Source organism: Rhodopseudomonas pentothenatexigens, from assembly GCF_900218015.1.
GTDB classification, from domain to species: Bacteria; Pseudomonadota; Alphaproteobacteria; order Rhizobiales; family Xanthobacteraceae; genus Rhodopseudomonas; species Rhodopseudomonas pentothenatexigens.
Map to the genome: position 1 here is coordinate 1 of NZ_UFQQ01000029.1, position 56,207 is coordinate 56,207.

Sequence of the window (56,207 nt, forward strand, 5' to 3'; positions counted from 1 at the left end):
TCGTACTCGGCCATCAGAAACCGCCATTTCTGGATGTAATTCCGCTCGATCGTCCGGTCGAAACTGTTGTCGCGCATCGAAGCCTCCCTGATGGGTGGATTCGATCACCGAATTATTGAACTTGCACAGCAATGATGCCCGGGGCCCGACCTTGACAGTGGCGGGCTGCTTCGCGATGACGCCGATCGATTTCGTTCGATGTCCCGAAGTTTCGGAGCCGCGGCATCCCCAATCAGGCGACCTTGTTGTCCTCCCAGGATTTCCGATGAGACCGGCCTATCGCAGCGATATCGATGGCCTGCGTGCGATCGCAGTGCTGCTGGTGGTTGGGTTCCACGCCTTCCCGACTGCGGTTCGCGGCGGCTTCATCGGCGTCGACGTTTTCTTCGTGATCTCGGGATTTCTGATCACCTCGATCGTCTGCCAGGCGGTCGATCGCGGCGACTTCAGCTTCGCCACATTCTACGCCCGCCGCATCAACCGCATTTTTCCGGCCCTGCTGCTGGTGCTGGCGGCCTGCGCGATCGGCGGCTGGTTCCTGCTGTTTCCGACCGATTATCGCGATGCCGGCAAGGCGATCGGATTCGGCGCCGCGTTTCTCGCCAACATCGCGCTGCTGCACGATTCCGGCTACTTCGACACCGCCTCCGAGCTGAACCCTTTGCTGCATCTGTGGTCGCTCGGCGTCGAGGAGCAGTTCTATCTGCTGTGGCCGCCGGTGATCATCCTGGCATGGCGCTGGAAGAACGGCGCCGTCGTGGCGGCGGTGGCGATCCTGGTCGCCTCGTTCGCAACCAATCTGCTGCTGACGCCGGCGCATCCATCCGCCGCGTTCTATCTGCCGGTGACGCGGTTCTGGGAGCTGATGACCGGCTGTCTGCTGGCGATCGTTGCGGCAAAGCAGACCGCTCCGTTGAGCGCCGTGTTCGCGCAGCACGCCGCGATCCTGCGCAACATCGGTGCGATCGCCGGCCTCGGGCTGATCGCAACCGGCGCCGCGCTGATCGATCGCAGCCGTGCTTTTCCGGGCTGGTGGGCGGTGCTGCCCGTGCTCGGCGCGGCGATGCTGATCGCGACCGGTCCGGGCACCTGGATGGCGCGGCGTGTGCTCGGCAACCGCGCGATGGTCTATGTGGGGCTGATCAGCTACCCGCTGTATCTGTGGCACTGGCCGGTGCTGGCGGCGGTGCGCATCGTCCGGCTCGGCGAGGAGCCGCCGCCGCTGATGAAGCTGATCGCGGTGCTGGTGGCATTTGGACTGGCCGATCTGACCTATCGGTTCGTCGAACCGAAGATCCGCTATCGACCGACACGCGCCAAGACCGCCGCCGTGTTCGTGGCGGTTGCCGTGGTCGGCCTGATCGGCGCCGGCATTTTCGTCGCCGACGGCGTGCCGTCGCGATTCAGCGCCGGCGTACAGATCGTCACCCGCGATCATCAGGCCGAGGCGATGCCGGCGTTTCGGCGGGGAAGTTGCTTCATCGATTCCGGGTCGCGTTTCGCCGGCGTGTGCGACGATGCGGCGAGCGCCGGCCAGCCGCGGATCGCGCTGTGGGGCGATTCGCACGCGGCGCAGCTCTATCCCGGTCTGCACGCCGTGCAGCAGAGCGAAGGCGGCTTCAGCCTGTCGCAATACACCACCGCCGCATGCCCGCCGATCTTCGGCTATGTCAGCGTCCAGACGCCGGGCTGCACGGCCGCCAACGACAGCGCCCGCGAACGCTTGAAGGCATCGAAACCCGACACGATCATCCTGGTCGCGCGGCAATGGCGCGATTACGACGGCCCCGACCGCGACCCGGCGGCGATCGACGCGATGATCAAGGCGACGCTCGCGGAACTGCGCCAGATCGGCATCCGGCGCATCGTCGTGGTCGGCAAGTTTCCGAGTTGGCATACGCCGCCGCGGCGGATTCTCGCGCAGGCCTATCGGGCAGAGGCCGCGGGCCTGGTCACCTTGGCCGAGATCCCGACGCGTGATCGTGCGCCGCGGCTGGACCGCTCGGAAGCGGAGGCCAACGAGCGGCTGCGGGCATTTTTCACCGCGCAGGGGGCGGAGTTCATCTCGCCGACGCCGGTCTACTGCAATCAGCAGGGCTGCTTGCTCGCGGTGCCGGGCAGCGGCACGCCGGTGACGTTCGACGGCAGCCACCTCACCGTCGCCTCGTCGGAATTCTTCGTCAGGCAGGTGGCGCGGGATCTGCTGGGGCGCTGAGGGTCAGCGCGGCAGGATCGCGGAGCAGGCGCGGCCGGCGACGTCGGCGGCGGACGGATCGCGCGTCACCAGCGCCATCACGATCGCGCCGTCGATGACAAGGCCGAGCGTATGGGCGACCTGCGCCGGCTCGGCAATGCCGGCTTCGGCGCACAAGACGGTGAGACGGTCGAGCACGATGGTCTTGTGGGCGATCGCCAGATTGCGCATCCGGTCGTCGGCCTTGTCGGATTCGCCGACCGCGTTGATGAACGGACAACCGTAGAAGTCGCCGCGGCTGAACCAGTCCTTCAGCGCCGGGCCGATCCGATCGAGGCGGTCGCGCGCGGTGCCGCCCGGACCGTCGATCGACTCCAGAAACCAGCTCCGCCAGCTTTCGCCCTCGCGTTCCAGCACGGCTTCGACCAGGCCGTCTTTGGAGCCGAACAGTTTGTACAGCGTGGTCTTGGCGGTGCCGGCGTGGGCGATGATGGCATCGACACCGACCGAATTGATGCCGTAGCGGCAGAACAGATTCTTGGCGCTGTCGATCAGACGCTCGCGCGGCGAGATCCGCGGCGCGAGGGCGGGAGGTTCGACTGACAGGGGTACGGCATCGGCCATCACCCGCACTTACCGCCGTCGGCGGCAAACTTCAATCCGGGGAAACCGAATGGTCTGTTTACATCCGGCGCATTGCCCCGCTCGCGGGCAGCGGCGGATGCAAGCTGACTGCAAAAGCGGCGAGCCGAGATATTAGGCAGCACGCCTGAGCGCGACTCGACACTGATTCTGCTCGCCTTTTCTCCCAAGACGACTCTGGCACGCTTCCTGCTAATACAGAACGGTCTGTAGCCAACAGCGTTGCCGACCGAATGGCAGCCAGAGGAGATCCCATGACAAAAGCCGCCACCGCCGTGACCGCCTGCCTGACCCCCGACAGCCCGACCGCTCTGACCGGATGCCTTGCGCCGATCGACAAGGCCGGCCTCGACGACCTGATCGCCAAGGGCAAGGCCGACCCGACGGTGATCAAGACGCTGAAGTGCAAGACCGTCGCCGAAGGCCGCTTCCGCCACCTCAACTTCATCCGCACGCTGCCGCCCTACATCGTCGACGAGCCGCCGGGCCTGCTCGGCGACGACACCGCCCCGAACCCGTCCGAAGCCTCGCTCGCCGCGCTCGGCTCCTGCCTCGCCGTCGGCATCCACGCCAACGCGGTGGCGCGCGGCATCACCGTCTACAAGCTCGAAATCGAGCTCGAAGGCGACCTCAACATCACCGGCGTGTGGGGCACCGGCGACCTGTCGGAGAAACCGGTCGGCTTCACCGACGTGCGCGCCAAGGTGAGCTTCGAAGCCGATCGGCCGCGTGAAGAGCTGGAAGCGCTGGTCGCGCATGCGCGGCTGTGGTCACCGGTGGCCAACACCTTCTCCCGCCCGGTCAATCTCGACGTCGCGATGGCCTGACCGACCAGCCCCCCGAGAAACGGACCAGAACAACGATGTTGGATGTCCAGTCAGTGAGCAAAGGCGACGGCACGATGCTTCCCGGCGCCGAAGTCGTCGAGGCGGTCCGTGCGCTGGCAGCGCGCGAACTGCCGCCGCTGGTCAATACGATCGACGTCGACGGCTACTATCCGGAAGCTCAGATGCGGGCCTTCGGGCGCCTCGGCGCCTATGCGCACCATCTGCCGGGCATGAGCCCGAATGTCGATCTGATGACCGCGATCAACACGATGGCGGCGGCCGGCGAGCACTGCCTGTCGACGTCGTTCTGCATGTGGTGCCAGGACGCGCTGGGTTGGTACATCTATGCGTCCGACAATCAGCATCTGCGGACCAGCGTCGGCCCGCAGATTGCCACCGGCGCGGCGCTCGGCGGCACCGCGCTGTCGAACCCGATGAAGTCGCTGTTCGGAATCGAGCCGATGCGGCTGAAGGGCCGCCGCGGCGACGGCGGCTACGTCGTCAAAGGCCTGTTGCCCTACGTCTCCAACCTCGGCGCCGATCATTACTTCGGCGCGATCTTCGAGGTCGAAGACGGCGGCAGCACCCGCAACGTGATGGCGGTGATTCCCTGCAACGCCGAAGGCGTGAGCCTCGCCGACAATGCGAAGTTCACGGCGCTCGACGGCACCCGCACCTTCGCGGTGCAGATGCGCGACGTGGTCGTGCCCGACGCCTGGGTGCTGGCCGATCCGGTCGATCCGTTCATCAAACGGATTCGCGCCGGCTTCATCCTGCTGCAGGCCGGCATGGCGTTCGGCCTGATCCGCGACTGCCTGCGGCTGATTCAGCAGACCAAGGGACCGCTCGGCCACGTCAACAAATATCTCGACGTGCAGCCCGAGCCGATCGCCGAACAACTCGAGGCGATGGAAGTCGAGGTCGCCCGCCTCGCCGCCACACCGTTCGAGGACGACCTCGGCTATTGGCGCGCGGTGATCGAGGCGCGGCTCGCCGCCGGCGATGCCTCGGTCGCGGCAGCCCACGCGGCGATGCTGCATTGTGGCGCCCGCGGCTACGTGGCCGGCGCCGCCGCGCAGCGCCGGCTGCGCGAGGCTTACTTCGTCGCCATCGTCACCCCGGCCACCAAACAGCTGCGCAAGATGCTCGCGGACATGGCGCACTAGCCCGCGAGACGCCATCGCGCGGCCCGTACCAGGCGCGGGCTGCACCTTCAACGCTCGGCTCCAGGGAACCGCCCTGGAGAACCCTCAGACAACGACGTCTTGACCCAACAACGAGCACTGGAGCGACTGATGACTGACAAGGTTCTTGTATCACCCGCCGAACTCTCCGACATGATGACTGCTGGCGGCACGGTGGTGATCGACACCCGCGATCCGGCCACCTACGCGGCCGGACACATTCCCGGCGCCGTCAACATCCACGACATCTTCACCTATCTCGCCACCTCGACGCCCGACGGCGTCGCCGAGATGCGCGACAAATTCGCGGCGGTCTTCGGCGCCGCCGGCTTGTCGGGCGAAGAGACTGCGGTGATCACCGAGCAGTCGATGAACACAGGTTTCGGCCAGTCGTGCCGCGGCTACGTGCTGCTGAAATATCTCGGCTACCCGAAGGTGATGATCCTGCATGGCGGCTACGCCGCCTGGACCGCCGCCAGCCTGCCGATCACCACCGACGTGCCGATGCCCGTACCGAAGACCTTCAAGGTCGATCCGGCCGCCGCATCGATCCTGGTCGATCTCGAAGGCATGAAGGCGGCGGTCGGCGACTCCGGCAAGGTCAAGCTCGACACCCGCGACGTCGACGAATGGGTCGGCGAAAGCTCATCGCCCTACGGCAAGGACTTCTGCCCGCGCAAAGGCCGCATCCCCGGCGCGGTGTGGATCGAGTGGTACCGGATGATGAAGCCGTCGCCGGCCGGGCCGATGTTCAAGTCGCCGAGCGAAATCCTCGCCGAATGCGCAACGGTCGGCATCACCCCGGACACGCCTGTCGTTCTGTACTGCTTCAAAGGCGCCCGCGCCTCCAACACGCTGGTGGCGCTGAAGGAAGCCGGCATCAAGGACGTCAGCCTGTACTTCGGCTCCTGGAACGAGTGGTCGCGCGATCCGTCGCTGCCGATCGAGCAAGGCCCGCCCTATGCGGCGCAGCCGCTGATGGCGGCGGAGTAAGCGAGCCCCGGCACCGGCTGCATCCAGGTGGCCGGTGCCGTCCCTTCCCGATCGGCAAGATACGAAGGAGCAGCGGTCCGCATGCCGGCATATCGCTCGAAGAAATCATGGCCGGGCGCGCATATCGCGATCCAGGGCGTCAATCATCGCTACCGCCGCTCCAGCAGCAACGTCCTGAGCAGTATCGATCTCGAGATCAAGCCGTGCGAGCAGCTCGCGCTGGTCGGACGCTCCGGCTGCGGCAAGTCGACCTTGCTGCACATCATCTCCGGTCTGACCAAACCCACCACGGGCGAGATCCGGATCGACGGCGCGCTGGTCGAAAGCCCCTCGCCGCACTGGATCATGATGTTCCAGCAGCCCAATTTGTATCCGTGGATGAGCGTGGCGCAGAACGTCGGGCTCGGCATGAAATTCGCCGGGCGTCCGAAGCAAGAGATCGCCGCGCGCGTCGATGAATTGCTGCATCTGGTCGAGCTCGACGGCTATGGGGGCCGCAACGCGCAGGAATTGTCGGGCGGCCAACAGCAGCGCGTCGCGCTGGCGCGTTCCCTCGCCGTCGACCCCGAAGTGCTGCTGCTCGACGAGCCGTTCTCCGCGCTCGACGCCGTGACCCGCCGCGCGCTGCAGCGCGACGTCCGCCGCATCGCCGAAGACATGAAGATCACGCTGGTGATCGTCACCCACGACATCCGGAAGCTGTGGCAATGGCCGATCGTGCCGTGGTGATGGCGTCCGATCCCGGACGGATCGCCGAAGCGATCCCGATCGAGATCGACCGCCGCGATCCTGATCCCGAGCGCCGCGCCGCCAGCGTCGCGGCCGCGCAGGCGAAGCTGCAGTCTGCATTCGAGCGCGCGACAGGCCGCGCGCTGCACGGCGGCACAAGTCCAGCCATTTCCGAAGCCCCTCGCCCCGAACCGCTCAAGATCGTCGCCGCCGGCGCCCGCTAACAGGAGATCACCATGTGCATCAATTGTGGAGATGACGTCGTCCATCCGGAAGACGATCGTTTCAGGATCACGCGCCGGCAGACGCTCGACATGTTGGCGGCTGGCGGCCTTGCTGCGCTCGGCACCATGCTGGGCGGCTTCGGCCAATCAGCGCGTGCGGCCGACGATGAGGTGGTGCGGATAGGCTATCTGCCGATCACCGACGCGACAGCGCTGCTGGTGGCGCACGGCTTGGGTTACTTCAAGGACGAAGGGCTGGAAGCCGAGCGCCCGACCCTGATCCGCGGCTGGTCGCCGCTGGTCGAGAGTTTTGCGGCCGGCAAATTCAACCTCGTGCATCTGCTCAAGCCGATCCCGGTGTGGATGCGCTACAACAACAACTTCCCGGTCAAGATCATGGCCTGGGCGCATACCAACGGGTCCGGGGTCGTGGTCGGCAAGGAGACCGGAATCGAATCGTTTAAGGACCTCGGCGGCAAGCAGGTCGCGGTGCCGTTCTGGTACTCGATGCACAACATCGTGCTGCAATACGCGCTGCGCAAATCCGGCATCAAGCCGGTGATCAAGGGACAGGGCGAGACGCTCGCGGCCGACGAATGCAATCTGCAGGTGATGGCGCCGCCCGACATGCCGCCGGCGCTCGCGGCGAAGAAGATCGACGCCTACATCGTCGCCGAGCCGTTCAACGCGCTCGGCGAAATCAAGGCCGGCGGCCGGATGCTGCGCTTCACCGGTGACATCTGGAAGAACCATCCCTGCTGCGTGCTGTGCATGAACGAGGAGGTGACGAAGAAGAAGCCGGAATGGACCCAGAAAGTGATGAACGCGCTGGTCCGCGCCGAGATCTACGCCGCTGCCAACAAGAAGGAAGTCGCCAAGCTGCTGTCGAAGGACGGCGAGGGCTACCTGCCGCTGCCGGCGCCGGTGGTCGAGCGGGCGATGACCTATTACGACGACAAGGCCTATGGCGAGACCCACGCCATCACCCACCCCGAGTGGAAGCTCGGCCGGATCGACTTCCAGCCCTGGCCGTATCCGTCGGCCACCAAGCTGATCGTCGAGTCGATGAACGACACCGTGGTGTCGGGCGACACCACCTTCCTGAAGAAGCTCGATCCGGATTTCGTCGCCAAGGATCTGGTCGACTACAACTTCGTCAAGCAGGCGATGACGAAGTATCCGGACTGGAAGAAGGCGCCGAGCGTCGATCCAGCCGATCCGTTCGCCCGAACCGAGGTATTGGCGCTGTGAGTCTCGACCTGACCCTCGACGACACCGCCGCGATTGCGCCGCGGAAAGCGGGCGGGCAACTGGCAGGTCCCGCACGCAGCTTCGGCTATGTACTGCTCGGCATCGCCGCGCTGCTGGCCGTATGGTGGATTGGCGGCGCCATCATCGCCGCCAATCCGCGCACCGCCAGCTTCGCCGATTTTGCACCGCTGCCGACGTTCCAGCGGCTGTGGTCGATGCTCATCTCCGGCGAGGCGGTCAAGATGGCGCTGCCGAGTCTCGCCCGGATCGGCGGCGGGCTCGCCTGGGCGATCGTGCTCGGTGTGCCGCTCGGCATCCTGGTCGGGCGGTTCAAGGGGATGCGTCAGGCCAGTTCGGTACCGTTTCAGTTCCTGCGGATGATCTCGCCGCTCGCCTGGATGCCGATCGCCGTGATGGCGTTTTCGAGCTGGAACGGCGCGATCGTGTTCCTGATCGGCGTTGCGGCGATCTGGCCGATCCTGTTCTCTACCGCGCACGGCTTCCGGCGGATCGATCCGGCCTGGTTCAAGGTCGCGCGCAATCTCGGCGCCCGGCCCTGGCACATGTTGTTCACCATCATCATGCCGGCGATTCTGCAGGACGCGCTCGCCGGCATCCGCCTCGCCGTCGGCGTCGCCTGGATCGTGCTGGTGCCGGCCGAATTCCTCGGTGTCACCTCCGGACTCGGCTACGCCATCAACGACGCCCGCGACACGCTCGAATACGACCGGCTCGCCGCCACCGTGGTGATCATCGGCCTGATCGGCTTCACGCTGGACTTCCTCTGCGAACGCGCCGTCAAGCGCGCGAGCTGGGCGCGGGAGGAGTAGCAAGCGAACCGGTCGTGCGCCATCACGTCCGACGCAAGTCATCGCCGGGACCCTGCGCCGGCGATCAAGCGGGCTCCGCGCGGTGTCATCCCGTGCGGGGCCCGATTTCATTGCGGCAACGCGAGACCTCAGGGGGCCGTGACGATCCGGTGCAGCAGCGACAGATAGGCCTGCCGCCCGATCAGGCTTTCGTTCTCTTCGAGCAGCATCAGATCGACGTCGCGCACTTGACGCAGCTCGGCCTCGGAGAGCTGGTTCTGTCGGACTCCGCCGCGGGAGCGGCCGAGCTTGAGATAAAAGTACTGCCCGAGCCGGGTCAGACACGCCTGTTCGGTCAGCACCTCGCTGACCGGGTCGATGAAGCTGGTACCGACCAGCGCCGCGTCGATCCGCGTCGCCTCGCGGCCGGCGCAGGGCGGATGGCTGTAGGTCAGCTTCGGCGTCGGATAGTCGATCGGCGCCACCAACAGATTGGCGAGCTCCGCCAGATCGCGGTCTCGCCCTTCGGCCGGCCGGCTCACTGTCGCGCTGAAGCTGAACGGCGGCAACAATTCGCGTCCCGCCTGGGCGTTGATCGCATCGACGATCTGCCGGCTGCCGCGCGCCATCGCCAGATCGTTCCAATGGATGCCGCTGCGCGGGAACGGCGCGGTGGCGTCGCTCCGCATCGCATGGGTCGCAGTCGCCAGATCGAGCACGTCGATGCCGGCGGCGCGCAGCCGTGCCACATAGGCCGGGACGAGCTCTGCGCGCGCTTGCGGACTGCTCGGACAGGCGATCAGATGCGTGAACTTGTCCGGCATGTCGGCGACTTTTGACGGCGTCACGATATAGAGGAACAGCTTGCCGCGATCGCGGTAGTAAGCCTGGATGTCGCGCAGCAGCGGGATCGCGGCATCCGCCATCGTGTCGGCCTGTCCGATCGCGCGCGAGCAGTATTCTTCGAGATAACTGCGCTGCACGAGTTCGCCGTCGCGCCCGACCAGAACGCCGGGAGCGGTGATTTCGCCGAACAGCGAATAGGCGATCTGGTTGTTCAGCCTGATCAGCGTCCGTCGCAGCGGCATCGCGTCCGCGATCCGCAGCGCCGCGGCCTTCTGCAACGCGCCGTCGACAAAGCCGCGCAGCGAGAGATCGAACGGCACCTCCTGGGTGACGCCGACCAGCCCCGGTCCGATCCGAACGGCGCGCGACGGCACGGCGAGATTCCACAGCGTCAGCGCCGGCATCGCCACGAAGGCCGCTGCCGCCAGCCGGCGCAGCCATCGTCCCGATGATGTGGTGAGAGTCTCCATGCTCAGAACCGGAAGTAGATGAAGGGCTGAAACGGGATCGCCACCGCCCGGGCGATCGCGACGATGCCCAGCACGCCGAGGCCGACATGGCCGGCGAGCCGAAGTCCGGTACTGCTGCGCCAGGCCGCGCCCAGCGAGCCAAAGACCGGCAGGGCCGGGATCAGGCTCAGCGCTGCGCCGAGCGCAGCGGTCCACAGCACCGAGGCCGGCGCCGGCAGCCACGCGGTGGCTTGGCCGAAGCCGGCGAGCGCGGCGAAGAAGCCGCCGAGGTGCGCCGCATCCGGCGACCGGAAGATCACCCAGCCGAGCATCACGATCAGCAGCGTCGCGACCGTGGCGATCACCGCACCGCCGCGTTGCAGCCAACGCTCCAGGAACACCCGGTCGAGCGTGAGGAACAGACCGTTGTAGGCGCCCCACAGCACGAAGGTCCAACTCGCGCCGTGCCACAGCCCCGACAGCAAAAAGCAGATCCAGAGATTGCGATAGGTGACGAGCGCGCTGCAGCGGTTGCCGCCGAGCGGGATGTACAGATAGTCGCGAATCCAGGTGGTGAGCGAAATGTGCCAGCGCCGCCAGAACTCGGTGATCGAGCGGGAGACGTACGGCATGTTGAAATTCTCGCGCAGCGAGAAGCCGAGCATCCGGGCGATGCCGATCGCCATGTCGGAATAGCCGGAGAAGTCGAAATAGATCTGCAGCGTGAAGCAGACCGTGCCGAGCCATGCAGTCCCCATCGACAGGGTCGCCGGATCGGCGCCGAACACCTGATCGGCATAATGGCCGAGCGGATCGGCGATCAGCAGCTTCTTGAAGATGCCTTGGGCAAACCGAGAAAGGCCCGCACCGCAATCGGCCCAGCAGAACCCGCGCGGCACCGCGATCTGACGATCGATCTCGTGATATTTCAGGATCGGGCCCGCCAGCAGCTTCGGAAAGAAGAACACGAACAGGCAGTAGTCGGAAAACCGCCGCGCCGGCTGCGACACGCCGCGATAGCTGTCGACCAGATAAGTGATCTTCTCGAAGGTGACGAAAGAGACGCCGATCGGCAACGCGATATGCCACACGGGCAGCGCGCCGAGCTTGCCGGCGACCAGCAACACGTTCAGGCTCTCCAGCGCAAAGCTGGTGTACTTGTAGACGATCAGGATCGCGAGGTTCTGCACCACGCCGAGCGCCAGCAGCGCACGCCGGGTCGATGCGTTCGAACTGCGGACGATCCCGCGGGCGAGCAGATGGTCGATCAGCGCCGACGCGACCACCACCGGCACGAACAGCGGCTCGCCCCAGAGATAGAACAGGCCGCTGCCGATCAGCAGGATCCAGCGCCTCGTCCGCGCATCGCGGACCGAGAAGTACAGGACATACAGAAACGGGAAGAAAGTCAGAAACAGAGGTTCGTAGAACAGCATAAGCGGATCGGTTCCCGTTCCCTGCTTTGCGATCGACGAACCTATTTCAGATTCCGGGGGCTGCGCCCAGCAGCCGCACTGAAGCGGCGAGACAGTCGCCCAACGGGCATCACCGATCGGCTCGATGGGTCTGGAAAGGCAGGCGCCGGGCCGAGGATCTTGCCGGCGGATCTCTGGAGCGGGCGAAGGGATTCGAACCCTCGACCCCAACCTTGGCAAGGTTGTGCTCTACCCCTGAGCTACACCCGCATCCGAGAAACGGCGCGCCGTGGGCACGACCGTGGGCAGTCCTATGCCAAATGCCGCCGCCGATTGCAACAGCCGTTCGACATTTCGTGCGCCGGCTTTTTGGGGTGGATGAGTACCGCGAGCCGTTTGGTCGCAAAATTGCGCCGGAAGCCGCTTCGGCGGCCGGCGGCGCCGGTTCCCGTTGCAAATCGAACTTCCTGCGCCATCTAGAGCAGGGGCCGTGCTAAAACGGCGGACCGGACCGACAACAGCGAGGACGACGTGACGATTTTGGAGCAGGGCAGCGGTGCGGCGCCTGAGGCCGCCGATCTGATCAAGGACACCACGACCCAGACCTTCGTCCGCGATGTGATCGAGGAATCCAAGCGCCAGCCGGTTCTGATCGACTTCTGGGCGCAATGGTGTGGCCCGTGCCGGCAGCTCACCCCGATCCTGGAAAAGGCGGTTCGGGCGGCGAACGGCAAGGTCAAGCTGGTCAAGATGAACATCGACGAGCATCCGTCGATCCCCGGCCAGATGGGAATCCAGTCGATCCCGGCCGTGATCGCCTTCGTCGACGGCCGCCCGGCCGACGGCTTCATGGGCGCGGTGCCGGAGAGCCAGGTCACCGCCTTCATCGAGAAGCTGACGGCCGGCATGCCGGGCGGCGCGCCGACCGCGGCCGAGCTGCTGCAGGAGGCGGAAGCGATCCTGGCCGAGGGCGATGTCCAGACCGCGGCGTCGATCTATGCCGAGGTGCTGCGCGCCGACAGTGCGAATATCCCGGCCATCGCCGGTCTGGCCCGCTGCTACATGCAGACCGGGGCCACCGAACAGGCCAAGAAGACCCTGGCACTGGTGCCGGAAGCCAAGCGCGAGGACACCGCCGTCAAGGCGGTGCAGGCGATGATCGATCTGGCCGAGCAGGCGGAATCGCTCGGCCCGATCGCCGAGCTGGAACAGAAGGTCGCCGCCGATCCGCTCGACCATCAGGCGCGATTCGATCTGGCGACCGCGCTGAACGCCGCCGGCCGCCGCGAGGACGCCACCACGCATCTGCTCGAGATCGTCAGGCGCGACCGCAAATGGAACGAGGACGGCGCGCGCAAGCAGCTCGTGCAGTTCTTCGAGGCCTGGGGCCCCGCCGACGACGCCACCGTCGAGGGCCGCAAGCGGCTGTCGACGATCCTGTTCTCTTAAGTCGCAATTTTCAGTGCGGAGCCGGCGATGCCGATCAATGCCGCCTATCGCGGGCCAGCCGACCTTCCGGAGGTAATTCCGGTATTTCCGCTGCCGGGCGCGCTGCTGCTGCCGCGTGGCCAGATGCCGCTGAACATCTTCGAGCCGCGCTATCTGGCGATGATCGACGACGCGCTGCGCGACGGCCATCGGCTGATCGGGATGATCCAACCCGACAGCGCCCACTCGTCCGAGACCGCCGAGAAGCCGACGTTGTTCAATGTCGGCTGCGTCGGACGCATCACGCAGCTCGCCGAATCCGGCGACGGCCGCTACATCCTGGAACTCACCGGTGTGTCGCGCTTCAAGGTGGTCGAGGAGCTGCAGGTGCTGACGCCGTACCGGCAGTGCAAGGTCGACTATTTCCCGTTCGTCGACGATTTCACCGCCCGCAAGGGCGAGGACGAAGTCGACCGCGAAACACTGCTGGCGGTGCTGACCGACTTCCTCAAGGCCAACAACCTGAAGGTCGACTGGGACGGCGTCGAGAGCGCGCCGAACGAAGCGCTGGTCAATGCGCTGGCGATGATGTCGCCTTACGGCCCGCCGGAGAAGCAGGCGCTGCTCGAGGCGCCGGACCTGAAGACCCGGGCCGAGATCCTGATTGCCGTCACCGAAATGGACCTCGCCAAGAAGCGCACCAGCGGCGACCCGCCCCTGCAGTAACACTCGGCAATTTGCGCACGCGCGTTGACGGCGCTGCGCCGCTGTCCGATCAATCTCGATGCCAGCCCTGTTGTTCTGGAGCCTGAAGCTATGACCCTTTCGCCGTCCGAGCGGCCCGACGCCGTCGACCGCAAGCTGCTCGACATCCTGGTCTGCCCGGTCACCAAAGGGCCGCTCGAATTCGATGCCGCTCGCCAGGAGCTGATCTCGCGCGGCGCCAAGCTGGCCTACCCGATCCGGGACGGTATTCCGATCATGCTGCCCGAAGAGGCGCGGCGGATCGACTAACCCCCGGCCGCCAGCGCGGCGAGGTCCGGCGCCGGCGTGCCGCGCTGAAACGCCAGCAGATCCAGCGTCGGCGGCTCGGCCGCGGTCAGGATCGACAGGCAGGCATGGGCCTGGCCGCGGTGATGGGTCTGATGATTGAAGAAATGGCTGAGGATCTCGGCGCGTGGCTGGCGGAAGGATTTGCCCGAGGTCGTCGCGTAGTCGACCGTCTCGGCGAGCGCGGCAGCGTCGTGGCCATCGATCATCCGGATGATGCGCTCGTCCTCCGCGGCGCGGGCCCCGGCCAGATCCCTGAGATCGTCGAACACAATCACGTCGAGGCGCGTCGGCGCGTCGCCCTTGCCGGTCAGTCGCTTCAGCCAGATCCGGTCGGCCACGAGCAGATGGTTGAGGGTGCCGTGCAGGCTGCCGAAGAACACCCCGACGGACCGCCGATAGACCTCGTCCGGCAGCGCCAGGGCGGCCTGATACAATCTGGCATTGGCCCAGCGGTTGTATTCAGCGAACCGTGCGAAATGGCGTCCATCCATGCCCTGTCTCCTTCGGCCGCACTGTAGCCAGGAGGCGCGTGAGGCAAGGCTGAGAGATTCTCAGCTTTTCGCAACGCGGGACGGACGGTGCACGACGCGGCCGTCGCGTCGATCTTGCCCTCGCGAGGCGCTGCGTTACAGCGCTTCGCCTTTCAGCAGCCGCGGGGTTTCGCCGCTGAGGCCGGCGGCCTGACGGATGAAGGCGCCCTTCAGCGGCGGCAGCCGGTCGACCAGGCCGAGGCCGATGTCGCGAATCCCGCGCAGCAGCGAAGAGTTGTTCGAAAACAAGAAGTTGAGCCCGTTGGTGGCGACGCCCATCGCCATGGTGTCGAACCGCCGCCAGCGCTGATAGCCCTCGAGCACGTCGGCCTGACCCGGATCGATGCCGAGCCGAGCCGCGTCGACCACCACTTCGGCCAGCGCCGCGACATCGCGCAGGCCCATGTTGAGGCCCTGACCCGCGATCGGATGGATCACGTGCGCGGCGTCGCCGATCAGCGCCAGCCGCGGCGCGATGAACGACTGCGCAACGAAATAGCCGAGCGGAAACGCCTTCGGCTTGTCGAGCGGCTTGACGTCGCCGAGTCGCAGCCCGAACCGCTTCTCCAGCTCGCGCTGAAAGTCCTTCTCCGGCAGCGCGACGATCCTCTCGGCGTCGCGCCGGCTTTCGCTCCACACCAGCGACGATCGCCTGCCGGTGAGCGGCAGGATCGCAAACGGACCGGCGGGCAGGAAGTGCTCTTCGGCGCAGCCATTGTGGTCCCGCTCGTGCTCGACCGTCACCACGATACCCGACTGGTCGTAGTCCCAGCCATAGGTGGCGATGCCGGCGCGCTGGCGCAGCTTCGACTTGGCGCCGTCCGCCGCCACCAGCAGGCTGGCATCGATCACGCTGCCGTCGCCGAGCGTGACGCCGATCGCTTCGGGCCGCGCATCGTAGGAGGTGACGGGCGTGGCGCGCAGCTCGACGCCCTCGGCCTCGGCGCGCTTGGCCAGCGCCTCGACCAGATATCTGTTCTCGACCATATGGGCGAACGGCTCGCCCGGCTGCACTTCGCCCGCGAAGGTCAGGAAGACCGGCCTGGTCGCGTCTTCGAGATGGCTGTCGGTGACGATCATGTCGATGATCGGCTGCGCCGTCGGCGCCACCTCGTCCCAGACCCCGAGCGCCTCGAACAGCCGCCGGCACGCCGCGACGATCGCGGTGGCACGCGGATCGCGGGACGGTCGCAACGCCAGCGCCGGATCGGCGACGATCACCGGCACCTCCGGCCCGAGCCCCTGACGCAGCGCCAGCGCCAGCGCCAGACCGGCGAACGCGCCGCCTCCGATGACAATGCTTCGCGGTGCGGTCATTTTTCTCACTCTTGCGCCATGGTCGGAGCTGGGCGAAACAGGCTCAGGAACAACCCCGCCGATCGCCGGGGGTTCTAACAGACATCGCCGGCAGTGTGAAATCACGGCCCGGCGCTTGAAGGGAGCGCTCGCCGGTGTCCAAAGGCCTGATCGACCTGATCTCGATTCTCGACCTCGAGCCGATCGAGGTGAACCTGTTTCGTGGCACCAGCCCGAAAACCAGCTGGCAGCGGGTATTCGGCGGCCAGGTGATCGGCCAGGCGATGGTGGCGGGATGCCGCACCGTCGAGAACCGGCTGCCGCATTCGCTGCATTGCTATTTCATCCTGCCGGGAGACCCGCAGGTGCCGATCATCTATCAGGTCGATCGGCTGCGCGACGGCAAGAGCTACACCACCCGGCGGGTCACCGCGATTCAGCACGGCAATGCGATCTTCTCGCTGATGATGTCGTTCCACGACGACGAGCCGACCAATTTCGATCATCAGGACAAGATGCCCGACGTGCCGCCGCCCGAGGCGCTATCGGCCGAGGAAATCATCAAGCAGCCGTTCTTCAAGGAGATGCCGGACTTCATCAAGCGCTATTACGAGTCCGACCGGCCGATCGAGCTGCGCCCGGTCGAGCTGTCGCGCTATTTCGGCCAGAAGATCGACGACGGCCGAATCCATGTCTGGATCAAGACCGCCGCCAAGCTGCCCGACGACCCGGCACTGCACATGTGCGCGCTGGCCTACGCGTCGGACTTCTCGCTGCTCGACGCCGCGATGGCGCGCTACGGCCGGACCCTGTTCGACAAGCGGATGATGCCGGCCAGCCTCGACCACGCGATGTGGTTTCACCGTCCGTTCCGCGCCGACGAATGGCTGCTGTACGCCCAGGACTCCCCGTCCGCCCAGGCCGGCCGCGCCCTGACCCGCGGCCAGATCTTCAAGACCGACGGCACCCTGGTCGCTTCGGTCGTGCAGGAAGGCTCGATCCGCGAACGTCGCGAGAGTCCGAAGGGCTGAGGGACGGCGTCCTCAACGCACGTTCGTTGAGCAGTCAATCGGCTTATTTTCTGCGCGCCTTGCCGCGAAACCCGGCATATACACGGGATCGGAGCACCGCCGCGGCGGTGCCATGGGCTTTGCGTGAATCAAGGGGGCCAACGCATGAAACTCGTCGTCGCCATCATCAAACCGTTCAAGCTTGACGAGGTCCGCCAGGCGCTGACCGAGGTCGGCGTCCACGGCATGACCGTCACCGAGGTCAAGGGCTACGGCCGGCAGCGCGGCCATACCGAAATCTATCGCGGCGCCGAATACATCGTGAATTTCCTGCCCAAGCTGCGGATCGAGATCGCGGTCGATTCCGCGCTCGCCGACAAGGCGGTCGAGGTCATCACCCGCGGCGCCCGTACCGGCCAGATCGGCGACGGCAAGATCTTCGTCACGCCAATCGACCGCGCCCTGCGGATCCGCACCGGCGAAACCGACGTCGACGCGCTGTAAGCAGGCGCCGACCACCATTTCCCATACCCCGCGGAGCCGGGGGGGCGCCGCGACAGTTCTCAGGACAGGCACCATGATCGTGTTGCAACGCCGCGCGGCGCCAGCCGCGACGGGCTCCATCCTTGCAGCTCTCAGCCTTGGGAGCATCGCGACGCCGGCCCTGGCGCAAGGGACCGCGGCCGCAGCGGCCCCGGGCATCAGCCCTGCCGATACCGCCTGGATGACGGTCGCCACAGCCTTCGTGCTGATGATGACGATCCCCGGTCTGGCGCTGTTCTACTCCGGCATGGTGCGCAAGAAGAACGTGCTGGCGACGATGGCTCAGAGCCTAGCCGCGGTGGCGCTGATCTCGGTGCTGTGGGTGGCATTCGGTTACTCGCTGGCCTTCACCGGCAACGGCAGCCTGATCGGCTCGCTCGACCGTGTCTTCCTGGTCGGCATGACCATGGACAGCGTCAATCCGGCGGCCAAGACCATCCCGGAAGCGCTGTTCATGCTCTATCAGATGACCTTCGCGGTCATCACCGTGGCGCTGGTCGCCGGCTCGGTCGCCGACCGGATGCGGTTTTCCGCCTATCTGCTGTTCTCGATTGGCTGGTTCATCTTCGTTTATGTGCCGCTGGCGCATTGGATCTGGGGTGGCGGGTTCCTCGCCGGGCTCGGCGTACTGGACTTTGCCGGTGGTCTCGTCGTGCATCTGTCGGCCGGCACCGGTGGTCTGGTCGCCGCGATCGTGATCGGCCGCCGTCACGGCTACGGCAGCGAGAACCTGTCGCCGTTCGACCTGTCGCTGGCGGTGATCGGCACCGGCCTGCTGTGGGTCGGCTGGTTCGGCTTCAACGGTGGCTCGGCGCTGGCAGCGGACAGCCGCGCGGTGTTCGCCATCACGGCGACTCACCTCGCCGCCTGCTCGGGCGCGCTGACCTGGGGCGCGATCGAATGGATGGCGCGGCGCAAACCATCAGTGCTCGGCATGATTTCGGGCGCGGTCGCCGGTCTCGGCACCATTACGCCGGCATCGGGCTATGTCGAACCGTGGCACGGTGTGGTGATCGGGGTGATTGCCGGCCTCGTCTGCTATTGGGCCTGCATCTGGCTGAAGCACCGGCTGCGGTACGATGACTCGCTCGACGTGTTCGGCGTCCACGGCATCGGCGGCCTGACCGGAACTTTCCTGGCCGGCATCTTCGCCACCGCCTCGATCGGCGGTGTATCGGGCGCCATCGAGGGCTCGTGGATGCAGCCGCTGACCCAGCTCGCCGGTATTTTGGTGACATTCGTCTGGTCCGCCGCGGCGACCTACGTGCTGCTGAAGCTGGTCAGCCTGTTCGTAGCGCTGCGCGTCTCCCGCGAGCACGAGATCGAAGGCCTGGACATCTCGCAGCACGGCGAGGCGCTTCAGTAGGCCAGCGTCCGACTTTCGACTGAGCTTTGTGCCCTTCCGATGGGCAGCGATTGAGTCTGCATCCTGGCATGCCTGATTCTTGATCAGGCATGCCCACCTGTTGGGCGCGACCGAATAGCGCAGCCGGTGTCTTAGTGCCGCGCAGCGAAAATGACCCCGAATCCCCAACGATTTCAAAGCTCCGCCCGACTGGCACGGCATTTGATTCTAACGGGCCGGCTGTGCCCGCGTAGTGATGCTCTCCGCGTGGGGAATTTCAGTCGAGATCATTCTCCGGCCAGTTCGGCCGGGACCTAGCGGGGATAGGACCCATGAAAATTGTTATGGCGATCATTAAGCCATTCAAACTCGAAGAAGTCCGTGACGCCCTGACCGCCATCGGCGTTCACGGTTTGACGGTGACGGAAGTCAAGGGATACGGCCGGCAGAAAGGCCACACCGAAATCTACCGCGGAGCCGAATACGCGGTGAGCTTCCTGCCCAAGATCAAGATCGAGGTCGCAATCGCCAACGAGCAGGTCGAAAAGACCATCGAGGCGATCACCAGCGCCGCCAAGACCGGCCAGATCGGCGACGGCAAGATCTTCGTCCTCGGCCTCGACCACGCGGTGCGCATCCGCACCGGCGAGGCCGACGCGGCCGCCCTCTGATCCGCTCACCCTTATTGCTTCACTCAGGAGACAACCAATGACGTTCAAACGTCCCTACGGCGCGGGATTGGCCGTGCTCGTCGCCGGCACGTTCGCGACGACCGCCGCCTTCGCAGCGCCGACCGTCAACAAGGGCGACAACGCCTGGATGATGACCTCGACGATTTTGGTGCTGTTGATGACCATCCCCGGTCTGGCGCTGTTCTACGGCGGTCTGGTCCGCTCCAAGAACATGCTGTCGGTGCTGGCGCAGGTATTCTACACCGTGTGCGTCGCCTGCATCATCTGGGCGCTGTACGGCTACAGCCTCGCCTTCACCGGCGGTTCGGAGTTCATCGGCGGCTTCTCCAAGGCGTTCCTGTCGGGCATCACCACCGACTCGATGGGCGCGACCTTCTCGGTCGACGCCAACATCACCGAGCTGATCTTCGTCTGCTTCCAGATGACGTTCTGCGCCATCACCCCGGCGCTGATCGTCGGCGCCTTTGCCGAACGCACCCGCTTCGCCGCGGTGGCGCTGTTCATCCCGCTGTGGATCACCCTGATCTACCTGCCGATGGCGCACATGGTCTGGTACTGGGCCGGCCCGGATGCGGTCAACGACGCCGCCAAGGCGCTCGCTGCCGCGACCGACGATGCCGCCAAGGCTGCGGCGCAGGCCAAGCTCGACGAAGTCATGGCGGACGGCGGCTTCCTGTTCAAGAAGGGCGCGCTCGACTTCGCCGGCGGCACCGTGGTGCACATCAACGCCGGCATCACCGGTCTGGTCGGCGCCCTGCTGATCGGCAAGCGCACCGGCTACGGCCGTGAGCTGATGGCTCCGCACTCGCTGACCATGACCATGATCGGCGCCTCGCTGCTGTGGGTCGGCTGGTTCGGCTTCAACGCCGGTTCGAACCTCGAAGCCTCCGGCGGCGCCGCGCTCGCCATGACCAACACCTTCGTCGCGACCGCGGCGGCGGCGCTGGCCTGGATGTTCGCCGAGTGGATCTTCAAGGGTCATCCCTCGGTGCTCGGCGCGCTTTCGGGTGCGATCGCCGGTCTGGTTGCTGTCACTCCGGCCGCCGGCTTCTCCGGTCCGATGGGCGCGATCGTGCTCGGCCTCGTCGCCGGCGTGGTCTGCCTGCTGTTCTGCACCGTGATCAAGAACGCGCTGGGCTACGACGACTCGCTCGACGTGTTCGGCGTCCACGGCGTCGGCGGCATCATAGGCGCGCTCGGCACCGGCATCCTGGTGAACCCGGCTCTCGGCGGCACCGGCGTGTACGACTACACCCTCGGCAAGGTCGGCGAGTACGACTTCGCCAACCAGATGATCTCGCAGAGCTGGGGCGTCGGCACCACGCTGCTGCTCTCCGGTATCGGTTCGGCGATCCTGTTCAAGGTCGTCGACGTGATCGTCGGCCTGCGTGCCCCGGTCGAAGTCGAGCGCGAAGGCCTCGATCTCGTCGAGCACACCGAGCGCGCTTACAACATGTAAGTTCTCCCGAGGGCGCGGCGTTCTCCTGACCGCCGCGCCCAGACCTACGGTTCGGGCAGATACCCGGCGATGCCCGAACCGTCGAGGGGTCTCAGCGCAAGCTGGGACCCCTTTCTTTATGGCGCAATGGAAGCGGCGGGCGAACGCGAGGGCGTCAGCAGCCGTCGGGTACGATCAGCTCGACAGTGGGAAAGTACGATCGGTAGTGGCTGGTATCACGCGTCAACAGCGGCAACTGCGCGTTCGCGGCATGCGCTCCGATAAAGAAATCCGGCAACACACCAGTCCTGACTCCGCCTACGCGACGGTACTGGACAAATGCCTTCCCCGCGAGAAACAACGCCTCCCGCGGAATCGGCACAGTCTGAACTCCGAGAGTCTTTAGACCGGCTTCGACAGTCTCCAATTTCTGAAAGCCGGCAGACACTTCCGCGAAGATCACATCGTTGATCAACAAGGGTCCTCGGCCCGCGGCCTCACGCAATTTGACCAGCGACCATCCTGACCAAACCGGATCATCGGTGAAGAAGTCGATCAACACATTGGAGTCGATCAGCGTCACAGCTCAATCGTCGCTGCGCAGTAGTTTCAGCAGTTCGTCGCTCGACAACCCGGCATCGGCCGAGCCCCTTGCTTTGTCCCAGTTATTCTCGGGGCGCGACGGATGGGCCTTTTCAACGACAACACGACCATTCGCGGCCCGCTTGAAATCGACCTCACCGCCTGGACCGACCCCGAGCGTTTCGAGGATGTCCTGCGGGATTGTCACTTGGCCTTCGCCCGTGATTCTACTCGCCATTCCGACCTCCGCCTGTTCGCGAGGCACCACCACAATCTAGGCACGCCGCCCGCAACCGTCGATGGTTAATCGCGTCTTAACCTCGCCGTATCTATGGTGGCTGATCTGTTTCCGCTCGATCCACCTTGCCGATCGGGCGCGGTGAAAACTGGCGTAATTCAAATGGCTTTGTCCGCTTCCACCTCACCGGCGCGTGCGGCCGGCAGCGTCGACGCTACCGGGCAGAGCGAGCGCTCGCCGTTTGCGCGGCTGACCGAACTGCTGGCGCCGTATCGGCCGGGCCAAAGCCTGATCAATCTGTCGGTCGGGGAACCGCAACATCCGGTGCCGGATTTCGTCGGCGCGGTGCTGGCGCAGCACACGGCGGAGTTCGGCCGCTATCCACTTGCCAAAGGCATCGAGCCGTTCCGCAAAGCCGCGTCGTCCTGGCTGACGAAACGGTTCGCGTTGGGTCGCGCACCCGACCCCGAAACCGAACTGCTGGTGTTGAACGGCAGCCGCGAGGGCCTGTTCCTCGCCGCGATCGCAGCCGCGCGCTACGTGCCGAAGCGCGACGGCACGCCGGCGATCCTGATGCCCAATCCGTTCTACCCGGCCTATGCGGCGGGCGCCCGCGCCGCCGGCTGCGAGGCGGTGTTCCTGCCGACCACGCTGGACAATGGTTTCCTGCCGGATCTCGACAGTCTCGATGAGGCGACGCTGAAGCGTACCGTGGCGATCTATCTGGCGTCACCCGCGAACCCGCAAGGCTCGGTGGCATCGCGCGATTACTTCGTGCGGCTGAAGCAGCTCGCTGACCGCTATGAGTTCATCATCCTCAGCGACGAGTGCTACTCGGAGATCTACACCCAGGTCGCGCCCGGCAGCGCGCTGCAGGCCGCAGGTCCCGACTTCCGCAACGTCGTCGTGTTTCAATCGCTGTCGAAGCGCTCCAATCTGCCCGGCATGCGGGTCGGCTTCGTCGCCGGCGATGCGGGCTTTCTCAAAGCCTATCACGAGCTGCGCAACGTCGCGGCGCCGCAGGTGCCGATCCCGCTGCAGCATGTCGCGGTCGCGGCCTATGCCGACGAGGCTCATGTCGAGGAGAACCGTCGGCTGTACCGGCTGAAATTCGATCTCGCCGATCAGATTCTCGGCGCCCACTATGGCTATCGACGGCCGGCCGGCGGCTTCTGTCTGTGGCTCGACGTGTCCGCCCATGGCGGCGACGAAGCTGCCACTGTGAAACTGTTCAGGGATGGCGGCGTGCGCGTGGTGCCGGGAAGCTATCTGGCGCGGCCGCAGAGCGATGGCAGCAATCCGGGCACCGGTTACATCCGGGTCGCGATGGTTCAGGACAGCGAAACCACCGCAGAGGCGCTGCATCGCCTGGTGCGGATCCTCGGATGATGCGCAGGGCCCCATGAGCATGCCGGCGATCGAACGAGCCTTCCCCCTGGTCGGACACCTGCCGCTCTCGGTGCGCGAAGTGCTGGCAAGGCGGCTGCGCGAACTTGGCGGACTCGGCCTGATCACGGTCGCCGCGGTAGCGGCGGCGGCGCTCGCCACCTGGTCGGTGCAGGACCCCAGTCTCAGCCACGCGACGTCGCGGCGCATTCACAATCTGCTGGGCTACCCGGGCGCCATCGGGGCCGATCTGGCGATGCAGATCCTCGGCCTCGGTGCAATCGGCCTGTTGATGCCGGTCGCGGTGTGGGGCTGGCGGATGCTCAACCACCGGCCGTTCGACCGCACAGCGCTGCGGATGGGCGCCTGGATCCTGTGCACGATCTTCGCGGCCGGCTTCGCCTCGTCGTTTCCGCACGACACCGCCTGGCCGCTGCCGACCGGGCTCGGCGGCGTGGTCGGCGACGCCCTGGTGCGGGCGCCATCGCTGGTGTTCGGCCCTGGCGTGATCTTCCGCATCATCCTCAGCTTCATTCTCGGTGCGGCGGTGCTGGCGACGTTCCTGATCGCCGGCGGCTTCGGGTCCCGCGAGCGCGAACCCGACGAGGTGCCGTCCGACGAGGATCTGCCGCTCGAAGACGAAGACGAATCCGACCGTGGCTCGGTGTCGCTCGGCTGGCTGGTGCACGCAGTCCTGAGCGCCAAAGCGAGGCTGTGGCGGCTGATGAAGCTGTCTTACCGGAGCCTTGTCAGCAGTGCGCCGGCCGGCGGCAAGCAGGCTTTCGAACGGCAGGAGCCGCGAATCGGCGGCCGCGTCGCGCCGCCGATCGCCCCGGAAGCCGATCATCACGACGATTTCGAACCCGAATCGGCCGACGAGATCGAAGACGAGGACGACGAGGAGGAAGCCCCTCCGGTCGCCCGCGCGCCGCGCAAGAAGGCGGCGCCCAAGCCGGTCGCCAAGAAGGCGCGGTTCGACCTGCCCTCGGTCAACGTGCTGTCCGCGCCGAAAGCATCGGACCGGCAGCCGCTCAGCAAATCAGAGCTCGAAGCCAATTCGCGCGCACTGGAAGGCGTGCTGCAGGACTTCGGCGTCCGTGGCGAGATCATCAAGGCGAGCCCCGGCCCGGTGGTCACGCTGTACGAGCTGGAGCCGGCGCCCGGCATCAAATCGTCGCGCGTGATCGGCCTCTCCGACGACATCGCCCGCTCGATGAGCGCGCTGTCGGCGCGCGTCGCCGTGGTGCCCGGCCGCAACGCGATCGGCATCGAACTGCCCAATGCCCATCGCGAGAAGGTTTACTTACGCGAACTGCTCAGCGTGAAGGATGCCAACGAGACGGTGCACAAATTGCCGCTGTGCCTCGGCAAGAACATCGGCGGCGAGTCCATCATCGTCGACCTCGCCCGCATGCCGCATCTTTTGATCGCAGGTACCACCGGCTCGGGTAAATCGGTCGCGATCAACACCATGATCCTCAGCCTGGTGTACCGGCTGCGGCCGGATCAGTGCCGGCTGATCATGGTCGACCCGAAGATGCTCGAACTCTCCGTCTATGACGGCATCCCGCATCTGCTGACGCCGGTCGTCACCGATCCGAAGAAGGCGGTCGTGGCGCTGAAGTGGGCAGTGCGCGAGATGGAAGAGCGCTACAAGCGCATGGCCAAGCTCGGCGTCCGCAACATCGACGGCTACAACACCCGCCTCGGCGAAGCCAAAGCCAAGGGCGAAGAGCTGACCCGTACGGTGCATACCGGCTTCGACAAAGAGAGCGGCAAGGCGATCTACGAGGAAGAGAAGCTCGACCTTGAGCCGCTGCCCTACATCGTCATCATCGTCGACGAGATGGCCGACCTGATGATGGTCGCCGGCAAGGACATCGAAGGTGCGGTGCAGCGTCTCGCCCAGATGGCACGCGCCGCCGGCCTGCACGTGATTCTCGCCACGCAGCGCCCGTCGGTCGATGTCATCACCGGCACCATCAAGGCCAACTTCCCGACCCGCATCTCCTTCCAGGTGACGTCGAAGATCGACAGCCGCACCATCCTGGGCGAGATGGGCGCCGAGCAGCTGCTCGGCCAGGGCGACATGCTCTACATGGCGGGCGGCGGCCGGATCAGCCGCGTCCACGGTCCGTTCGTGTCCGACGAAGAGGTCGAGAAGGTCGTCAAGCATCTCAAGGCGCAGGGCGCGCCCGAATATCTCGAGGCGGTCACCGCCGAGGAGCCGAGCGAGGAAGACGGCGCAGTGTTCGACGCCACCGGCATGGGCGGAGACGGCGGCGGCGATCTGTTCGCGCAGGCGGTGGCGATCGTCAAACGCGACCGCAAGGCCTCGACCAGCTATATTCAGCGGCGGCTGCAGATCGGCTACAACCGCGCCGCCTCGCTGATGGAGCGCATGGAGCTCGAAGGCATCGTCGGTCAGGCCAACCACGCCGGCAAGCGTGAGATCCTGGTGGCGGAAGAGGATTCCAACTTTTGAGGCGGAGGATCAGGGGCATGCGGGGAGCCGGTGCGGGGTCGCGAAATCGCCACAGCGCCCCTGTAGCGGCAGACGGCCCCCGCGGCGATGTCGCCGGGGCCGTACAGGACATGAGCTTGATCAGACAGTTCAACGACTTGACGGCAAGCCGGGCGACCGAAACCGGGCTTTGGCAGCTCTGCGTGGCCGCCGCTGCGGCGGCGTTCGTCGGCACCACGGCACTGCCAGCGAAGGCCGAGCCGGCACCAGCCGCAAAGCCGTCGACCCGCGCGCTGCAGCTCAGCGCGGCCGAGCCGAAACAACGCGCCCCGCAAGCTCCGCAGCAGCAGCCGGTCGCCAGGCTGACGACGCCACCCGAGCCGGTGATTCCCGACCCGCGGCGCAATGTGCCGGCCTCGATCTTCACCACTTTCGATGCCGCCCAGAAGGCCGAGGCCGCCAAGGTCAGCGCCTATCTGTCGTCGCTGCAGACGCTGGTCGGCCAGTTCGTTCAGGTCGGGCCGGACGGCAGCAAGCTGACCGGCGACTTCTACATCATGAAGCCTGGAAAGGTGCGGTTCGAGTACGACGAGCCCAGTCCGGTATCGATGATCGCCGACGGCCAGTCGGTGGTGGTCCGCGACCGCAAGCTGGCGACCCAGGACGTCTATCCGCTGTCCCAGACGCCGCTGCGCTATCTGCTCAGCGACCGGATCGATCTTTTGCGCGACACCAATGTGGTCAGCATCACCTCGGACGATCTGTATTCCAACATCATCATCGAAGAGAAGAACGCCATCATCGGCACCAGCCGCTTGCTGCTGATGTTCGGCGCCAAGGACGGTCAGCTCAAGCAATGGACCGTCACCGATCCGCAGGGCTACGACACCACCGTGGCGGTGTACAATCTCGACACCACCAAGCGTCCTGATCCGTCGATGTTCAAGATCGACTACACCAATTATCAGACCCCGCCGGGCTAGAGACGTCCGTCGGGCCTTCGCAATGGTCCGCTGCGCGGACGGTGGATGCGCCGGCCGAGCCCGCGCATGACGCTGGGTGCGAACGCGGCCCGAATCCCTGGCCGGTTGTTCACACCATCGGCTTGCGTCCGAACCCATGCCGCGCAACAAGGATGCATCGGACGTCTGTCGGTGCCGTCCTGCCTTCCTGCGACCGAGCTCCCATGCGCCTCACGCTCTCCACCTGGAACATCAACTCGGTACGGCTGCGCATCGATCTGGTGGCGAAATTCCTCAAAGCCCAGCGTCCCGACATCCTGTGCCTGCAGGAGACCAAATGTCCGGACGACGCGTTTCCGCTGAAGCGGTTCAAGCGGCTCGGCTACGAGCACATCGCGCTGAACGGACAGAAGGGCTACCACGGCGTCGCAGTGGTCTCGAAACTGCCGTTTGTCGCCACCGACATTCGAACGTTCTGCGATATCATCGACAGCCGCCACATCTCGGTTTCGGTGAAGACCGACGAGAACGCGCCGCCGCTGGTGCTGCACAATTTCTACGTTCCGGCCGGCGGTGACATTCCGGATCCCGAGGTCAATCCGAAGTTCAGGCACAAGCTGTCGTTTCTCGACGAGATGAAGGCGTGCGAGCCGCTGCATCCATCCGGCGATCAGCGGCACATCCTGGTCGGCGACCTCAACGTCGCGCCGCACGAACACGACGTCTGGTCGCACAAACAGCTTCTGAAAGTCGTGTCGCACACCCCGGTCGAATGCGAGAAGCTGCTCGCGGTGCTGCGCGCCGGCAACTGGGTCGACGTCGCACGCGATCGCATCCCGCTCGATCAGAAGGTCTATACGTGGTGGAGCTATCGGGCTGCAGATTGGACCGTCGGCGACCGCGGCCGTCGGCTCGACCACATCTGGGTGTCGGAAGCGCTGAAGAACCGCGTCATCGACTTCAAGATCCTGCGTGACGCGCGAAGCTGGGAGCGGCCGAGCGACCACGTCCCGGTGACGATGACGATGGAGCTGTGACTACGAGCTCAATTTGCTGCCGACCATGATGATATCATGGGCCACTTGGCTGGTGCGGGCGGCGAATTCGTCACGCAGCCGGCGCGCCGCGACCGGATCGCTTTCGAGCACCCGCTGAAACAGGCTGCGGGCGATCCGGACCGCCGAGGAGTATTCCAGCGCAACCGCGGTCGACGGTCGCCGCATCGGCATCACCAGCGCCAGCTCGCCGATCAGATCGCCCGGCCGCGCCACCGTCTCGTGAAAACCGCCATCCTCCATGGTGATCTGAAACGAGCCGCGCTGCACCACGTAACCGGCATCGGCCGGCTCACCGGCGTTGAACATCACATCGCCGCGGGCAAAATCGCGCTGTTCCGAGCCGATCGCCAGCATGCGCAGCGCCTGCTCGCCGAGCAGCCGCAGCGTCGGGACGCGCGCGAGCAGAGCAACATCATCTTCGATCGACATGCGGGACCGGACAACGGGTGAATCGGTCCCGTATTGGTATCACGGCACGAGTTTGTAGCCACCGGCCTCGGTGACCAGAATCTCCGGATTCGCCGCGTCGCGCTCGATCTTTTGGCGGAGCCGGTAAATATGGGTTTCGAGGGTGTGGGTGGTGACGCCGGAATTGTAGCCCCACACTTCCTGCAGCAGCGTCTCACGCGACACCGGCGCCTGTCCGGCGCGGTACAGGAAGCGCAGGATCGCGGTCTCCTTCTCGGTCAGCCGCACCTTCTTGGCGTTGGCGCCGGTCAGCATCTTCGAACCCGGACGGAACGAATACGGCCCGACCGCGAACACCGCATCCTCGCTGGCTTCGTGCTGGCGAAGCTGGGCGCGAATTCGCGCCAGCAGCACGGCGAAGCGGAACGGCTTGGCGACGTAGTCGTTGGCACCGCTTTCGAGACCCAGAATGGTGTCGGAATCGGTGTCGTGGCCGGTCAGCATGATGATCGGCGCCTTGAAGCCGCCTTTGCGCAGCGACCGCACCACCTCGCGACCATCGGTGTCGGGCAGGCCGACATCCATCAGCACCAGATCCGGTGACAGCGCTTTCGCGGTCTGCACACCTTTGGCGCCGGTATCGACCGCAGACGCCTCGAACTCCTCGTGCAGCGACAGCTGCTCGACCAGCGCGTCGCGCAGATCGTTGTCGTCGTCCACGATCAGGATCTTGCGGGCGTTCGGCATGGGCGCTGTCCTTCCGTCGTCTGGCGGCGCGGTCTGATCAGGGACGCGCACGCAAATCACGCGCGATTGTATCGCAGATCAGCAGATAGGGAGCGATTCCGCGGAATTTAACTGCGGCCGCCCAAATTTGCCGCCATGATGCTGGGCGCAGGCTTTCCGGACTCATGAAAAAGATAACCAGACCAACAACTTCGCGCAGATCGCCGCAACCGCTGGCGAGACTGGAGGTTCGCGCGGCCGCCGGCCGGCGCAGCCGCGGCTGGCTGATCGCGGGCGGGCATCCGATCCCGGTGTCGCTCGGCCGTGGCGGCATCCTTGCGAACAAGCGCGAAGGCGACGGCGGCACCCCGCGCGGCACGTTTCGCCCGCTGCGATTGTGGTGGCGACCCGACCGCGGGCCGCGGCCGCGCACATCGCTGCCGGTTCGGATCATCGGTCCCGACGATGCCTGGTGCGAAGACCCGCAGAGCCGGCACTACAACCGCCCGATCCGGCGGTCGCCGGCCGGGGAAGGCGACCGGCTGATGCGGGACGATCACCTCTACGACCTGATCGTCGAGATCGACCACAACACCCGGCCGCGGATCGCCGGCCGCGGCAGCGCGGTGTTTCTGCATCTGGCCCGCGACAATTTCGGCCCGACCGCCGGCTGCGTGGCGATGACCCGGCCGAACCTCACGCGCCTGCTGGCGCGGCTCGGGCCGACGACAAAGATCGTGATCGGGTAGATTGGTCCCATCGGCAGCGGTGCTGGAGTGATTGCGCGGAGCATTGCTCCGTGACCGTCATCGCCCGCGCAGGCGGGCGAACCAGTAGTCCACAGCGTCGGGGTTGGTCAGCAGCGCACTGCAATACTGGACCACCCGCTTTCGCGGGTGGTGACGGCAAAGAATGAGATCGCGCGGCAGCCGCCCTACCGATGCCCGAAGATCGCCGAGCCCACCCGCACATGGGTGGCGCCGAAGGCGATCGCGGTGGCGAAATCGGCGCTCATGCCCATCGACAGTTTCGACAGGCCGTTGCGCTTGGCGATCTTGGCGCACAGCGCGAAATGCGGCGCCGGCGCTTCATCGACCGGCGGGATGCACATCAGTCCGCAGATCGTCAGCCCCCAGCGCTCGCGGCAGGCGACCAGAAAGGCGTCGGCGTCCTGCGGGGCGATGCCGGCCTTCTGCGGCTCCTCGCCGGTATTGATCTGCACGAACAGATCGACGGTGCGGCCGGCCTGCGGCAGCACCTTGCCGAGCGCCTCGCACAGGCTGTCGCGATCCACCGAATGGATCGCGTCGAACAGCGTCACCGCGTCCTTGGCCTTGTTGGATTGCAGCGGTCCGATCAGGTGCAGTTCGGTGCCAGGATACTCGTCAACCAGTGCCGGCCATTTGCCCTTGGCTTCCTGGACGCGATTTTCCCCGAATACCCGCTGGCCGGCCGAGAGAACCGGGCGAATCGCGTCGGCCTCGAACGTCTTCGACACCGCAATCAGCGTCACCGAATTGCGCGGGCGACGCGCATCCTGGCAGGCGCGTGTGATGTCCGCTTCGACCGCGGCCAGATTGTCGGCGGCGCTCATCGCGGCGGCGCTCCCGACCAGGCTGCGCGGCGGGAAGAAAGCGGATGGGACGGCGCGATCAAGGCGGCGGGTTCGCTCACGGTTGGTGTTTCGCTCAAATTGTAAAGAATCGAGGAAAGGCTTCTTGAAGCCTTCCACCTAGGATCATTGCGGGGCTGAGGGGGCAACGATGTCACGCATCGCAATCGTCCGCAAGAAAGCCAAGCTCAGAGCCATGCTTGGCATCCGGGCCAGGCTGGTGGTGCTGGCGCTGATTCTGGTGTGTCCGCTGATGCTGGATCGGGTGCGGCTGCTCGAGCAGACGCGCACCGCCCAGCTCGCCGCGATGGCCAACGAGCTGTCGACGCTGGCGCAGCGCACCGCCGATGCCGAACGCGAGGTGATTTCGTCGGTCGAGGCGGTGCTCAAATCCGCCGCCTATGTGCATGCCGCCGCCGCCCAGGCCGGGCGGAGCTGCAGCATCCTGCGCGCCAGCCTGCGCGTCGATCTGCCCTCGATCCGGATGCTGATGGTCGCCGGTCCGGACGGGATCGTGCGCTGCTCGACATCCTCGATGTTCGTCGGGGTCGATATCAGCGATCGCGGCTATTTCCGCAAGGCTATGGAAACGCACGATTTCGTCGTCAGCGACTTCCTGGTCGGGCGGCAGACCCAGAAGGGCACCATCCTGGCCGCCTATCCGGTATCGGCGATCGACACCGGCGAGGAGGCGGTGATCGTCGCCGGCATGAATCTCGACTGGCTGTCCGACATGATGAGCAATCTGGCCGGACGGCCAGGTGTCAGTGCGGCGCTGATCGACGGCGAAGGCACCGTGCTGGCGACGCCGCCGGACGAACGCAGCCTTGTCGGCAAGAAGCTCGAACGCCTGGCGCTGTTGCCGGCTCTGGCCGAAGGGCCGCAGGGCCGCGACACCACCACCATGCGCGATGCCACCGGCCGGCTGCTGACCATCAACCGGATTCCCGGAACCAGCGCCCGGCTGGTGGTCACGGTCGACGAAAACAAGGTCTCGGCCGGTATCAATCACGACATCCGCACCGCCTATCTGCAGCTCGCGCTGGTCTGCCTGTTCGTCCTGCTCGGCGCCCTGATCGCCGCCGAACGGCTGATCGTGCAGCCGATTTCGGTGCTGACGGCCGTGGCCAACAAATTCGCCGCTGGCGACTGGTCGGCGCGGGTGGCCAAGAAAAAGATACCGTCGGAATTCGTGCCGCTGGCCCGGGCCTTCAACGCGATGGCCGCCCAGCTTGGTCAGCGCGAGCGCGAGCTGGTCGCCAGCAACAGCCGGCTCAGCGTGATGGCGTCGATGGACCTGCTCTCGGGCCTCGCCAACCGCCGCGGCTTCCAGAGCCGGCTCGAATTCGAATGGATGAAGGGCCAGCAGACCGGCCACCGTCTGGCGCTGATGATGATCGATGTCGACCACTTCAAGCTGTTCAACGATTCCTACGGCCATCCCGAAGGCGACGCCTGCCTGAGCCGGATCGGCGAGACGCTGGCGGCGGTCGCCGACCAGACCGGCGGTTTCGCGGCGCGCTACGGCGGCGAGGAGTTCTGCCTGCTGCTGCCGGATACCGGGCCCGCCCGGGCGATTCAGGTCGGCGAACTGGTGCGGGCCACCATCGAGCAGCTCGCGCTGCCGCACCGGACCAGCGCTTTCGAGCACGTCACCGTCAGCATCGGGGTCGCCTGTACGCTGCCGAGCGAGCAGGCCTCACCGGCCGAGCTGGTCGAAGCGGCCGACGCCGCGCTGTACGCGGCCAAACATCGCGGGCGCAACAACGTGGTCGAGCACGGCTTCACCCGGGCCGATGACGGCCCGGTGGCCATGGCGAGCTGACCGCCGACGGGCCTTGCAGCCGGCCTCCCGGCTTGCGCCATCCCATTGACCCGACACCTTGTTTCGTGGCCTAGTCCGCGCGCTTCGCGCGCGATTTGACCCGAGCCCCCGCACCGGTTGGCGACCTCGGCCGCGCCTTGTTGTCCGCCCTGATGATCCGCGCTCGAACCGGCCGGCCGTCTTCTGATCTGTCGAATCCTGATCTCATGAGCAACGAACGATACAACGCCCGCGAATCCGAGCCGACATGGCAGGCGAAATGGGACGAAGCGAAGATCTTCGCCACCCGCAACGACGACCTGCGCAAGAAGTATTACGTGCTGGAGATGTTCCCGTACCCCTCGGGGCGGATCCACATGGGCCACGTCCGCAACTACACCATGGGCGACGTGGTGGCGCGGACGATGCGGGCGCGCGGCTACAACGTGCTGCACCCGATGGGGTGGGACGCGTTCGGTCTGCCGGCCGAGAATGCGGCGATCGAACGCAAGGTCGCCCCGAAGGCGTGGACCTACGATAACATCGCGGCGATGAAGAAGCAGCTCCAGACCATGGGGCTGTCGCTGGACTGGGCGCGTGAATTCGCGACCTGCGACCCGTCCTACTACAAGCACCAGCAGAAGATGTTTCTCGACTTCCTCAAAGTCGGGCTGGTCGAGCGCGAGAAGCGCAAGCTGAACTGGGACCCGGTCGACATGACCGTGCTGGCCAATGAGCAGGTGATCGACGGCCGCGGCTGGCGCTCGGGCGCCGTGGTCGAGCTGCGCGAGATGAACCAGTGGGTGTTCAAGATCACCAAATACGCCCAGGAACTGCTCGACGCGCTGGATACGCTGGATCGCTGGCCCGACAAGGTGCGGCTGATGCAGCGCAACTGGATCGGCCGCTCCGAAGGCTTGATGGTGCGGTTCGCGCTCGATGCGGCGACCACGCCGGCCGGCGAGACCGAACTGAAGATCTTCACCACCCGCCCGGACACGCTGTTCGGCGCCAAGTTCATGGCGATCGCGGCCGATCACCCGCTGGCGCAGGCGGCCGCCGCGAAGGACCCCAAGGTCGCGGCGTTCATCGAGGACTGCAAGAAGCGCGGCACCGCGCAGGCCGAGATCGACACCGCTGAGAAGCAGGGCATCGACACCGGCATCCGCGCCGTGCATCCGTTCGATCCGAGCTGGAAGCTGCCGGTCTACGTCGCCAACTTCGTGCTGATGGAATACGGCACCGGCGCGATCTTCGGCTGCCCGGCGCACGACCAGCGCGACCTCGACTTCGTCAACAAGTACCAGCTCGGCAACACACCGGTGGTCTGCCCCGAGGGCCAGGACCCGGCGAGCTTCGTCATCACCGATACCGCCTATGATGGCGACGGCCGCCTGATCAATTCCCGCTTCCTCGACGGCAAGACGATCGCCGAGGCGAAGGAAGAAGTCGCCAGGCGGCTGGAGACCGCGCAGCTTGCCGGCGCGCCGGTCGGCGAGCGCAAGGTCAACTTCCGCCTGCGCGACTGGGGTATCTCACGTCAGCGCTATTGGGGTTGCCCGATCCCGATCATCCACTGCCCGACCTGCGACGTGGTGCCGGTGCCGGACGCCGACCTGCCGGTGGTGCTGCCGGAGGACGTGTCGTTCGACAAGCCGGGCAATGCGCTCGACCATCACCCGACCTGGAAGCACGTCACCTGCCCGCAATGCGGCGGCAAGGCGGTGCGCGAAACCGACACCATGGACACCTTCGTGGATTCGTCCTGGTACTTCGCGCGCTTCACCGATCCGTGGAACACCGAGGCGCCGACCACGCCCGACGTCGTCAACCGGATGATGCCGGTCGATCAGTATATCGGCGGCGTCGAGCACGCGATCCTGCATCTGCTGTACAGCCGGTTCTTCACCCGCGCCATGAAGGCGACCGGTCACATCGACATCAAGCATGACGAGCCGTTCGCCGGCCTGTTCACGCAGGGCATGGTGGTGCACGAGACCTATCGCAAGGCCGACGGCCACTACGCGTCGCCCGCCGAAGTGGCAATCACCGTCGACGGCGATCAGCGCCGCGCCACGTTGATCGATGGCGGCGGCCCGGTCGAGATCGGCCCGATCGAGAAGATGTCGAAGTCCAAGCGCAACACCGTCGATCCCGACGACATCATCGGGACCTACGGCGCCGACACCGCGCGCTGGTTCATGCTGTCGGATTCGCCGCCGGACCGCGACGTGATCTGGAGCGAGGAAGGCGTCAAGGGCGCGTCGCGCTTCGTGCAGCGGCTGTGGCGAATGGTGAACGATGCCGCCCCGATCGCCGCCGCGGCGCCGGCCGAACGGCCGGCGAGCTTCGGCGCCGAGGCGGTCGCGTTGCGCAAAGCCGCGCATGGCGCGCTCGACAAGGTGCTGTCGGGCATCGAACGGCTCGCCTTCAACGTCAGCTTGGCGCATATCCGAGAGTTCTCGAATACCCTCGGCGACGTTCTGGCCCGCGCACAGACGCCCTCTCCCGATCTCGCCTGGGCGATTCGCGAATCGACCGTGATCCTGGTGCAGCTCTTCCACCCGATGATGCCGCACCTCGCCGAGGAATGCTGGGCGGTGCTCGGCCAGACCGGCCTGGTCTCCGAGGCGCTGTGGCCGCAGATCGAGCCGGATCTCTTGGTCGAGGACAGCATCACCCTGCCAGTTCAGGTCAACGGCAAGAAGCGCGGCGAGGTGACGGTGCCCCGCGACGCCCCGACCGGCGAAATTGAGGCTGCCGTTTTGGCGCTCGATGCGGTAAAACAGGCCCTGGGCGACAAGCCCGTGCGCAAGGTGATCGTGGTTCCGCAGAGGATCGTGAATGTCGTCGGCTAAGCCCGCGGAGCTCAAGAAGTTCGTCGTCCGGCTCGCGCTGGCCGTCGCATTGGCGGCGCCGGTCGCTGGCTGCTTCCAACCGATGTACGCCGACCGCGGCGACGGCTCGCCGACGCTGCGCGACAAGCTCAGCGCCATCGAAGTGCCGCCGCTCGACATTCCGAACGGCTCGCGCAACTCCCGGCTCGGTGTCGAGCTGCGCAACAAGCTGATGTTCAAGTTGTACGGCAGCGCCACCGGGGCGCCGCCGCTGTATACGCTGAAGATCTCGCTCACGACTTCGCGGTCGTCGCTGATCGTCGATCCCAGCACGCAGCTTCCGACGATCGAGAACTACGCGATCGACGCCAGCTACCAGCTCAAGGACATCGCCACCGGCAAGATCGTGACGACCGGCAACACCTTCTCCCGCGTCGAGTACGACGTGCCCGGCCAATCGCAGCGCTTTGCCCGCACCCGCGCCGGCCGCGATGCGGAAGACCGCGCCGTGCAGGAGATCGCCGAGAACATCAACACCCGGCTGGCCTCGTTCTTCTACGCCGGCATGTGAGCCGCGATCGCGGCGGGCGAGCGGTGTCGTTTCACATTCGGCGTGAGCGCTGAGGAATGGTTGCGCTGCGCGGCAAAGACGCTGTTTCGTTTCTGGCCCGCCCCGATCCGGGCCGGCCGATCGTGCTGCTGTACGGTCCCGATGCGGGCCTCGTGCGCGAACGCGCCGATGCGCTGATCGCCGCTTCGCTCGACGATCCAAAAGACCCGTTCGCCCTGGTGCGGCTCGACGGCGACGAACTCGCCGCGGAGCCGTCGCGGCTGGTCGACGAAGCCCTCGCCATTCCGATGTTCGGCGGCCGGCGCGCCATCCGGGTCCGCGCCGGCTCGCGCAGCTTCGTCGCCGGCGTCGAAGCCTTGATCGCCTCCCCGCCCAAGGAATGCCGGGTGGTGATCGAAGCCGGCGACATCAAGCCGGACAATGCGCTGCGCAAAGCGTGCGAGAAAGCGACCACCGGCGCGGTCGCGATCGGCTGCTATCCGGACGCCGAAGCCGATATCGCCCGGCTGATCGACGACGAATTGCGCGGATCCAATCTGCAGATCGGCAAGGACGCGAAGGCCGTGCTGACCACGCTGCTCGGCGGCGACCGCCAGGCCTCGCGCAACGAGCTGCGCAAGCTGGCGCTGTACGCTCACGGCAAGGGCGAAGTCACGCTCGACGACGTGATCACTTGCGTGTCCGACGCGTCCGACCTGAAGCTCGACGCGATTGTCGATGCGGCGTTCTCCGGCAAGCCCGTCGTGGTCGAGACCGAATTCGCCAAGGCCATGGTGGCCGGCACCTATCCGGGCCAGATCATCCTGGCGGCGCAGCGCCACGCGGCGTTTCTGCACAAGACCAGCCTCGCGGTCGAAGGCGGCGCGCCGGCCGCGATGGTGCTCGATTCCGGATTCCCGCGGCTGCATTTCTCCCGCAAGGCCGCAGCCGAAACCGCGCTGCGCAACCTCTCGGCGGCGCGGCTGGCGCAGATCATCGAGCAGCTCGCCGGCGCCGCCCTCGAAACCCGCCGTCAGGCCACACTCGGCGCCGCGATCGCCCAGCGCACGCTCTTGTCGATCGCAGTGAGCGCAAGGCGACGGGGTTAGAGCGGTTCATCGTCTGATTGAAACGATCCGACGTTTCCGAAGGCACTGAGTCCTCATCCTGAGGAGCCCGGCGAAGCCGGGCGTCTCGAAGGATGGGGTAACGCGTTCCCTGCGTCACATGGTTCGAGACGGCGCTACGCGCCTTCTCACCATGAGGTTGTGCGTGTGGCAGGCGGTGCCGATCAACTCTGATTCTATCAAAAACAGAACTGCTCTAGTTGGTATCATCCGTAGTGCTGAGCGCAGCGAAGCCCACCCGGCTGGCCACACGAGACCGCTCTCGTTCGTCATTCCGGGGCGCCGCGCAGCGGCGAACTCGGAATCCATACGCCCGGCGCTCGTGAGAGCGCACGGCGGTGGACGACGAATCATTGACGGTAGTGGTTGTGGATTCCGGGCTCGCGCAGCTACGCTGCGCGCCCCGGAATGACGAACCAGAGACCGTCGCCTCAGGAGTCAACGAACAACGCGAACTAACCGCCCGCCTCTAGCCGTCGGATGATGTCGTCGAGCTGATCGAGATCGGCGTAGCGGATCTGGACCGCGCCGGCGCCGTCGTGATCGTCGATCGTCACCTTCATGCCGAGCGCGTCGCTCAGGCGTTTCTCGAGCGCCAGGGTGTCGGCGTCCTTCGCCGATTTCACGCTCGCGGCAGCGCGCGGCTTCTGCGGCTTGCGCTCCGGCACACCCTCTTCATGGGCGAGCGCCTCGGTCTGCCGGACGTTGAGACCTTCGGCGACGATCCGCTTGGCGATCGCCGACGGATCGGGCAGACCGATCAGGGCGCGGGCGTGGCCGGCGGTGAGCTCGCCCGAGGCGATCAATGCCTTGACGTCGTCGGGCAGCTTGATCAGCCGCATCATGTTGGCGACGTGGCTGCGGCTCTTGCCGACGATCTTGGCGATCTCCTCCTGACTGCGTTTGAACTCGGCCGCCAGCGCCTGATAGCCCTGCGCCTCTTCCAGCGGATTGAGATCCTCGCGCTGCACGTTCTCGACGATCGCGATCTCGAGTGCGAGCGCATCCGAAACATCGACCGGCACGATCGGCACTTCGTGCAGGCCGGCGCGCTGCGCCGCGCGCCAGCGACGCTCGCCGGCGATGATCTCGTAGCGATCGGCGCTGCCCTTCACCGGACGGACCACGATCGGCTGGATCACGCCATGCTGCTTGATCGAGTCGGACAGTTCACCGAGTTCGGCATCGGTGAAGGTGCGGCGCGGATTGCGCGGATTGGCCTTGATGAATTCGATCGGCACCTTGCGCTGCGCCCGCGGCCGTTCGGCCTGCGTCGCTTCACCGCCGACATCGCCGATCAGACTCGCCAGGCCGCGTCCCAGTCGCGAACGGTGCTCATCGGCCATCGCCGGCTCCCTTGGATTCACGTCGCTACTCCGCACTGATAGAATCGAAATTGTTAGCTGTCGTCGTCATTGCGAGGAGGCGAAGCCGACGAAGCAATCCAGTCTTCGTCGCGTATCGCTGGATTGCTTCGCTGCGCTCGCAATGACAGGCTGCAGCACCGTAGCCCGCTGCCCGCACCTCAATGCGTGGTGCGGAGTTCGCGCTCGCGCTGAATCACTTCGGTGGCGAGCTTCAGATAAGCTTCGCTGCCGACGCATTTCAGATCGTACACCAACACCGGCTTGCCGTAGCTCGGCGCTTCCGAGATCCGGACGTTGCGCGGGATCATGGTGTCGTAGACCTTCTTGCCCATGAACTGGCGGACGTCGGCGACGACCTGACTCGACAGATTGTTGCGGCTGTCGAACATCGTCAGCACGATGCCGTGGATCGTCAGGCTTGGGTTGAGGTTGGCACGGACCTGCTCGACGGTCTGCAGCAGTTGCGACAGACCTTCGAGCGCGAAGAACTCGCACTGCAGCGGCACCAGGATCGCATCCGCCGCCGCCATCGCGTTGACGGTCAAGAGGTTCAGCGACGGCGGGCAGTCGATCAGCACGTAGGTGTAGTCGAGCGGCGGATCGATGTCCTTGTTGAGCACGCCGATCGCGTCGCGCAGCCGGAACGCACGGTCGCTGCGGTGGCCGAGCTCGAGCTCGAGGCCGGACAGATCCATCGTCGAGGCGGCGATGTGCAGCCGCGGCACCGCGGTGGCGACCACCGCATCGCGCAGCGGTGCTTCGCCCGCCAGCACGTCGTAGGTCGAAGTGTTGCGGTCGCGGCGGTCGATGCCGAGCCCGGTCGAAGCGTTGCCCTGCGGGTCGAGATCGACGATCAGCACCCGCTCGCCGATCGCGGCCAGCGCCGTGCCGAGATTGATCGCGGTGGTGGTCTTGCCGACCCCGCCCTTCTGGTTGGCGAGCGCGATGATACGCGGACGCCCGGGCTCGGAAGCCCTATCACCTTGATATATCTCGTCAATTACGGTCATGGCGGGTTCTTCGGCTGGTTGTGGCGGTTACGTGCGTCGTTCGATGTGGTCGATCTCGACGATCCAGCCCTGGCCACCGGTCACGCTGGCATGCAGCTTAGGTTGGATGTTCCAATATTTAGTAGCTTCCGTCAATTCGGCCTCTACATCTTGACCCTTCAGGAACAGCGCCTTGGTGGTTCCAGGGGTCATCAACGGGTGAGCGAAACCGATCAGCTGGTGTAGCGGAGCGACTGCGCGTGCGGTGATGCAATCGAGCGCCTGTGGGAATCTATCCACGTTATCCCCGATGTCCGCCAGCATCACTGTGCCCGGCGCGCCGGCGACACGCAGCGCCTCGCGCAGAAACGCCGCCTTCTTGGCGATCCGCTCCACCAAGGTGACATGCCCGCCGGCATCGGCCATCGCGCAGGCCAGTACCACGCCCGGGAAGCCGCCACCCGAGCCGAAGTCGAGCCACCGCCGCGCGTCGGGTGCCAGGCCGACGAGCTGCAAGGAATCCGCGACATGCCGGGTCCAGAGCTGCGGCAGCGTCGATGGCGCGACCAGATTGGTCTTAGCCTGCCATTGCTGCAGCAGCGCCACATAGGCGTCGAGCCGCGCTTCGAGCTTCGGGGATACCGGAACGAGCTTCAGCGCCGCAGCCTTGTCGGCGGCGAGATCAGAGACCATTGGGAGAGTCTTGGCGGCGCGCTGCATGAACCTGCACTGCACAGAGAGCGGCCCGAGGGCTTCTTCTGATTATATTCTCGTCGACCGATTCCGGCCACTGCCTTGCAGCAATGAATCTTCAGCCAGGATGACGTGGGCTCGTTTCACGTGAAACAGAGCCGAACTCTGTCAGATCGTTTCACGTGAAACATGCCTAGCTGACCGAAGGCCGTTTGCGCTGCTCTCGTCGCAGATAGGCCGCCAGAATTCCCAGCGCGGCCGGCGTGATGCCATCGAGACGACCCGCCTGCCCTACGGTCTGAGGACGGTGCCGTTCGAGCCGGGTGCGAGCTTCGTTCGAGAGCCCGGGAACCTCGGCGTAGTCGACATCCGTGAGCCGCAGGCTTTCGTCCCGGCGGAAAGCTGCGACGTCGGCGGTCTGCCGCTCCAGATAGACGTGATATTTGGCGTCGATCTCGACATGGATGGCAATCTGGGAATCGACCGTCCCGAGCTCCGGCCAGATCGCGCAGACTTGCGGCCACTCGATCTCCGGGTAGGACAGCAGGTCGAATGCCGAACGGCGCTGGCCGTCGCGATTGAGCGACAGCCCGTGCTTGGCCGCCTCGTTGGGGGTGATCGACAGCGACTGGGCGAGCGCTTTCGCCTCCGCCAGCGCCGCCATCTTGGTCCGATGGAATACCGCCCGCTCGGCCCCGACACATCCCAGCATCAGACCCTTGTGGGTCAGCCGCTGGTCGGCGTTGTCGGCGCGCAGCGTCAGGCGGTATTCGGCGCGCGAGGTGAACATCCGGTACGGCTCGGTAATGCCGCGGGTCACCAGATCGTCGATCATCACCCCGAGATAGCCGTCGGCGCGGTCGAACACCACGAGGTCGCTCCCCCCGGCGGCGAGCCCGGCATTGAGGCCGGCGACCAGCCCCTGAGCCGCCGCTTCTTCGTAGCCGGTAGTGCCGTTGATCTGCCCGGCCAGGAACAAACCACGCAGCCGCCTAGTCTGCAGTGTCGGTTCCAGCTCGCGCGGGTCGACATGGTCGTATTCGATCGCATAGCCGGGGCGGAGCATCTCGGTCCGCTCCAACCCGGGGATGGTTTTCAGGATCGCGCGCTGCACCTCTTCGGGTAGAGAGGTCGAGATTCCGTTGGGATAGACGGTCGGATCATCGAGCCCTTCCGGCTCCAGGAAGATCTGGTGGCCGTCACGGTCGCCGAACTTGACGATCTTGTCCTCGATCGACGGGCAATAGCGCGGTCCGGTCGACTGGATCTGCCCGGAATACATCGGCGAGCGGTGTACATTGGCCCGGATCACCTCGTGGGTGGCCGGCGTCGTCCGGGTGATGCCGCATTCGATCTGCGGCGTGGTGATCGCCGGCGTCAGAACCGAAAACGGCTCCGCCGGATCGTCGCCGGGCTGCATTTCCACCGCACCCCAGTCGATAGTCCGGCCATCGAGCCGGGGCGGAGTGCCGGTTTTGAGCCGGCCGAGCGCAAAGCCGAGCGCTTCGAACGAGCCCGAGAGCCCCATTGCCGGCGCTTCGTCGATCCGGCCGGCCGGCCAACTTCGCTCGCCGAGGTGGATCAGACCGCGCAGGAACGTCCCGGTGGTGATGACAACGGCAGCGGCCGCAAGTTCACGGCCGTCGCCGAGACGAATTCCGGTCACGCGACCGTCTCGCCACAGCAATGCGTCGGCCTCCCCATCGATCACCGAGAGGTTCGCAGTGGCACGGATCGCGGCCTGCATCGCGGCCGCATACAGCTTGCGATCGGCCTGCGCCCGGGGGCCGCGGACGGCCGGACCTTTGCGGCGGTTGAGCATTCGGAACTGAATGCCTCCGGCATCGGCGACCCGGCCCATCAGGCCGTCGAGAGCATCGACTTCGCGGACCAGATGGCCTTTGCCGAGCCCGCCGATCGCCGGATTGCAGGACATCGCCCCGATGGTCGCAAAGCGATGGGTGACCAGCGCGGTAGCCGCACCGATCCGGGCAGCCGCAGCCGCCGCTTCGCAGCCGGCGTGGCCGCCGCCGATGACGATGACGTCGAAAGAATTGCGCATGGTGGGGTTGTAGCTCAGCTCCGAGGAGCTTTGAAGGCGACTCGTACCGATCTCGGTACCCGGCAAACCTCACCGCGATGTTTCACGTGAAACAGGGGCGAGAGATCGCCGGATCATGGTTAAGCAACCCTTACCGTCGGACGCCGCGCGACCTATTTGCCGATGCAGAACCGGCCAAAGATCTCGCCGAGAACGTCCTCGACGTCGACGCGTCCGAGCAACCGGCCCAGACTGTGAGCCGCGGCCCGCAGCTCCTCGGCCAGGATCTCTTCCGCCAGACCGGGTCGAAGACTTCGCGCCAATGACGCCGCCGCATCGGCCAGCAGAGTCCGATGACGCTCGCGGGTGATCAGCCCGGCTTCCGCGGCGCCGAAATACTGCGCCGCAAAGCGTGTCAACGCGCGCAGCAAATCCGCAACCCCCTCGCCGGTGCCCGCCGAAATCCCGAAATCAGGCCGCGAGAGGCTGCGATCCGCTCTCTCTTCGGCCAGATCGATCTTGTTTCGCACCCGCCAGATTTCCGGCCCGGCGACATCCGGGTCGGACAGGTCGACAGCCGTGCTCAGCCACAGCACCAGGTCCGCCGCCGCCGCGCGCGACCGAGCCCGCCGCACGCCCTCCTGCTCCACCGGATCGTCGCTGTCGCGCAGACCCGCAGTGTCGATCACCGTCACCGGATAGCCGTCGAGGTCGAGCTGCACCTCGATCACATCCCGGGTCGTGCCGGCATGCGGCGACACGATCGCCACCTCACGCCGCGCCAGGCGGTTGATCAGGGTGGATTTGCCAACGTTCGGCGGGCCGGCGATCGCCACCACCATCCCGTCGCGAAGCCGTTCGCCCCGGCCCTGCTCTGCCAGGACCTCCGCAATCTCCGCCGACAGCGCGGCGATCTTGGCGCGCGCCGGCCCGATCAGTTCATCCGCGACGTCGCCTTCGTCGGAGAAGTCGATTCCGGCTTCGACCAGCGCCAGCGCTTCGATGATCTGGTCCCGCCATCGTCGCGCCCGATCACCGAGCACGCCGCGTAGCTGGCGCAGCGCCTGACGCCGCTGCGCGTCGGTGTCCGCATGGATCAGATCGTCGAGCCCTTCGGCTTCGGTCAGGTCGAGCTTGCCGTTCTCGAACGCCCGCCGGGTGAATTCGCCCGGCTCAGCCGGCCGCACATCTTGCAACGACGACAGCGTCTTGATCAGCGCCGCCGCCACCGCGCGGCTGCCGTGGATGTGCAGCTCGGCGACGTCTTCGCCGGTAGCCGACGCCGGTCCCGGAAACCACAGTGCCACGCCGTCATCGATCATCTCGCCGACGGCGTCCCGGAGATCACAACGCACAGCACGCCGCGGCGGCGGCAGCGATCCGGTCAGCACCCTCAGCACGTCTCCGGCCCGCGGCCCGGAGACCCGCACGATCGCGATCGCCGACGGCAGCGCTCCGGTGGCGAGGGCAAAGATGGTCTGGTCGCTCGGATGCATGGCGCTGTCTTGCCGAGGCGCCATTCCGAACGCAAACAAAAAGGGCGCCCCGCGGGACGCCCTTGATGGCCGGTTTGTTCGACTCGCTCAGGTATTCATCGAGTCGAAGAATTCCGAGTTGTTCTTGGTGTTGCGCAGCTTGTCGAGCAGGAACTCGATCGCATCCATCGTGCCCATCGGGTTCAGGATGCGGCGCAGCACGTACATCTTCTTCAAAAGCTGCGGATCGGTGATCAGCTCTTCCTTGCGGGTGCCGGACCGCGAGATGTCTATCGCCGGGAAGGTGCGCTTGTCGGCGACCTTGCGGTCGAGGATCAGCTCCGAGTTGCCGGTGCCCTTGAACTCTTCGAAGATCACTTCGTCCATGCGCGAGCCGGTATCGACCAGCGCGGTGGCGATGATGGTCAGCGAGCCACCCTCTTCGATGTTACGGGCGGCGCCGAAGAATCGCTTCGGCCGCTGCAGCGCGTTGGCGTCGACACCGCCGGTCAGCACCTTGCCCGACGACGGCACCACCGTGTTGTAGGCGCGGCCGAGGCGGGTGATCGAATCGAGCAGGATCACGACGTCGCGGCCGTGTTCGACCAGGCGCTTGGCCTTCTCGATCACCATCTCAGCGACCTGGACGTGGCGTACCGCGGGCTCGTCGAAGGTCGAGGAGATCACCTCGCCCTTCACCGAGCGTTGCATGTCGGTGACTTCTTCGGGCCGCTCGTCGATCAGCAGCACGATCAAATAGCACTCGGGGTGGTTCGCGGTGATCGAGTGCGCGATGTTCTGCATCAGCACCGTCTTACCGGTGCGCGGCGGCGCCACGATCAGGGCGCGCTGGCCCTTGCCGATCGGCGCGACGATGTCGATCACCCGGGCCGACAGATCCTTGCGGGTCGGATCGTCGATCTCGAGCCGGAAACGCTCGTCCGGGAACAGCGGCGTCAGGTTGTCGAAATTGACCTTGTGCTTCGACTTTTCGGGATCTTCGAAGTTCAGCGAGTTGACCTTGAGCAGCGCGAAGTAGCGTTCGCCTTCCTTCGGGCTGCGGATGTGGCCTTCGATGGTGTCGCCGGTGCGCAGGCCGAAGCGGCGGATCTGCGACGGCGAGACATAAATATCGTCAGGACCGGGAAGGTAGTTGGCGTCCGGCGACCGCAAAAAGCCGAAACCGTCGGACAGCACCTCGACGACGCCCTCACCGATGATGTCGGTTTCTTTGGCGGACAACTGCTTGAGGCAGGCGAACATCAGCTCCTGCTTGCGCATCGTGCTGGCGTTCTCGACCCCCAGCTCCTCTGCAAACGAAACGAGCTCGGCCGGCGTCTTGGCCTTCAGGTCTTGAAGTTTGATTTCCCGCATGGGGGTGGTCCTGTGGAAACGAGACTGGGGGATTCGTCAGCGGAAGAAAAAGCGGAGGGAAATGACAGAGGTCCGCAGGTCTTCAGGTCGACTTGAGCAAGGAAGGTGCGGGAGGTTTCAGACCCGATGCGGCGGCCGGTCCAAAAGGATCCAGATCGCAACCACATTCGCCTGCTTTAGGTGGGACAACGCGACTATAGGAAATCCGTCGCAATCACGCAAGACGATCCCGTTACTGGATAGGGATTTGCCGCCTCAGAACGGTTTGACGATGACGAAGATCACCGCCGCAACCATGAGAACAGTCGGTATCTCGTTGATAACGCGATAGAATTTGTGCGACCGCGTATTCCGGTCTGCGGCAAAATCGCGCACGTAGCGGCCCAGCATCAGGTGGATGATGGTCATCAGCACCACCGCGGCGAGCTTGCCGTGAAACCAGCCCGAGGCGAAGTAGTCCTGCTCCCAGGCGATGGCGAGGCCGGCGACCCAGGCGACCAGCATCGCCGGATTCATGATCGCCCGGTACAGCCGCCGCTCCATGATCTTGAACGTCTCGGACTGCTTCGATCCGACCTCTGCGGTGCAATGGTAGACGAACAGCCGCGGCATATACAGCATGCCGGCCATCCATGAGATCACCGCGACCACATGCAAAGTCTTAACCCAGGGATAGATATAGACCCACTCGATCATTGATCTTCCACTCGACCGTGCCGCGAATCGCAAACTGGATCCGGAACGCAGACCCCGCATCGCGCGTTGATCGAATGCTCGAATGCGGAGCTTTCCGCAAGCGCGTCCCTTCTCATCAATATTTATAGATTCTTAAGGTTTGAGTCTAAGTGGCCGTGGATTTGACTCATCCAACGGCATTCGCGCGTTGTCCCGCGTCCGCCCACATTTGCACAATCGTCCCCAACGCCGGCCGTCCTGATTGCGCTTCGAAAGATCAGAGGGTTGCGCCGGTTCGTCGCCGCATTACCGAGAGACAAATCCACATTCACCCGCTAACCTCGAAGCCATCCCGAACAGCTCTTCTCACCCGACGCCTGTGAAGAAAATGCCGGGTTATCCCGGCCGCGACGGTCGCGGCGCCGCTTTGGTGCGGTTCTCGCCCCGTTGTTCACAGGATACACAGGGGCACGATGCTCACCGACGGCAGCTATTTTCACCTTCATCTGGTCTCCGACTCCACCGGCGAAACCCTGATCACGGTGTCGCGTGCGGTGACGGCGCAGTACGCCAACATCACCCCGGTCGAGCACGTCTATCCTTTGGTGCGCAGTCAGAAGCAGCTCGATCGCGTGCTGCAGGAAATCGAGGAGGCGCCCGGCATCGTGCTGTTCACGCTGCTGGAGACCGAGCTGGTCAACCGGCTCGAGGCGAAGTGTCAGGAGATCAACAGCCCGAGCCTGTCGATCATCGGGCCGGTGATGCAATTGTTCGAAGCCTATCTGGGTGCTTCGACGATGGGACGGGTCGGCGCGCAGCACACCCTCAACGCCGAGTATTTCCAGCGCATCGACGCGCTGAACTATTCGATGATGCACGACGACGGCCAGCACGTCGAAGGGCTGGAAGAAGCCGACGTGGTGCTGGTCGGTGTCTCGCGCACCTCCAAGACGCCGACCTCGATCTATCTGGCCAATCGCGGCATCCGCACCGCCAACGTGCCGCTGGTCGCCGGCATTCCGATTCCCCACCAGCTCGAGACCTTGAAGAAGCCGCTGGTGGTCAGCCTGCATGCCTCGCCGGAACGGCTGATCCAGGTGCGGCAGAACCGGCTTCTCAGTCTCGGCGCCGGTGCCGGCAACGACTCCTATATCGATCGCCAGGCGGTGACCGACGAGGTGCTGCTGGCGCGCAAGCTCAGCGCCAAATATGGCTGGTCGCTGCTCGACGTCACCCGCCGGTCGATCGAAGAAACGGCGGCGGCGATCATGAAGCTGCTTGCCGACCGGCAGCGCCAAAGGGTGCCGGAATGACACTGTGGCTCGGGCCGCAGCCCTTGGTGCTCGCTTCGCAGAGCAGTGCCCGGAAGACTGTGCTGGCCAATGCCGGAATTCCGTTCGAGGCGATTCCGGCCGAGATCGACGAACGCGGGATTGCGGCGGCGTCCGGCATTGCCGCGCCCGGCGCGATCGCCGCTTTGCTGGCCGAGCAGAAGGCGGCGTTCGTCAGCAATCACCACCCCGGACGACTGGTGCTCGGCGCCGACCAGACACTGGCGCTCGGCGCGCGCAGCTTCAACAAGCCTGCCGATCGGGCGGCCGCCGCCAAACAACTCCGTGAATTGGCCGGCCGGCGCCATGAACTGCACTCCGCGGTCGCGGTGGTGCGCAACGGCATCACGCTGTTCTCCGACGTGTCGATCGCGCGGATGACGATGCGGCCGCTGACCGACGCGGAAATCGAGGCCTATCTCGACATCGTCGGCGACAAGGCCACCGCCAGCGTCGGCGCCTATCAGATCGAAGGCCTCGGGGTACATCTGTTCGACGGCATCCACGGCGATCATTTCACCATCCTGGGCCTGCCGCTGTTGCCGTTGCTCGGTTTTCTGCGTAGCCAGAACCTGATGGCGGTCTGACGCGCGAGCGACGACCAAACAACAAGCGAGCCTCAGACCGATCATCATCGGGGCTGAAACGACTCGCGCCGAAGATGAAGACGGAGGCGACGGAATGCTGGTGCTCGGACTGACCGGTTCGATCGGGATGGGCAAATCGACCACCGCCAAGCTGTTCGCCGAAGCGGGCGTGCCGGTCTACGACGCCGACGCCACTGTGCATAAGATCTACGAGAACGAGGCGGTGCCGGCGATCGAAGCGGCGTTTCCCGGCACCACGGTCGCCGGCAAGGTCGATCGCGCGCTGCTGTCGGCCAAGGTGGTACATGATCCGGCCGCGATGAAGCGGCTCGAAGGAATCGTGCACCCGATGCTGCGCGCCCATCATCAGCAGTTTCTCGACGATGCCGAATCCTCCGGTGCTCCGGTCGCGGTGGTCGATGTGCCGCTATTGTTCGAAACCGGCGGCGAAAAGCGCGTCGATGCGGTGGTGGTGGTGACGACCTCGCCGGAGGTGCAGCGCGAACGGATTCTCGCGCGCGACAACATGACCCCCGACAAGCTCGATGCCATCCTGGCCCGGCAGATGCCCGATGCCGAGAAGCGCAAGCGCGCGGATTTCGTGGTGGATACCTCCAACGGACTCGACCCGGTGCGGCTTCAGATCCGCGAAATCCTCGAGGCCGCTGCTAAAATGCCACGCCGGCGCGACTGATTCGCGCGGCAACGAACACAGCCTGATCAGAAGCGATGCGTGAGATCGTCCTCGATACCGAAACCACCGGCCTCGATCCGCTGCGCGGCGATCGGCTGGTCGAGATCGGCTGTGTCGAGATCTTCAACCGGATGCCGACCGGTCGCACCTATCATCGCTATCTCAATCCCGAACGGGACATGCCGGCCGAGGCCTTCGCGGTGCACGGGCTGTCGAGCGAATTTCTCGCCGACAAGCCGCTGTTCGCCCAGGTCGCCGATGAGTTTCTCGAATTCATCGGCGATGCGCCGCTGGTGATCCACAACGCCTCGTTCGACATCGGCTTCATCAACGCCGAGCTGTCGCGGCTGTCGCGGGCGCCGGTGCCGCGCGAACGCCTGGTCGACACGCTGCTGCTCGCCCGCCGCAAGCATCCGGGCGTGTCCAACCGGCTCGACGATCTGTGTTCGCGCTATGCGATCGACAATTCGCGCCGCACCAAGCACGGCGCGTTGCTCGACGCCGAGCTGCTCGCCGAAGTCTATATTGATTTGATAGGTGCCCGGCAGTCGCAGCTGATCCTCGCCGACGTGCCGGTCGAGGTGGTTGGAGCTGCCAACGAGAGCCGTCGCCGCCAGCGACCCGCGCCGCTGCCGAGCCGCCTGACCGACGCCGACCTCGAAGCCCACCGCGCCTTCATCGCCACCATGGGCGACAAGGCGATCTGGCCGGACTATCTGCCCGCCGGCGCCTGAGCCTTTGGCTTCCCAAAACACAATGCCCGGCACGTCGGCCGGGCATTGCAGAAGTCATGAGCGTGAGCGGCGAGCGGATCAGCTCGGCTGGCCCTGCTGCTGGGCTCGCTCCAGATTCTGGCGATACAGGCCGACAAAGTCGACCGGATCGAGCATCAGCGGCGGGAATCCGCCGTCCCGCACCGCGCTGGCGATGATTTCGCGGGCGAACGGGAACAGCAGTCGCGGGCATTCGATCATGATCAACGGATGCAGATTCTCCTGCGGCACGTTGAGCACTCGGAATACGCCGGCATAGGCCAGTTCGAAGCTGAACAGCACGCCGCCGCCGGATTCGGCTTTGCCGTCGATCGACAGCGTGACTTCGTATTCGTTCTCCGCAACGGCGTTGGCGCCGACATTGATCTGAATATTGATCGCCGGCTGCTGCTGCTGGGGAGCCAGCGATGCCGGGGCGTTCGGATTCTCGAACGACAAGTCCTTGGTGTACTGCGCCAGCACATTGAGCTGCGGAGGAGCACCCTCGGGAGGCGTTCCGTTACCGTTGGTCATCGATGGTTCTCCTGGAAGCGAACTTTGAAGGCGACCGCCAGCTGCAGCGGCACGCACACGAGGGCAGGCGCTGGGGCGAGTGGCTATCATACGGTCGCGCCGTTCCACAAGGCGGACGGACGACTTCGGGCCGAAACTCCGCTATTCTCCGATACCTCCAAAATAGTCCCCTGGGGGCAAGGAAACCATTCAGCAACCGCCCGTTAACCTCCAGATGGACAGGTTCCTCGTCCGACCCGGTTTTCGAGCGGGTCCGAAACGCGTAAAGTTGCAGCAACGAGGCCTTCAGGTGGTGGGGCGGACTTGCCAACCCCGGTGACTGTGCCAAAACGCGCCATTGGCGAGGCGCGGTTGATGCCTACATGGTGAAAACCGGCTTCGCGTGCCGCGTCGACGTGGCGATGCCGGAGACGCAATGCCGATCCGGCCCGATCAGAAAGTGAATGCGACGTGGATATTTACACCATCATCTTCCTGGCGCTCGCGGTGTTCATCTTCCTGCGTCTGCGCAATGTGCTCGGCCAGCGCACCGGCAGCGAACGGCCGCCGTTCGATCGCGCCGCTGCGCGAGACATGATTCCCGGCAAGCAGGACACCAACGTGATCTCGATGCCCGGCACGGTGATCGATCAGGCGCCGATGGCGCCGAATGCCGACGTGGTGCCGCCCTCCGATCGCTGGAAAGGCATTGCCGAGCCGGACTCGGAGCTGGAGCACGGCCTCAATGCCATCGCGCAGCACGACTCGTCGTTCGATGCACAGCACTTCATCACCGGCGCCAAGAGCGCCTACGAGATGATCGTGATGGCTTTCGCCAACGGCGACCGCCGCTCGCTGCGTGATCTGCTGTCCAGCGAGGTCTATGAGAGCTTCGATGCGGCGATCAAGGATCGTGAAAAGAACGACCTGAAGGTCGAATCCCGCTTTGTGGCAATCGAGAAGGCCGAGCTGATCAGCGCGGAGCTGCGCGATCGCACCGCGATGCTGACGCTGAAATTCGTGTCGCAGATGATCTCCGCGACCCGCGACAAGACCGGTGCGGTGGTCGACGGCTCGCCCGACAAGGTCACCGACATCACCGATGTCTGGACCTTCGCCCGCGACACCAGCTCGCGCGATCCGAATTGGAAGCTGGTTGGGACCGGCAGCGGCACCTGACGCCCGCGGCGCCCGGCGCGCCGCCATCGTCGGCTGCGTCATCGCGGCCGTGCTGCTGCTTGCTCATACGGCGTCCGAGGCGCGCAGCCGGCACCACTCATCCGGCACCCGATCCGTCTCGAAATTCGCCGAGCATCACGCCCGCTATCGGCATCCGTTGTGGCCGCTGGAGATTCCCGGCGGCCAGTATCTGCCGGTCGCCTGGTCGGAGATTCCCGGCTGGGAGTCCGACGATCAGCTCGCGGCCCTGAAGACCTTTCGCGTCAGTTGTCGCCCGATCCTGGCGGCCCGCCGATCGCCATCGACTGACAAGCCGCTCGGCGGCTCGTTGCGGGAGCCCTGCCATGCTGCCCGCTCAGCGCGTCTGACGACGGCGGCCGAGGCGCGCGCGTTCTTCGAACGGCATTTTGTCCCGCTGCAGATCTCCCGGCTCGGTGAGCCGCTCGGCTTCGTCACCGGCTACTACGAGCCGGTGATCGAAGGCTCGCCGGTCAAGACCGACGACTACACTGTGCCGGTGTATCGCCGTCCGTCGAACCTGTTCGTCCGCGGCTACACGCAGGATGCGGCCCTGCCGAATGGCGGTCCGGTGTACCGCAAGATCGGCCGGCGCAAGCTGGTGCCATACTATGATCGCGGTCAGATCGAAGACGGCGCGATCGACGGCCGCGGCCTGGAAATCGGCTGGCTCAACAGCCAGACCGATCTGCTGTTCGCCCAGATCCAGGGCTCGGCACGAATCAAGCTGCCGGACGGCCGGGTGGTCCGCATCAATTACGACGCCCATAACGGCTACCCCTACACCCCGGTCGGCCGCATCCTGATCGAGCGCGGCATCATCCCGCGCGAACAGATGTCGATGCATCGCATCCGCGAGTGGATGGAAGCCAACCCCGACGGCGCCAAGGAGCTGCGGCGGGCGAACCGGTCCTACGTATTCTTCCGCAAGGTCGAGCTGAAGGACGACGACGAGGCGATCGGCGCCCAAGGCGTGCCGCTCACCCCAGGTCGCTCGATCGCCGTCGACAAGGGGCTGCATGTTTACGGTACGCCGTTCTTCATCACCGGCGAGCTGCCGATCGAATCGGCCAACGCCAAGACGCCGTTTCAGCGGCTGATGATCGGCCAGGACACCGGCTCGGCGATCGTCGGCCCGGCGCGGGCCGATCTGTATTTCGGTGCCGGTGCCGAGGCCGGCGCGGTGGCCGGACGAATCCGTCATCCGATCGCATTCGCCATACTGGTGCCGAACAGCCTCGATCCGGTGGCACGGGGCCGCACCCTGCCGCTGCCCGAGCCGCGTCCGCCGGCAAAAACCAAGAAGCCTGCGGCGACGCCGGCGAAGTCCGGTGGTAAACAAGGAGCCGCAAACGCGGTCCCGACTCCGGAAGTGCGACCGGCCGCGGCCGCGTCGCGACCGCAGATCAAACGGCACCGCTCACACCACAAACGGCATCATCGCCACCCGCGCTGACCTCGATGAACCGCATCATCCCGCCGCTCGATCCGCCGATGTCGCGCCGCAAGCGCAGCCTGACCGAGGACGAGCGGGCGCTGTGGGACGGCGTGGCGCGTCAGATCAAGCCGCTCCGCGGCCGGCCGCGCCCGGTCAAGGTCGCAGGCGTCGATGCGCAATCGGCGGTGCCGGCGCTCAAACCGGCGCCGCCGGCCTCGCCGCAACCGCTCAAGCGTGCCGCGAAGCCGTCGCCGGCCGCGCCGCCGCCGCTCGCCACGCTCGGCCGGCGCGAACGGACGCACCTGTCGCGCGGCCGCAAGGACATCGACGCCCGGATCGATCTGCACGGCATGACCCAGGCTCGCGCCCATCACGCGCTGCTGCATTTTTTGCAGCGCGCCAGTCACGACGGGTACGGCTTCGTGCTGGTGATCACCGGCAAGGGCAAGAGCGGCGACGCCGAGCGCGGCGTCCTGCGCCGGCAGGTGCCGCAATGGCTCGCCCTCCCGGAATTCCGTGCCTACGTGGTCGGCTTCGACGAAGCCCACATCGGCCACGGCGGCGAAGGCGCATTGTATGTGCGGGTGCGGCGGGCGCGGGGATAGTTCACCGGCCCATCAGCAACACCCACCGTCATCACCCGCGCATGCGGGTGATCCAGTATTCCGGAGCGGGTGTTACTTAGAGCACTTCTGTTTTTCATCGAATCAGAGCTGATCCGCACCTCCCGCCACACGCACGGCCTCATGGTGAGGAGGCGCGTAGCGCCGTCTCGAACCATGTGACGCAGGCAATGCGTTGTTCCATCCTTCGAGACGCCCGGCTTCGCCGGGCTCCTCAGGATGAGGACGCAGTGCCTTCGGAAAGGTCGGATCGTTTCAATCAAACGATGAGCCGCTCTAGTATCCCAGAGAGATTGTTACTTAGCCACAGAAGCTCTGCGATACTGGGTCGCCCGGTCAAGCCGGGCGATGACGTGAGGGGGCGGGGTGAGTGCTGTTGTTACTTGTGGCGTATCATACATAAAAACCCGTCATTGCCGGGCTTGACCCGGCAATCCATCGTCTTTCTAAAAAGATGGATGCGCGGGCCTTCGCCGCACCGAAGGGCTTCGGCCCCGCAGGCGGGTCAAGCCCGCGCATGACGTTTGTAGTTGTGGCGGGGCTCACGGGAGCGCGTGAGCGAGCGTCGATCACCTACAAAATGAATCGGCTCAGATCGGTGTTCTTGGCCAGATCGCCGACATTGGTCTTCACGTAGTCCGCGTCGACACGGAAAGTCTCGCCGTGGCGGTCGGGGGCGACGAAGGAGATCTCGTCGAGGACGCGCTCCATCACGGTCTGTAGCCGGCGTGCCCCGATGTTCTCGACCGTCGAGTTCACCGCCACCGCGACGTCGGCGAGCGCGTCGATCGCATCGTCCGAGAATTCCAGCGTCACGCCCTCGGTCTTCATCAGCGCCACATATTGCTTGATCAGCGACGCTTCCGGCTCGGTGAGGATGCGGCGCATGTCGTCGCGGCTCAGCGCGTTGAGTTCGACGCGGATCGGCAGCCGGCCCTGCAATTCTGGCAGCAGGTCCGACGGCTTGGCGATGTGGAACGCGCCCGAGGCGATGAACAGGATGTGCTCGGTCTTCACCGCGCCGTGCTTGGTGGTCACCGTGGTGCCTTCGATCAGCGGCAGCAGGTCGCGCTGCACGCCTTCGCGCGAGACTTCGCCGCCGCTGCGGCCGTCGCGCACGCAGATCTTGTCGATCTCATCGAGAAACACGATGCCGTTGTTCTCGACGACGGCGATCGCCTCCTGCACCAGCTGATCGTTGTCGAGCAGCTTGTCGGCTTCCTCGTTGACCAGGATCTCGTGCGAGTCGGCGACCGTGAGTCGCCGCGTCTTGGTGCGGCCGCCCATCTTGCCGAAGATGTCGCCGAGCGAGACCGCGCCGATCTGGGCCCCCGGCATGCCGGGAATCTCGAACATCGGGGTGCCGGAGCCGGCCTGGGTTTCGATCTCGATTTCCTTGTCGTTGAGCTCGCCGGCGCGCAGCTTCTTGCGGAACGAATCCCGCGTCGCCGGGCCCGAACCGGGGCCGACCAGCGCGTCGAGCACGCGCTCTTCGGCGGCGATCTGGGCGCGCGCCTGGACGTCCTTGCGCTTCTTCTCGCGCACCTGCGCGATCCCGACTTCGACCAGGTCGCGGATGATCTGTTCGACGTCGCGGCCGACATAGCCGACCTCGGTGAACTTGGTGGCCTCGACCTTGAGGAACGGCGCGCCGGCGAGCTTGGCCAGCCGCCGCGCGATCTCGGTCTTGCCGACGCCGGTCGGGCCGATCATCAGGATGTTCTTCGGCAGCACTTCTTCGCGCAGGGCTCCTTCGAGCTGCAGCCGCCGCCAGCGGTTGCGCAGCGCGATCGCGACGGCGCGCTTGGCGTCGGCCTGGCCGACGATGAACCGGTCGAGTTCGGAGACGATTTCGCGGGGAGAAAAGTCGGTCATGGCTCTCTTTTTCGGCGTTGGCTCCCGTCATTGCGAGCAGCGAAGCGACGAAGCAATCCAGACTCGGTGCACGGAGCGCCTGGATTGCTTCGCTTCGCTCGCAATGAAGAGCCGTTCACAGTGTCTCGATCGTCAGATTGCCGTTGGTGTAGACGCAGATGTCGGCGGCGATGCCGAGCGCCTTGCGCACGATGGTCTCGGCGTCCTGGTCGGTGTCGATCAGTGCCCGGGCGGCGGCCAGCGCATAATTGCCGCCCGAACCGATCGCCATCACGCCGGCCTCCGGTTCGAGGACGTCGCCGGTGCCGGTCAGCACCAGCGACACGTCCTTGTCGGCGACGATCATCATCGCTTCCAGCCGGCGCAGATAGCGGTCGGTCCGCCAGTCCTTGGCGAGCTCGACGGCGGCCCGGGTGAGCTGGCCGGGATATTGCTCGAGCTTGGCCTCCAGCCGCTCGAACAGCGTGAAGGCGTCGGCGGTGGCGCCGGCGAAGCCGCCGATCACTTCAAAACCGGGCTGGCCCTTGCCGAGTTTGCGAACCTTCTTGGCGTTGGCCTTGATCACGGTCTGGCCGATCGAGACCTGGCCGTCGCCGCCGATCACGACCTTGCCGCCCTTGCGCACGGTCAGAATGGTGGTGCCGTGCCAGACCGGCGGGCCGGCGTCTGCCGAAGAGCTGTAGAGTGACATGGAGTTCCTTTCGCGAGCGCTGATCTAGGCACGGCCGGGCGGTGATGCAATCGCCGCGCGGGGGGCCGGCGGGGCGGCTAATCCGCTCACCATAGGACGAAGATCGGTCCCGCTCCGCACCCGGCGCAGTAGCGAAGGTGTCACCGGCCTGTTAAAAGACCGCGTTTTTACCGGAGAGCCCGCTTCATGCGCACGGCGACGATCAAGCGCAAGACCAAGGAGACCGACATCGAGGTCACGGTCGACCTCGACGGCACCGGTGTGGCCAAGGCCGCCACTGGAATCGGCTTCTTCGACCATATGCTCGATCTGCTCGCCAAGCATTCGCGCATCGACATCACCGTCAAGGCGGTGGGCGACCTCCATGTCGACTTCCACCACACCACCGAGGATGTCGGCATCGCGCTCGGTCAGGCGGTGAAGCAGGCGCTCGGCAACATGGCGGGCATCACCCGCTATGCCAGCATCTTCATGCCGATGGACGAGACCCTGACCCGGGTGGTGATCGACGTCTCGGGCCGGCCGTTCCTGGTGTTCAAGGCGGACTTTCCCCGCGACAAGATCGGTGAGTTCGACACCGAGCTGGTGCGGGAGTGGTTCCAGGCCTTCGCCATCAACGCGGGCGTGACTCTGCACGTCGAGACCCTATATGGCGAGAACAGCCATCACATCGCCGAATCCTGCTTCAAGGGACTGGCACGGGCGCTGCGCGCGGCGGTCGCGATCGATCCGAAGACGGCCGGCGAAGTGCCCTCGACCAAGGGTCAGCTCGGCGGCTGACGGCCGTCGGGCGGCGGAGACAAGTCCATGCCGGTGTTCACTGTTCATGCCCCGCGGGCGGACGACGACGAGCTGCAGCAGGCTGCGCCCGATCAGTTCCGCTTTGTCCGTGATGGTTTTTACGTCTGGGCCTTCGTGTTCGGCCCGTTCTGGCTGCTGTATCGCCGGCTCTGGCTGGCGACGCTCGGCTACGTGGTGGTGATCGCCGCCTCTGCGGTGGCGCTCACGGCGCTGCATGCCGGAAGCGGCACCCGGTTCGTGGTGGCGCTGCTGCTGGCCAGCCTGCTCGGGCTCGAAGCCGGCAGCCTGTGGCGCTGGACCCTGGCGCGGCGCGGCTGGCAGTCGGTCGGCGTCGCGGTCGGCGAGGACCGTGAGATCGCCGAGCGGCGGTTCTTCGATCGCTGGGTCGCCGGCCAGCCGCAGCCGATCGGCTTTACCCTGCCGGTCGACCGCGGCGCGC

The 56,207-nt window shown here is 65.7% G+C and carries 54 protein-coding genes and 1 tRNA gene (1 of these 55 running past the window's edge); 34 read left to right on the forward strand and 21 right to left on the reverse strand.

Annotated features, from left to right (window positions below):
• Positions 1-265 precede the first annotated feature (265 nt).
• Complete coding sequence (locus DWA33_RS20940) at positions 266-2,215, forward strand: acyltransferase family protein (RefSeq protein WP_114360449.1); 1,950 nt, start codon at positions 266-268, stop codon at positions 2,213-2,215.
• A gap of 3 nt (positions 2,216-2,218) precedes the next feature.
• On the opposite strand, the gene DWA33_RS20945 is transcribed toward DWA33_RS20940, so the two are convergent.
• Positions 2,219-2,818 (reverse strand): TetR/AcrR family transcriptional regulator, encoded by a 600-nt coding sequence (locus DWA33_RS20945; protein ID WP_114360450.1) that lies wholly within the window; start codon positions 2,816-2,818, stop codon positions 2,219-2,221.
• 272 nt (positions 2,819-3,090) lie between these two features.
• Here DWA33_RS20945 and DWA33_RS20950 point away from each other — a divergent pair, with 272 nt between their 5' ends.
• The 7 genes from DWA33_RS20950 (at position 3,091) to DWA33_RS20975 (ending at position 8,874) form a co-directional block, all read left to right on the forward strand.
• Positions 3,091-3,663 (forward strand): OsmC family protein, encoded by a 573-nt coding sequence (locus tag DWA33_RS20950; protein WP_114360451.1) that lies wholly within the window; start codon positions 3,091-3,093, stop codon positions 3,661-3,663.
• A gap of 35 nt (positions 3,664-3,698) precedes the next feature.
• Complete coding sequence (locus DWA33_RS20955; RefSeq protein WP_114360452.1) at positions 3,699-4,829, forward strand: acyl-CoA dehydrogenase family protein; 1,131 nt, start codon at positions 3,699-3,701, stop codon at positions 4,827-4,829.
• A 129-nt stretch (positions 4,830-4,958) separates the two neighbouring features.
• The gene (locus DWA33_RS20960) at positions 4,959-5,840 is read left to right on the forward strand and encodes a sulfurtransferase (protein ID WP_114360453.1); all 882 of its coding nucleotides are present in this window, start codon (positions 4,959-4,961) and stop codon (positions 5,838-5,840) included.
• 81 nt (positions 5,841-5,921) lie between these two features.
• Entirely contained in the window at positions 5,922-6,569 is a 648-nt protein-coding gene (locus DWA33_RS20965; RefSeq protein WP_244601360.1) for an ABC transporter ATP-binding protein, read from the forward strand.
• Positions 6,548-6,793, forward strand: coding sequence for a hypothetical protein (locus DWA33_RS25525; protein WP_244601361.1), 246 nt, complete (start codon positions 6,548-6,550; stop codon positions 6,791-6,793). The genes DWA33_RS20965 and DWA33_RS25525 overlap by 22 nt, the downstream gene beginning before the upstream one ends.
• Positions 6,794-6,805: 12 nt before the next feature.
• On the forward strand, positions 6,806-8,044 hold the full coding sequence (locus DWA33_RS20970; protein ID WP_114360454.1) for an ABC transporter substrate-binding protein: 1,239 nt from the start codon (positions 6,806-6,808) through the stop codon (positions 8,042-8,044).
• Positions 8,041-8,874 carry an ABC transporter permease gene (locus tag DWA33_RS20975; RefSeq protein ID WP_114360455.1) on the forward strand — a complete coding sequence of 278 codons (834 nt, stop codon included), beginning with the start codon at positions 8,041-8,043 and terminating at the stop codon, positions 8,872-8,874. The genes DWA33_RS20970 and DWA33_RS20975 overlap by 4 nt, the downstream gene beginning before the upstream one ends.
• Positions 8,875-9,002: 128 nt before the next feature.
• Here DWA33_RS20975 and DWA33_RS20980 read toward each other — a convergent pair whose 3' ends face one another.
• The 3 genes from DWA33_RS20980 to DWA33_RS20990 all read right to left on the reverse strand — a co-directional run bounded on the left by DWA33_RS20980 (position 9,003) and on the right by DWA33_RS20990 (position 11,833).
• Positions 9,003-10,169 (reverse strand): alginate O-acetyltransferase AlgX-related protein, encoded by a 1,167-nt coding sequence (locus DWA33_RS20980; protein WP_114360456.1) that lies wholly within the window; start codon positions 10,167-10,169, stop codon positions 9,003-9,005.
• A gap of 2 nt (positions 10,170-10,171) precedes the next feature.
• Positions 10,172-11,584: an MBOAT family O-acyltransferase gene (locus DWA33_RS20985; protein ID WP_114360457.1), complete on the reverse strand. Its 1,413-nt coding sequence runs from the start codon at positions 11,582-11,584 to the stop codon at positions 10,172-10,174.
• A 174-nt stretch (positions 11,585-11,758) separates the two neighbouring features.
• Positions 11,759-11,833 (reverse strand) — tRNA-Gly (locus tag DWA33_RS20990).
• A 261-nt stretch (positions 11,834-12,094) separates the two neighbouring features.
• On the opposite strand from DWA33_RS20990, the gene trxA reads away from it, so the two are divergent.
• The 3 genes from trxA to DWA33_RS21005 all read left to right on the forward strand — a co-directional run bounded on the left by trxA (position 12,095) and on the right by DWA33_RS21005 (position 14,005).
• Positions 12,095-13,012: a thioredoxin gene (gene trxA, locus DWA33_RS20995; RefSeq protein WP_114360458.1), complete on the forward strand. Its 918-nt coding sequence runs from the start codon at positions 12,095-12,097 to the stop codon at positions 13,010-13,012.
• Positions 13,013-13,039: 27 nt separating this feature from the next.
• Complete coding sequence (locus DWA33_RS21000) at positions 13,040-13,717, forward strand: LON peptidase substrate-binding domain-containing protein (protein WP_114360459.1); 678 nt, start codon at positions 13,040-13,042, stop codon at positions 13,715-13,717.
• Positions 13,718-13,807: 90 nt separating this feature from the next.
• Positions 13,808-14,005 carry a Trm112 family protein gene (locus DWA33_RS21005; RefSeq protein ID WP_114360460.1) on the forward strand — a complete coding sequence of 66 codons (198 nt, stop codon included), beginning with the start codon at positions 13,808-13,810 and terminating at the stop codon, positions 14,003-14,005.
• On the opposite strand, the gene DWA33_RS21010 is transcribed toward DWA33_RS21005, so the two are convergent.
• Together DWA33_RS21010 and DWA33_RS21015 are read right to left on the reverse strand one after the other, a co-directional pair.
• Complete coding sequence (locus DWA33_RS21010; RefSeq protein ID WP_114360461.1) at positions 14,002-14,535, reverse strand: DinB family protein; 534 nt, start codon at positions 14,533-14,535, stop codon at positions 14,002-14,004. The genes DWA33_RS21005 and DWA33_RS21010 overlap by 4 nt on opposite strands.
• Before the next feature lie 135 nt (positions 14,536-14,670).
• Entirely contained in the window at positions 14,671-15,891 is a 1,221-nt protein-coding gene (locus tag DWA33_RS21015) for a ubiquinone biosynthesis hydroxylase (protein WP_114360462.1), read from the reverse strand.
• Between the two features lie 134 nt (positions 15,892-16,025).
• Here DWA33_RS21015 and tesB point away from each other — a divergent pair, with 134 nt between their 5' ends.
• The 5 genes from tesB (at position 16,026) to DWA33_RS21040 (ending at position 20,919) form a co-directional block, all read left to right on the forward strand.
• Positions 16,026-16,901, forward strand: a complete 876-nt coding sequence (gene tesB, locus DWA33_RS21020) for an acyl-CoA thioesterase II (RefSeq protein ID WP_114360463.1) — start codon at positions 16,026-16,028, stop codon at positions 16,899-16,901.
• A gap of 144 nt (positions 16,902-17,045) precedes the next feature.
• A complete protein-coding gene (locus tag DWA33_RS21025; protein ID WP_110786995.1) occupies positions 17,046-17,384 on the forward strand; it encodes a P-II family nitrogen regulator in 339 nt (112 codons plus the stop codon).
• Positions 17,385-17,457: 73 nt separating this feature from the next.
• Positions 17,458-18,789, forward strand: a complete 1,332-nt coding sequence (locus tag DWA33_RS21030; protein ID WP_114360464.1) for an ammonium transporter — start codon at positions 17,458-17,460, stop codon at positions 18,787-18,789.
• A gap of 311 nt (positions 18,790-19,100) precedes the next feature.
• Positions 19,101-19,439: a P-II family nitrogen regulator gene (locus tag DWA33_RS21035; RefSeq protein WP_013500194.1), complete on the forward strand. Its 339-nt coding sequence runs from the start codon at positions 19,101-19,103 to the stop codon at positions 19,437-19,439.
• Between the two features lie 37 nt (positions 19,440-19,476).
• Positions 19,477-20,919: an ammonium transporter gene (locus DWA33_RS21040; protein WP_114360465.1), complete on the forward strand. Its 1,443-nt coding sequence runs from the start codon at positions 19,477-19,479 to the stop codon at positions 20,917-20,919.
• A gap of 154 nt (positions 20,920-21,073) precedes the next feature.
• On the opposite strand, the gene DWA33_RS21045 is transcribed toward DWA33_RS21040, so the two are convergent.
• Positions 21,074-21,481: a type II toxin-antitoxin system VapC family toxin gene (locus tag DWA33_RS21045; RefSeq protein ID WP_114360466.1), complete on the reverse strand. Its 408-nt coding sequence runs from the start codon at positions 21,479-21,481 to the stop codon at positions 21,074-21,076.
• Between the two features lie 3 nt (positions 21,482-21,484).
• On the reverse strand, positions 21,485-21,718 hold the full coding sequence (locus tag DWA33_RS24975) for an AbrB/MazE/SpoVT family DNA-binding domain-containing protein (RefSeq protein ID WP_147270265.1): 234 nt from the start codon (positions 21,716-21,718) through the stop codon (positions 21,485-21,487).
• Positions 21,719-21,880: 162 nt separating this feature from the next.
• Here DWA33_RS24975 and DWA33_RS21055 point away from each other — a divergent pair, with 162 nt between their 5' ends.
• From DWA33_RS21055 to DWA33_RS21070, 4 genes are all read left to right on the forward strand, one after another.
• Positions 21,881-23,107, forward strand: a complete 1,227-nt coding sequence (locus DWA33_RS21055; protein ID WP_114360468.1) for an aminotransferase class I/II-fold pyridoxal phosphate-dependent enzyme — start codon at positions 21,881-21,883, stop codon at positions 23,105-23,107.
• A gap of 13 nt (positions 23,108-23,120) precedes the next feature.
• Positions 23,121-25,589, forward strand: a complete 2,469-nt coding sequence (locus tag DWA33_RS21060) for a DNA translocase FtsK (RefSeq protein ID WP_114360469.1) — start codon at positions 23,121-23,123, stop codon at positions 25,587-25,589.
• 17 nt (positions 25,590-25,606) lie between these two features.
• Positions 25,607-26,551: an outer membrane lipoprotein carrier protein LolA gene (locus DWA33_RS21065; protein WP_114360470.1), complete on the forward strand. Its 945-nt coding sequence runs from the start codon at positions 25,607-25,609 to the stop codon at positions 26,549-26,551.
• Between the two features lie 203 nt (positions 26,552-26,754).
• Positions 26,755-27,567, forward strand: coding sequence for an exodeoxyribonuclease III (locus tag DWA33_RS21070; protein ID WP_114360471.1), 813 nt, complete (start codon positions 26,755-26,757; stop codon positions 27,565-27,567).
• Here the strand turns inward: DWA33_RS21070 and DWA33_RS21075 are convergent, their stop codons facing one another.
• Together DWA33_RS21075 and DWA33_RS21080 are read right to left on the reverse strand one after the other, a co-directional pair.
• Positions 27,568-28,017, reverse strand: a complete 450-nt coding sequence (locus DWA33_RS21075) for a cyclic nucleotide-binding domain-containing protein (RefSeq protein WP_114360472.1) — start codon at positions 28,015-28,017, stop codon at positions 27,568-27,570.
• A gap of 39 nt (positions 28,018-28,056) precedes the next feature.
• Positions 28,057-28,743 (reverse strand): response regulator transcription factor, encoded by a 687-nt coding sequence (locus DWA33_RS21080; RefSeq protein ID WP_013500184.1) that lies wholly within the window; start codon positions 28,741-28,743, stop codon positions 28,057-28,059.
• A 164-nt stretch (positions 28,744-28,907) separates the two neighbouring features.
• Between DWA33_RS21080 and DWA33_RS21085 the strand changes: the two genes are divergently transcribed.
• Positions 28,908-29,471: a L,D-transpeptidase family protein gene (locus DWA33_RS21085; protein WP_114360473.1), complete on the forward strand. Its 564-nt coding sequence runs from the start codon at positions 28,908-28,910 to the stop codon at positions 29,469-29,471.
• A gap of 185 nt (positions 29,472-29,656) precedes the next feature.
• Here DWA33_RS21085 and DWA33_RS21090 read toward each other — a convergent pair whose 3' ends face one another.
• Complete coding sequence (locus tag DWA33_RS21090; protein WP_114360474.1) at positions 29,657-30,316, reverse strand: YggS family pyridoxal phosphate-dependent enzyme; 660 nt, start codon at positions 30,314-30,316, stop codon at positions 29,657-29,659.
• 169 nt (positions 30,317-30,485) lie between these two features.
• Between DWA33_RS21090 and DWA33_RS21095 the strand changes: the two genes are divergently transcribed.
• The 4 genes from DWA33_RS21095 (at position 30,486) to holA (ending at position 36,634) form a co-directional block, all read left to right on the forward strand.
• Positions 30,486-32,159, forward strand: coding sequence for a diguanylate cyclase domain-containing protein (locus DWA33_RS21095; protein WP_114360475.1), 1,674 nt, complete (start codon positions 30,486-30,488; stop codon positions 32,157-32,159).
• Positions 32,160-32,365: 206 nt separating this feature from the next.
• Positions 32,366-34,996, forward strand: a complete 2,631-nt coding sequence (leuS, locus tag DWA33_RS21100) for a leucine--tRNA ligase (RefSeq protein ID WP_114360476.1) — start codon at positions 32,366-32,368, stop codon at positions 34,994-34,996.
• Positions 34,983-35,546, forward strand: a complete 564-nt coding sequence (lptE, locus tag DWA33_RS21105) for an LPS assembly lipoprotein LptE (protein ID WP_114360477.1) — start codon at positions 34,983-34,985, stop codon at positions 35,544-35,546. The genes leuS and lptE overlap by 14 nt, the downstream gene beginning before the upstream one ends.
• A gap of 56 nt (positions 35,547-35,602) precedes the next feature.
• Complete coding sequence (gene holA, locus DWA33_RS21110; protein WP_114360478.1) at positions 35,603-36,634, forward strand: DNA polymerase III subunit delta; 1,032 nt, start codon at positions 35,603-35,605, stop codon at positions 36,632-36,634.
• Between the two features lie 473 nt (positions 36,635-37,107).
• Here holA and DWA33_RS21115 read toward each other — a convergent pair whose 3' ends face one another.
• From DWA33_RS21115 to hemJ, 7 genes are all read right to left on the reverse strand, one after another.
• Entirely contained in the window at positions 37,108-37,998 is an 891-nt protein-coding gene (locus DWA33_RS21115; protein WP_114360479.1) for a ParB/RepB/Spo0J family partition protein, read from the reverse strand.
• Between the two features lie 179 nt (positions 37,999-38,177).
• On the reverse strand, positions 38,178-39,029 hold the full coding sequence (locus DWA33_RS21120) for a ParA family protein (protein WP_114360480.1): 852 nt from the start codon (positions 39,027-39,029) through the stop codon (positions 38,178-38,180).
• A 27-nt stretch (positions 39,030-39,056) separates the two neighbouring features.
• On the reverse strand, positions 39,057-39,728 hold the full coding sequence (gene rsmG, locus DWA33_RS21125; RefSeq protein WP_114360481.1) for a 16S rRNA (guanine(527)-N(7))-methyltransferase RsmG: 672 nt from the start codon (positions 39,726-39,728) through the stop codon (positions 39,057-39,059).
• Between the two features lie 166 nt (positions 39,729-39,894).
• Positions 39,895-41,763, reverse strand: a complete 1,869-nt coding sequence (mnmG, locus tag DWA33_RS21130) for a tRNA uridine-5-carboxymethylaminomethyl(34) synthesis enzyme MnmG (RefSeq protein WP_114360482.1) — start codon at positions 41,761-41,763, stop codon at positions 39,895-39,897.
• A 152-nt stretch (positions 41,764-41,915) separates the two neighbouring features.
• Complete coding sequence (gene mnmE, locus DWA33_RS21135; protein ID WP_114360483.1) at positions 41,916-43,238, reverse strand: tRNA uridine-5-carboxymethylaminomethyl(34) synthesis GTPase MnmE; 1,323 nt, start codon at positions 43,236-43,238, stop codon at positions 41,916-41,918.
• 87 nt (positions 43,239-43,325) lie between these two features.
• Positions 43,326-44,591 (reverse strand): transcription termination factor Rho, encoded by a 1,266-nt coding sequence (gene rho, locus DWA33_RS21140; protein ID WP_013500171.1) that lies wholly within the window; start codon positions 44,589-44,591, stop codon positions 43,326-43,328.
• 255 nt (positions 44,592-44,846) lie between these two features.
• On the reverse strand, positions 44,847-45,287 hold the full coding sequence (gene hemJ / locus DWA33_RS21145) for a protoporphyrinogen oxidase HemJ (RefSeq protein ID WP_114360484.1): 441 nt from the start codon (positions 45,285-45,287) through the stop codon (positions 44,847-44,849).
• A gap of 452 nt (positions 45,288-45,739) precedes the next feature.
• Here hemJ and DWA33_RS21150 point away from each other — a divergent pair, with 452 nt between their 5' ends.
• From DWA33_RS21150 to dnaQ, 4 genes are all read left to right on the forward strand, one after another.
• Positions 45,740-46,579 carry a pyruvate, water dikinase regulatory protein gene (locus tag DWA33_RS21150; protein WP_114360485.1) on the forward strand — a complete coding sequence of 280 codons (840 nt, stop codon included), beginning with the start codon at positions 45,740-45,742 and terminating at the stop codon, positions 46,577-46,579.
• Positions 46,576-47,184 (forward strand): Maf family protein, encoded by a 609-nt coding sequence (locus DWA33_RS21155; protein ID WP_114360486.1) that lies wholly within the window; start codon positions 46,576-46,578, stop codon positions 47,182-47,184. The genes DWA33_RS21150 and DWA33_RS21155 overlap by 4 nt, the downstream gene beginning before the upstream one ends.
• Positions 47,185-47,278: 94 nt before the next feature.
• Positions 47,279-47,878: a dephospho-CoA kinase gene (coaE, locus tag DWA33_RS21160; protein ID WP_114360487.1), complete on the forward strand. Its 600-nt coding sequence runs from the start codon at positions 47,279-47,281 to the stop codon at positions 47,876-47,878.
• Positions 47,879-47,913: 35 nt separating this feature from the next.
• Entirely contained in the window at positions 47,914-48,612 is a 699-nt protein-coding gene (gene dnaQ / locus DWA33_RS21165) for a DNA polymerase III subunit epsilon (RefSeq protein ID WP_114360488.1), read from the forward strand.
• A gap of 78 nt (positions 48,613-48,690) precedes the next feature.
• On the opposite strand, the gene secB is transcribed toward dnaQ, so the two are convergent.
• Positions 48,691-49,164 (reverse strand): protein-export chaperone SecB, encoded by a 474-nt coding sequence (gene secB / locus DWA33_RS21170; protein ID WP_114360489.1) that lies wholly within the window; start codon positions 49,162-49,164, stop codon positions 48,691-48,693.
• 450 nt (positions 49,165-49,614) lie between these two features.
• On the opposite strand from secB, the gene DWA33_RS21175 reads away from it, so the two are divergent.
• Genes DWA33_RS21175 through DWA33_RS21185 form a run of 3 tightly spaced genes read left to right on the forward strand, consistent with a single transcriptional unit; the run spans position 49,615 to position 52,383 of the window.
• A complete protein-coding gene (locus tag DWA33_RS21175) occupies positions 49,615-50,322 on the forward strand; it encodes a Tim44/TimA family putative adaptor protein (RefSeq protein WP_114360490.1) in 708 nt (235 codons plus the stop codon).
• Entirely contained in the window at positions 50,300-51,796 is a 1,497-nt protein-coding gene (mltA, locus tag DWA33_RS21180) for a murein transglycosylase A (protein WP_244601362.1), read from the forward strand. Before DWA33_RS21175 ends, mltA begins: the two co-directional genes overlap by 23 nt.
• 5 nt (positions 51,797-51,801) lie before the next feature.
• A complete protein-coding gene (locus tag DWA33_RS21185; RefSeq protein ID WP_114360492.1) occupies positions 51,802-52,383 on the forward strand; it encodes a Smr/MutS family protein in 582 nt (193 codons plus the stop codon).
• A gap of 591 nt (positions 52,384-52,974) precedes the next feature.
• Here DWA33_RS21185 and hslU read toward each other — a convergent pair.
• Together hslU and hslV are read right to left on the reverse strand one after the other, a co-directional pair.
• The gene (gene hslU, locus DWA33_RS21195) at positions 52,975-54,276 is read right to left on the reverse strand and encodes an ATP-dependent protease ATPase subunit HslU (RefSeq protein WP_114360493.1); all 1,302 of its coding nucleotides are present in this window, start codon (positions 54,274-54,276) and stop codon (positions 52,975-52,977) included.
• 115 nt (positions 54,277-54,391) lie between these two features.
• On the reverse strand, positions 54,392-54,967 hold the full coding sequence (gene hslV, locus DWA33_RS21200) for an ATP-dependent protease subunit HslV (protein WP_114360494.1): 576 nt from the start codon (positions 54,965-54,967) through the stop codon (positions 54,392-54,394).
• Positions 54,968-55,153: 186 nt separating this feature from the next.
• Between hslV and hisB the strand changes: the two genes are divergently transcribed.
• Entirely contained in the window at positions 55,154-55,747 is a 594-nt protein-coding gene (gene hisB, locus DWA33_RS21205) for an imidazoleglycerol-phosphate dehydratase HisB (RefSeq protein ID WP_114360495.1), read from the forward strand.
• A 27-nt stretch (positions 55,748-55,774) separates the two neighbouring features.
• A protein-coding gene (locus tag DWA33_RS21210; RefSeq protein ID WP_114360496.1) for a DUF2628 domain-containing protein crosses the window boundary here: on the forward strand, positions 55,775-56,207 show its 5' portion. It continues 89 nt past the right edge of the window; only the first 433 of its 522 coding nucleotides appear in the window; the start codon lies at positions 55,775-55,777; its stop codon lies beyond the right edge, outside the window.

Bases quoted from the DNA above. Each gene is read 5' to 3' on its own strand.
- DWA33_RS20940 (WP_114360449.1), top strand. From the start codon at position 266: ATGAGACCGGCCTATCGCAGCGATATCGATGGCCTGCGTGCGATCGCA.
- DWA33_RS20945 (WP_114360450.1), bottom strand. From the start codon at position 2,818: ATGGCCGATGCCGTACCCCTGTCAGTCGAACCTCCCGCCCTCGCGCCG.
- DWA33_RS20950 (WP_114360451.1), top strand. From the start codon at position 3,091: ATGACAAAAGCCGCCACCGCCGTGACCGCCTGCCTGACCCCCGACAGC.
- DWA33_RS20955 (WP_114360452.1), top strand. From the start codon at position 3,699: ATGTTGGATGTCCAGTCAGTGAGCAAAGGCGACGGCACGATGCTTCCC.
- DWA33_RS20960 (WP_114360453.1), top strand. From the start codon at position 4,959: ATGACTGACAAGGTTCTTGTATCACCCGCCGAACTCTCCGACATGATG.
- DWA33_RS20965 (WP_244601360.1), top strand. From the start codon at position 5,922: ATGCCGGCATATCGCTCGAAGAAATCATGGCCGGGCGCGCATATCGCG.
- DWA33_RS25525 (WP_244601361.1), top strand. From the start codon at position 6,548: ATGGCCGATCGTGCCGTGGTGATGGCGTCCGATCCCGGACGGATCGCC.
- DWA33_RS20970 (WP_114360454.1), top strand. From the start codon at position 6,806: ATGTGCATCAATTGTGGAGATGACGTCGTCCATCCGGAAGACGATCGT.
- DWA33_RS20980 (WP_114360456.1), bottom strand. From the start codon at position 10,169: ATGGAGACTCTCACCACATCATCGGGACGATGGCTGCGCCGGCTGGCG.
- DWA33_RS20985 (WP_114360457.1), bottom strand. From the start codon at position 11,584: ATGCTGTTCTACGAACCTCTGTTTCTGACTTTCTTCCCGTTTCTGTAT.
- DWA33_RS21000 (WP_114360459.1), top strand. From the start codon at position 13,040: ATGCCGATCAATGCCGCCTATCGCGGGCCAGCCGACCTTCCGGAGGTA.
- DWA33_RS21005 (WP_114360460.1), top strand. From the start codon at position 13,808: ATGACCCTTTCGCCGTCCGAGCGGCCCGACGCCGTCGACCGCAAGCTG.
- DWA33_RS21010 (WP_114360461.1), bottom strand. From the start codon at position 14,535: ATGGATGGACGCCATTTCGCACGGTTCGCTGAATACAACCGCTGGGCC.
- DWA33_RS21015 (WP_114360462.1), bottom strand. From the start codon at position 15,891: ATGACCGCACCGCGAAGCATTGTCATCGGAGGCGGCGCGTTCGCCGGT.
- DWA33_RS21025 (WP_110786995.1), top strand. From the start codon at position 17,046: ATGAAACTCGTCGTCGCCATCATCAAACCGTTCAAGCTTGACGAGGTC.
- DWA33_RS21030 (WP_114360464.1), top strand. From the start codon at position 17,458: ATGATCGTGTTGCAACGCCGCGCGGCGCCAGCCGCGACGGGCTCCATC.
- DWA33_RS21035 (WP_013500194.1), top strand. From the start codon at position 19,101: ATGAAAATTGTTATGGCGATCATTAAGCCATTCAAACTCGAAGAAGTC.
- DWA33_RS21040 (WP_114360465.1), top strand. From the start codon at position 19,477: ATGACGTTCAAACGTCCCTACGGCGCGGGATTGGCCGTGCTCGTCGCC.
- DWA33_RS24975 (WP_147270265.1), bottom strand. From the start codon at position 21,718: ATGGCGAGTAGAATCACGGGCGAAGGCCAAGTGACAATCCCGCAGGAC.
- DWA33_RS21055 (WP_114360468.1), top strand. From the start codon at position 21,881: ATGGCTTTGTCCGCTTCCACCTCACCGGCGCGTGCGGCCGGCAGCGTC.
- DWA33_RS21060 (WP_114360469.1), top strand. From the start codon at position 23,121: ATGAGCATGCCGGCGATCGAACGAGCCTTCCCCCTGGTCGGACACCTG.
- DWA33_RS21065 (WP_114360470.1), top strand. From the start codon at position 25,607: ATGCGGGGAGCCGGTGCGGGGTCGCGAAATCGCCACAGCGCCCCTGTA.
- DWA33_RS21070 (WP_114360471.1), top strand. From the start codon at position 26,755: ATGCGCCTCACGCTCTCCACCTGGAACATCAACTCGGTACGGCTGCGC.
- DWA33_RS21075 (WP_114360472.1), bottom strand. From the start codon at position 28,017: ATGTCGATCGAAGATGATGTTGCTCTGCTCGCGCGCGTCCCGACGCTG.
- DWA33_RS21080 (WP_013500184.1), bottom strand. From the start codon at position 28,743: ATGCCGAACGCCCGCAAGATCCTGATCGTGGACGACGACAACGATCTG.
- DWA33_RS21085 (WP_114360473.1), top strand. From the start codon at position 28,908: ATGAAAAAGATAACCAGACCAACAACTTCGCGCAGATCGCCGCAACCG.
- DWA33_RS21090 (WP_114360474.1), bottom strand. From the start codon at position 30,316: ATGAGCGCCGCCGACAATCTGGCCGCGGTCGAAGCGGACATCACACGC.
- DWA33_RS21095 (WP_114360475.1), top strand. From the start codon at position 30,486: ATGTCACGCATCGCAATCGTCCGCAAGAAAGCCAAGCTCAGAGCCATG.
- leuS (WP_114360476.1), top strand. From the start codon at position 32,366: ATGAGCAACGAACGATACAACGCCCGCGAATCCGAGCCGACATGGCAG.
- lptE (WP_114360477.1), top strand. From the start codon at position 34,983: ATGTCGTCGGCTAAGCCCGCGGAGCTCAAGAAGTTCGTCGTCCGGCTC.
- holA (WP_114360478.1), top strand. From the start codon at position 35,603: ATGGTTGCGCTGCGCGGCAAAGACGCTGTTTCGTTTCTGGCCCGCCCC.
- DWA33_RS21115 (WP_114360479.1), bottom strand. From the start codon at position 37,998: ATGGCCGATGAGCACCGTTCGCGACTGGGACGCGGCCTGGCGAGTCTG.
- DWA33_RS21120 (WP_114360480.1), bottom strand. From the start codon at position 39,029: ATGACCGTAATTGACGAGATATATCAAGGTGATAGGGCTTCCGAGCCC.
- rsmG (WP_114360481.1), bottom strand. From the start codon at position 39,728: ATGCAGCGCGCCGCCAAGACTCTCCCAATGGTCTCTGATCTCGCCGCC.
- mnmG (WP_114360482.1), bottom strand. From the start codon at position 41,763: ATGCGCAATTCTTTCGACGTCATCGTCATCGGCGGCGGCCACGCCGGC.
- mnmE (WP_114360483.1), bottom strand. From the start codon at position 43,238: ATGCATCCGAGCGACCAGACCATCTTTGCCCTCGCCACCGGAGCGCTG.
- rho (WP_013500171.1), bottom strand. From the start codon at position 44,591: ATGCGGGAAATCAAACTTCAAGACCTGAAGGCCAAGACGCCGGCCGAG.
- hemJ (WP_114360484.1), bottom strand. From the start codon at position 45,287: ATGATCGAGTGGGTCTATATCTATCCCTGGGTTAAGACTTTGCATGTG.
- DWA33_RS21150 (WP_114360485.1), top strand. From the start codon at position 45,740: ATGCTCACCGACGGCAGCTATTTTCACCTTCATCTGGTCTCCGACTCC.
- DWA33_RS21155 (WP_114360486.1), top strand. From the start codon at position 46,576: ATGACACTGTGGCTCGGGCCGCAGCCCTTGGTGCTCGCTTCGCAGAGC.
- coaE (WP_114360487.1), top strand. From the start codon at position 47,279: ATGCTGGTGCTCGGACTGACCGGTTCGATCGGGATGGGCAAATCGACC.
- dnaQ (WP_114360488.1), top strand. From the start codon at position 47,914: ATGCGTGAGATCGTCCTCGATACCGAAACCACCGGCCTCGATCCGCTG.
- secB (WP_114360489.1), bottom strand. From the start codon at position 49,164: ATGACCAACGGTAACGGAACGCCTCCCGAGGGTGCTCCTCCGCAGCTC.
- DWA33_RS21185 (WP_114360492.1), top strand. From the start codon at position 51,802: ATGAACCGCATCATCCCGCCGCTCGATCCGCCGATGTCGCGCCGCAAG.
- hslU (WP_114360493.1), bottom strand. From the start codon at position 54,276: ATGACCGACTTTTCTCCCCGCGAAATCGTCTCCGAACTCGACCGGTTC.
- hslV (WP_114360494.1), bottom strand. From the start codon at position 54,967: ATGTCACTCTACAGCTCTTCGGCAGACGCCGGCCCGCCGGTCTGGCAC.
- hisB (WP_114360495.1), top strand. From the start codon at position 55,154: ATGCGCACGGCGACGATCAAGCGCAAGACCAAGGAGACCGACATCGAG.